This window comes from Mucilaginibacter sp., from assembly GCF_028287845.1.
GTDB lineage: Bacteria > Bacteroidota > Bacteroidia > Sphingobacteriales > Sphingobacteriaceae > Mucilaginibacter.
This window is the reverse complement of sequence record NZ_JAQBOW010000107.1, coordinates 1-51800: the sequence shown is the minus strand read 5'-3', so window position 1 is coordinate 51800 and position 51800 is coordinate 1. Positions and strand designations below refer to the sequence as shown.

At 38.8% G+C, this 51800-nt stretch carries 44 protein-coding genes and 1 tRNA gene; 23 read left to right on the top strand and 22 right to left on the bottom strand.

The features are described 5' to 3' along the window. Positions 1-464: 464 nt before the first annotated feature. The 4 genes from trpD to trpA are packed head-to-tail and all read left to right on the top strand — an operon-like array spanning position 465 to position 4048. Complete coding sequence (trpD, locus tag JWP71_RS10885) at positions 465-1448, top strand: anthranilate phosphoribosyltransferase (RefSeq protein ID WP_299499668.1); 984 nt, start codon at positions 465-467, stop codon at positions 1446-1448. Between the two features lie 7 nt (positions 1449-1455). Further along, positions 1456-2097 (top strand): phosphoribosylanthranilate isomerase, encoded by a 642-nt coding sequence (locus JWP71_RS10880; protein WP_299499666.1) that lies wholly within the window; start codon positions 1456-1458, stop codon positions 2095-2097. Then, a complete protein-coding gene (gene trpB / locus JWP71_RS10875; protein WP_299499664.1) occupies positions 2081-3262 on the top strand; it encodes a tryptophan synthase subunit beta in 1182 nt (393 codons plus the stop codon). Before JWP71_RS10880 ends, trpB begins: the two co-directional genes overlap by 17 nt. A 9-nt stretch (positions 3263-3271) precedes the next feature. Further along, entirely contained in the window at positions 3272-4048 is a 777-nt protein-coding gene (trpA, locus tag JWP71_RS10870; RefSeq protein WP_299499662.1) for a tryptophan synthase subunit alpha, read from the top strand. A gap of 118 nt (positions 4049-4166) precedes the next feature. Here the strand turns inward: trpA and JWP71_RS10865 are convergent, their stop codons facing one another. The 3 genes from JWP71_RS10865 to sucC all read right to left on the bottom strand — a co-directional run bounded on the left by JWP71_RS10865 (position 4167) and on the right by sucC (position 6935). After that, positions 4167-4787 (bottom strand): L-threonylcarbamoyladenylate synthase, encoded by a 621-nt coding sequence (locus tag JWP71_RS10865; RefSeq protein ID WP_299499660.1) that lies wholly within the window; start codon positions 4785-4787, stop codon positions 4167-4169. A gap of 139 nt (positions 4788-4926) precedes the next feature. Then, complete coding sequence (locus JWP71_RS10860; protein WP_299499658.1) at positions 4927-5463, bottom strand: YceI family protein; 537 nt, start codon at positions 5461-5463, stop codon at positions 4927-4929. Positions 5464-5744: 281 nt separating this feature from the next. Next, positions 5745-6935 carry an ADP-forming succinate--CoA ligase subunit beta gene (sucC, locus tag JWP71_RS10855; protein ID WP_299499656.1) on the bottom strand — a complete coding sequence of 397 codons (1191 nt, stop codon included), beginning with the start codon at positions 6933-6935 and terminating at the stop codon, positions 5745-5747. A 207-nt stretch (positions 6936-7142) separates the two neighbouring features. Here sucC and JWP71_RS10850 point away from each other — a divergent pair, with 207 nt between their 5' ends. The 4 genes from JWP71_RS10850 to JWP71_RS10835 are packed head-to-tail and all read left to right on the top strand — an operon-like array spanning position 7143 to position 10310. Beyond that, a complete protein-coding gene (locus tag JWP71_RS10850; protein ID WP_299499654.1) occupies positions 7143-7796 on the top strand; it encodes an ABC transporter ATP-binding protein in 654 nt (217 codons plus the stop codon). Positions 7797-7798: 2 nt separating this feature from the next. Then, complete coding sequence (locus JWP71_RS10845) at positions 7799-8098, top strand: hypothetical protein (protein WP_299499652.1); 300 nt, start codon at positions 7799-7801, stop codon at positions 8096-8098. Further along, a complete protein-coding gene (locus tag JWP71_RS10840; RefSeq protein ID WP_299499650.1) occupies positions 8098-8706 on the top strand; it encodes an HAD hydrolase-like protein in 609 nt (202 codons plus the stop codon). Before JWP71_RS10845 ends, JWP71_RS10840 begins: the two co-directional genes overlap by 1 nt. Before the next feature lie 56 nt (positions 8707-8762). Further along, a complete protein-coding gene (locus JWP71_RS10835) occupies positions 8763-10310 on the top strand; it encodes a S41 family peptidase (protein WP_299499648.1) in 1548 nt (515 codons plus the stop codon). 41 nt (positions 10311-10351) lie between these two features. On the opposite strand, the gene smc is transcribed toward JWP71_RS10835, so the two are convergent. Then, positions 10352-13894, bottom strand: a complete 3543-nt coding sequence (gene smc, locus JWP71_RS10830) for a chromosome segregation protein SMC (RefSeq protein WP_299499646.1) — start codon at positions 13892-13894, stop codon at positions 10352-10354. 173 nt (positions 13895-14067) lie between these two features. Here smc and JWP71_RS10825 point away from each other — a divergent pair, with 173 nt between their 5' ends. Beyond that, positions 14068-14706 carry an NAD(P)-dependent oxidoreductase gene (locus JWP71_RS10825; protein WP_299499644.1) on the top strand — a complete coding sequence of 213 codons (639 nt, stop codon included), beginning with the start codon at positions 14068-14070 and terminating at the stop codon, positions 14704-14706. Between the two features lie 314 nt (positions 14707-15020). Here JWP71_RS10825 and JWP71_RS10820 read toward each other — a convergent pair whose 3' ends face one another. From JWP71_RS10820 to lpdA, 7 genes are all read right to left on the bottom strand, one after another. Next, entirely contained in the window at positions 15021-15815 is a 795-nt protein-coding gene (locus JWP71_RS10820; protein ID WP_299499641.1) for a PhzF family phenazine biosynthesis protein, read from the bottom strand. Positions 15816-15822: 7 nt separating this feature from the next. Continuing rightward, complete coding sequence (locus JWP71_RS10815) at positions 15823-16482, bottom strand: ATP-binding cassette domain-containing protein (protein ID WP_299499638.1); 660 nt, start codon at positions 16480-16482, stop codon at positions 15823-15825. After that, positions 16470-16787 carry a hypothetical protein gene (locus JWP71_RS10810; RefSeq protein ID WP_299499635.1) on the bottom strand — a complete coding sequence of 106 codons (318 nt, stop codon included), beginning with the start codon at positions 16785-16787 and terminating at the stop codon, positions 16470-16472. The genes JWP71_RS10815 and JWP71_RS10810 overlap by 13 nt, the downstream gene beginning before the upstream one ends. 178 nt (positions 16788-16965) lie before the next feature. After that, the gene (locus JWP71_RS10805) at positions 16966-17826 is read right to left on the bottom strand and encodes an RNA polymerase sigma factor RpoD/SigA (protein WP_144250350.1); all 861 of its coding nucleotides are present in this window, start codon (positions 17824-17826) and stop codon (positions 16966-16968) included. Positions 17827-17965: 139 nt separating this feature from the next. Continuing rightward, complete coding sequence (locus JWP71_RS10800; RefSeq protein ID WP_299499621.1) at positions 17966-18805, bottom strand: MBL fold metallo-hydrolase; 840 nt, start codon at positions 18803-18805, stop codon at positions 17966-17968. A gap of 23 nt (positions 18806-18828) precedes the next feature. Beyond that, entirely contained in the window at positions 18829-19182 is a 354-nt protein-coding gene (locus JWP71_RS10795; protein ID WP_299499618.1) for a four helix bundle protein, read from the bottom strand. A gap of 33 nt (positions 19183-19215) precedes the next feature. Then, complete coding sequence (gene lpdA, locus JWP71_RS10790; protein WP_299499615.1) at positions 19216-20604, bottom strand: dihydrolipoyl dehydrogenase; 1389 nt, start codon at positions 20602-20604, stop codon at positions 19216-19218. Between the two features lie 333 nt (positions 20605-20937). Between lpdA and JWP71_RS10785 the strand changes: the two genes are divergently transcribed. Beyond that, positions 20938-24276, top strand: coding sequence for a carboxypeptidase regulatory-like domain-containing protein (locus JWP71_RS10785; protein ID WP_299499612.1), 3339 nt, complete (start codon positions 20938-20940; stop codon positions 24274-24276). Between the two features lie 44 nt (positions 24277-24320). After that, a complete protein-coding gene (locus JWP71_RS10780; RefSeq protein WP_299499609.1) occupies positions 24321-24845 on the top strand; it encodes a hypothetical protein in 525 nt (174 codons plus the stop codon). A gap of 67 nt (positions 24846-24912) precedes the next feature. Here JWP71_RS10780 and JWP71_RS10775 read toward each other — a convergent pair whose 3' ends face one another. Next, a complete protein-coding gene (locus JWP71_RS10775) occupies positions 24913-26094 on the bottom strand; it encodes an AIR synthase-related protein (protein WP_299499606.1) in 1182 nt (393 codons plus the stop codon). Positions 26095-26165: 71 nt separating this feature from the next. Between JWP71_RS10775 and JWP71_RS10770 the strand changes: the two genes are divergently transcribed. Further along, on the top strand, positions 26166-27947 hold the full coding sequence (locus tag JWP71_RS10770) for a chloride channel protein (protein ID WP_299499603.1): 1782 nt from the start codon (positions 26166-26168) through the stop codon (positions 27945-27947). 36 nt (positions 27948-27983) lie between these two features. Here the strand turns inward: JWP71_RS10770 and JWP71_RS10765 are convergent, their stop codons facing one another. Further along, the gene (locus JWP71_RS10765) at positions 27984-30158 is read right to left on the bottom strand and encodes a glutamine synthetase III (RefSeq protein WP_299499600.1); all 2175 of its coding nucleotides are present in this window, start codon (positions 30156-30158) and stop codon (positions 27984-27986) included. Positions 30159-30701: 543 nt separating this feature from the next. Here JWP71_RS10765 and JWP71_RS10760 point away from each other — a divergent pair. The 7 genes from JWP71_RS10760 (at position 30702) to JWP71_RS10730 (ending at position 38685) form a co-directional block, all read left to right on the top strand. Beyond that, positions 30702-32312: an ammonium transporter gene (locus JWP71_RS10760; RefSeq protein WP_299499597.1), complete on the top strand. Its 1611-nt coding sequence runs from the start codon at positions 30702-30704 to the stop codon at positions 32310-32312. 301 nt (positions 32313-32613) lie between these two features. After that, positions 32614-33618: a porin gene (locus JWP71_RS10755; RefSeq protein WP_299499594.1), complete on the top strand. Its 1005-nt coding sequence runs from the start codon at positions 32614-32616 to the stop codon at positions 33616-33618. Positions 33619-33877: 259 nt separating this feature from the next. After that, entirely contained in the window at positions 33878-34699 is an 822-nt protein-coding gene (locus JWP71_RS10750) for an energy transducer TonB (RefSeq protein ID WP_299499591.1), read from the top strand. A 139-nt stretch (positions 34700-34838) separates the two neighbouring features. Further along, positions 34839-37061 carry a phosphoribosylformylglycinamidine synthase subunit PurL gene (gene purL / locus JWP71_RS10745; RefSeq protein WP_299499589.1) on the top strand — a complete coding sequence of 741 codons (2223 nt, stop codon included), beginning with the start codon at positions 34839-34841 and terminating at the stop codon, positions 37059-37061. Further along, the gene (locus JWP71_RS10740) at positions 37061-37450 is read left to right on the top strand and encodes a VOC family protein (protein WP_299499587.1); all 390 of its coding nucleotides are present in this window, start codon (positions 37061-37063) and stop codon (positions 37448-37450) included. The genes purL and JWP71_RS10740 overlap by 1 nt, the downstream gene beginning before the upstream one ends. Positions 37451-37487: 37 nt before the next feature. Further along, positions 37488-38192, top strand: a complete 705-nt coding sequence (locus JWP71_RS10735; RefSeq protein WP_299499585.1) for a methyltransferase — start codon at positions 37488-37490, stop codon at positions 38190-38192. A 1-nt stretch (position 38193) separates the two neighbouring features. After that, a complete protein-coding gene (locus JWP71_RS10730; RefSeq protein WP_299499584.1) occupies positions 38194-38685 on the top strand; it encodes a metallophosphoesterase family protein in 492 nt (163 codons plus the stop codon). A 294-nt stretch (positions 38686-38979) separates the two neighbouring features. On the opposite strand, the gene rnhA is transcribed toward JWP71_RS10730, so the two are convergent. Next, positions 38980-39450: a ribonuclease HI gene (rnhA, locus tag JWP71_RS10725; RefSeq protein WP_299499583.1), complete on the bottom strand. Its 471-nt coding sequence runs from the start codon at positions 39448-39450 to the stop codon at positions 38980-38982. A 328-nt stretch (positions 39451-39778) separates the two neighbouring features. Next, the gene (locus JWP71_RS10720; RefSeq protein ID WP_299499581.1) at positions 39779-41872 is read right to left on the bottom strand and encodes a heavy metal translocating P-type ATPase; all 2094 of its coding nucleotides are present in this window, start codon (positions 41870-41872) and stop codon (positions 39779-39781) included. 105 nt (positions 41873-41977) lie between these two features. On the opposite strand from JWP71_RS10720, the gene JWP71_RS10715 reads away from it, so the two are divergent. Then, positions 41978-42051 (top strand) — tRNA-His (locus JWP71_RS10715). 436 nt (positions 42052-42487) lie between these two features. Here JWP71_RS10715 and JWP71_RS10710 read toward each other — a convergent pair. Continuing rightward, positions 42488-42988 carry a VOC family protein gene (locus JWP71_RS10710; RefSeq protein ID WP_299499580.1) on the bottom strand — a complete coding sequence of 167 codons (501 nt, stop codon included), beginning with the start codon at positions 42986-42988 and terminating at the stop codon, positions 42488-42490. 569 nt (positions 42989-43557) lie between these two features. After that, the gene (locus JWP71_RS10705; protein ID WP_299499579.1) at positions 43558-45111 is read right to left on the bottom strand and encodes a lipase maturation factor family protein; all 1554 of its coding nucleotides are present in this window, start codon (positions 45109-45111) and stop codon (positions 43558-43560) included. 285 nt (positions 45112-45396) lie between these two features. On the opposite strand from JWP71_RS10705, the gene JWP71_RS10700 reads away from it, so the two are divergent. Continuing rightward, a complete protein-coding gene (locus tag JWP71_RS10700) occupies positions 45397-45879 on the top strand; it encodes a hypothetical protein (RefSeq protein WP_299499577.1) in 483 nt (160 codons plus the stop codon). A 74-nt stretch (positions 45880-45953) separates the two neighbouring features. On the opposite strand, the gene JWP71_RS10695 is transcribed toward JWP71_RS10700, so the two are convergent. Further along, the gene (locus JWP71_RS10695) at positions 45954-47258 is read right to left on the bottom strand and encodes a DEAD/DEAH box helicase (RefSeq protein ID WP_299499576.1); all 1305 of its coding nucleotides are present in this window, start codon (positions 47256-47258) and stop codon (positions 45954-45956) included. 585 nt (positions 47259-47843) lie between these two features. Here JWP71_RS10695 and JWP71_RS10690 point away from each other — a divergent pair. Further along, positions 47844-48023 carry a hypothetical protein gene (locus tag JWP71_RS10690; protein ID WP_299499574.1) on the top strand — a complete coding sequence of 60 codons (180 nt, stop codon included), beginning with the start codon at positions 47844-47846 and terminating at the stop codon, positions 48021-48023. Positions 48024-48063: 40 nt separating this feature from the next. Here the strand turns inward: JWP71_RS10690 and JWP71_RS10685 are convergent, their stop codons facing one another. After that, on the bottom strand, positions 48064-48540 hold the full coding sequence (locus tag JWP71_RS10685) for a nuclear transport factor 2 family protein (RefSeq protein ID WP_299499572.1): 477 nt from the start codon (positions 48538-48540) through the stop codon (positions 48064-48066). Between the two features lie 84 nt (positions 48541-48624). Between JWP71_RS10685 and JWP71_RS10680 the strand changes: the two genes are divergently transcribed. Continuing rightward, positions 48625-49311 carry a hypothetical protein gene (locus tag JWP71_RS10680; RefSeq protein WP_299499570.1) on the top strand — a complete coding sequence of 229 codons (687 nt, stop codon included), beginning with the start codon at positions 48625-48627 and terminating at the stop codon, positions 49309-49311. Here the strand turns inward: JWP71_RS10680 and JWP71_RS10675 are convergent, their stop codons facing one another. The 3 genes from JWP71_RS10675 to JWP71_RS10665 are packed head-to-tail and all read right to left on the bottom strand — an operon-like array spanning position 49312 to position 51793. Further along, positions 49312-50568: an aspartate kinase gene (locus JWP71_RS10675; RefSeq protein ID WP_299499567.1), complete on the bottom strand. Its 1257-nt coding sequence runs from the start codon at positions 50566-50568 to the stop codon at positions 49312-49314. Between the two features lies 1 nt (position 50569). Further along, a complete protein-coding gene (locus JWP71_RS10670; RefSeq protein ID WP_299499564.1) occupies positions 50570-51367 on the bottom strand; it encodes a DUF3298 and DUF4163 domain-containing protein in 798 nt (265 codons plus the stop codon). A gap of 3 nt (positions 51368-51370) precedes the next feature. Continuing rightward, complete coding sequence (locus tag JWP71_RS10665; RefSeq protein ID WP_299499670.1) at positions 51371-51793, bottom strand: GNAT family N-acetyltransferase; 423 nt, start codon at positions 51791-51793, stop codon at positions 51371-51373. Positions 51794-51800 lie beyond the last annotated feature (7 nt).

Here is a 51800-nt window from a genome sequence, read left to right as displayed (position 1 = left end):
TGTCAAATAAAGATAGCCCTTTACGTTTTACATTTATAGATCCATCCTGGTTTATTAGGCGCTGGCTTTTGGTAACGGCCTGGGTGCCAAATCCAAGATCATCTTCCGGATTGAATTTTCGTTTATGGATAGCCATGTTTGGTTGAGTGGTTGGATTAAAGTTGATTGGGTTAAATAAGTTTTTTTTGACCGATAATTAACAACTCAATTAACCAACACAATCAACCAAATAAACTTAACACCGTAAATTTATTCATTCTGCTTGCTTTTAGAAAAAACTATTTCCATATTTGCCATATAATGATAATTAAAAGTTTAAATAATAATTGGTGGTGGCTTAACGATTGATCGTAAGGCAAACTCTTGTTATTGTAAATTATATTTAAAGGGTTGCCGTAAGGTAACCCTTTTTTGTTAAAACGTTTGATGGTCTTTAACTAAAATTTCCCTTTAAGGGATAATATATGAAACAAATTTTAAATCACCTTTTCGAGAATAAAACACTTACCAGAGGACAGGCAAAGAGCATTTTAACCCTGGTATCGCAGGGCATGTATAATAATTCGCAGATGGCCGCTTTTATGACCGCCTATTGTATGCGATCCATAACTGTTACCGAGCTGGAAGGTTTTAGGGACGCCATGCTGGAGCTATGTTTACCAGTTAATTTGGGAACAGATGATTTAATTGACTTATGCGGCACTGGTGGCGATGGTAAAGACACTTTTAATATTTCAACCCTGGCATCGTTTGTAGTAGCGGGTGCGGGCTATAAAGTTGCAAAGCATGGCAATTATGGTGTTTCATCCGGTTGTGGCTCATCCAATGTGATGGAGTATTTAGGTTATAAATTCACTAATAATATTGACGATCTTAAGTATAGTATAGATAGGGCCAACATTTGTTTTTTACATGCACCTTTATTCCACCCTGCAATGAAAACGGTGGCGCCAATACGCAGGGAGCTTGGTGTTAAAACATTTTTTAATATGCTGGGCCCAATGGTTAATCCTGCTAAGCCTAAAAATCAGTTGGTTGGCGTTTATAATTTAGAGCTTGCGCGCATGTATGCCTATCTTTATCAACGATCTGACAAAAAATATACTATTTTAAATGCATTAGAGGGTTATGATGAGATTTCGCTTACGTGCGATTTTAAAACATTTACCCCTGAAGGTGAAAAAATAAACACATTAAAAAGTGTTGGCTTCGATAGGATAGATGCATCAGCAATAGTTGGAGGAAGCACGGTTAATGAATCGGCAGCTATATTTATGCAGGTGTTAAACGGCAATAGTACTACAGCGCAAAGTAATGTGGTTTTAGCAAATGCGGCATTGGCCATTAAAACAATAAATCCTCAAAATAGCTTTGCGGATTGTTTTTATGAAGCAGAAGAAGCATTAGTTAGTAAGAGAGCATTAACAAGTTTTAAAACCCTTGTCTAAAACTAAAATGAAAATAAAGGTTTGCGGGTTAAAATATCCGGACAATATTAAGGCAGTTGCTGATTTAGATCCTGATTATATAGGCTTTATCTGTTATGACCGCTCGCCAAGATTTGTTAGTGAAGTGCCTGCTGATGCTTTGAACGGTCTGGCTGCATCAATTTTAAAAACTGCTGTTTTTGTGGATGAAAATGAGCAAGAAATTAACCGGCTTATTGAAGAATTTGGATTTGATGCTATACAGTTACATGGACAAGAAACTCCCGAATTTGCCAACTCATTTAGAAACAAGGTGACAGTTATTAAGGCCTTTGGTTTAAATGAAGATTTTGATTTTAACCAACTAAATGATTATATCGGCAAAATTGATTATTTTTTGTTCGATACCAAGACAGATATGTACGGCGGCTCGGGCAAAACCTTTAACTGGAAAGTATTAGATAAATATAAATTGAACATGCCGTTTTTTTTAAGCGGAGGTTTAAATTTGGATAATTTGGAGCAGGTTACAAAAATTGTACACCCCCAATTTTATGGGGTAGATTTGAACAGTAAGTTTGAAACAGCACCCGGAATGAAAGATATAAAAAAATTAAAACAGGCGTTTAACCTGTTAAAGCAATCTACTACGCATGAAATACGGAGTTAACGAACACGGTTATTATGGCGATTTTGGCGGTGCTTACGTGCCCGAAATGCTGTACCCTAATATTGAAGAATTAAGGCAGCAATATTTAAAGATAATAAATGAGCCCGATTTTAAGGCTGAGTTCGATCTGCTTTTAAAAGATTATGTAGGCAGGCCGTCTCCATTATATTTTGCCAAAAGATATTCTGAAAAATATGGTGCCAATATATTTTTAAAGCGAGAGGACCTGAACCACACGGGTTCGCATAAAATTAATAATGCAATCGGCCAGATATTGCTCGCACAACGCCTGGGCAAAAAGCGCATAATCGCCGAAACAGGTGCGGGCCAGCATGGCGTAGCAACCGCAACGGTTTGTGCACTCAAAGGTATTGAATGCGTAGTTTATATGGGCGAAGTTGACATGGAACGCCAGGCCCCAAATGTGTCGCGTATGAAGATGTTAGGCGCGAAGGTGGTTCCGGCCCGCTCCGGTAGTAAAACACTTAAAGATGCCACCAATGAGGCCCTGCGCGACTGGATAGCCAACCCCGTTGATACACATTATATTATCGGGTCGGTTGTTGGTCCATATCCTTATCCGGATATGGTAGCGCGTTTTCAATCTATCATATCATTTGAAGCTAAAAAACAATTATTTGAGCATACCGGTAAAGAGTTACCAGAATATGTAATGGCCTGTGTAGGCGGTGGCAGCAATGCCATGGGTATGTTTTATCATTTTTTAGATGATGAAAGTGTTAAGCTTATTGCTGTTGAAGCAGCAGGAAAAGGCGTGAATAGCGGCCACTCTGCAGCTACAACTATTTTGGGCAGGGAGGGTGTTTTGCATGGAAGCCGTACCATTTTAATGCAAACAGACGATGGGCAGGTGGTTGAGCCTTATTCTATATCTGCCGGATTAGATTACCCGGGTATAGGTCCGCAGCATGCGCATTTGTATAAAATAAACCGTGCGCAATATACAAGCGTAACAGACGATGAAGCGTTACAAGCGGGTCTGTTATGCTGCCAATTAGAAGGTATTATACCGGCAATAGAATCGGCACACGCATTGGCACAATTAGAGAAAATGAACTTTAAGAAAGATGATAACGTGATCATCTGCTTATCGGGCCGTGGGGATAAGGATTTAGACACGTATATAAAATATTTTAACTACTAACTAATAATAATGAACCGTCTAAACCATCTTTTTGCTGCCAGAAAAGGTAATTTGTTATCCATCTATTATACAGCAGGTTATCCCGAACTGAATACTACCCTTGATATCGCCGAAGCATTAGAAAAAGCCGGAGCTGATTTCCTGGAAATAGGCTTTCCCTATTCAGATCCTGTGGCAGATGGGCCAACCATTCAGCATAGCTCACAACAAGCGCTGGATAATGGCATGACGCTTAATTTATTATTCGAGCAATTAAAAAATCTGCGTAAACGGGTAACCATACCGGTGCTTTTAATGGGGTATTTTAATCCGATAGTTCAATATGGTGTAGAACAGTTTTGCAAAAAAGCTGCCGAGGCAGGTGTAGACGGTGTTATTGTACCGGATTTGCCAATATATGAGTATGAAACCATGTATGCCGGTTTTTTTAAGAGTAATAACCTGAGCAATATATTCTTAGTTACACCGCAAACCTCTGCAGACCGTATCCGTAAAATTGATGAGTTGAGTAATAGCTTTATTTATCTGCTTTCATCATCATCAATAACTGGCGGCAGCTTAGATGTATCTGATAGTATTGAAAATTATTATAAACGTATTAAAGCCATGCAATTGAAAAACCCGGCGATCATCGGTTTTGGTATAGGCGACAATGCTACATTTAAAAAAGCCTGCGAATACGCCGACGGTGCAATAGTTGGAAGTAAATTTGTAAAGCTTTTGGAATCTGAAAATTACCTCGAAAAAATTAATGGATTTATACATTCCATACGGACATCCTTGTAGGGCCGGGCTGTAGCTTCAAAAAGCACTTTCTGATTTTGATATTACTCGGCAAGGGTTTATAGAGTGGCGTAACCATGCGCATAATGACCCAAGCTTATGAAATGGTTCTACTCAACTGTTATAAATATAACTCTAACTCACCCTTGCCTTCACGTATTACCTCAAAGTCGCCGGATGTGCAATCAACAACGGTTGATGCAATATTATCGCCATAGCCTCCGTCAATCACCAGGTCAACCAGGTCTTCATATTTTTCGTTGATCAATTCGGGGTCGGTAGAGTATTCAATGATCTCGTCATCATCCTTAATAGAGGTAGAGAGGATAGGGTTACCTAATACCTTTACAATTTCGCGCGCTATATTGTTATCCGGCACACGTATACCAACTGTTTTTTTGTTAGAGCTTAACAGTTTGGGTACGTTATGACTGGCATTAAATATAAAAGTAAAGGGCCCCGGCAGCGCTTTTTTTAATAAGCGGAAAGTGGTATTATCAATTGGTTTTATATAGTCTGATATATGGCTTAAATCATAACATATAAAAGAGAAATTAGCCTTTTCGGGCTTTATGTTTCTTATTTTGCAAATAGCCTCAATAGCTTTATGATTGGTAATATCGCAGCCCAAACCATAAACCGTATCAGTAGGGTAGATAATTAATCCTCCCTTACGTAATACATCGGCCACCTGTTCAATAGCTTTTGGATTAGGGTTTTCAGGATATATTTTAATAAGCATTGTTTATTTCGATTTCGATTTTTTTTGCAATATACGTCAAATGCAATCTCGCATTGAGATTGCATTTAAGTTTATAGCATTTAATATGCCAAATAAGTATCTATAATTCCGAGATCGAAAATCTCCGACCATGTATTAATTACGCTTGTTTAACAAATTGGGCGTTAATGCTGATCTTAATATCTTCACCTGCTACAATTGCACCCGCTTCGGTTACACCATTCCAGGTTAAGCCAAACTCTTTACGGTTAATTTTACCAATAACTTCAAAGCCAGCTTTAGTATTTCCGTAAGAATCATTTGCAGATCCCCCGTATTCAACATCAAGTGTAATTGGTTTGGTTACATCTTTAACAGTTAAATCGCCGGTTAATTTATATTCGTCATCACCGGTTTTTGTAAATGAAGTTGATTTGAATTTAAGATTGGGATATTTTTCCGAGTCGAAAAAATCAGCAGATTTTAAGTGCCCATCACGTTGGGTTTGGTTGGTATCAATGCTATTGATATCTATAGTGAATTCTACCGAAGCGCCTTCAAAGTCATCATTTTCAGTCGTTAATGAACCTTCAAAACTTCTGAAAAAACCACTTACGGTTGATATAACCAGGTGTTTTACTTTAAATTGTACTTCTGAGTGCGTAGGGTCTATAACCCATTTTGTTGCTGTTGCCATGATTAATTGATTGTTTTATTTTAGTGATACAAATATAAATAAATAGATGTTTAAACATATAATTTAATTATTAAATTTACACTTTGTCGACATTGTAGAACAATTTTCCCTGTTAACTACAATTTTCTGTAATACAATGTTTTAGATTTACGGTATAACATCTTTCTTGTCTCGAAATACGTTATCCAATGTTTTTATCTGTTTTACTTAATTGATCCCCATTTAGTAGCCACAAAAAAAGGGGCCGGGGCCCCTTTAACATGCTGTTTGATTAGAAATTTCTATGCCAATACTTGCTTAACTATTTCAGCAGCTTCTTTTAATAGAATAGCCGAGTAAACCTTTAAGCCAGAATTATCTATTAGTTCTTTGGCTTCTTTTGCATTGGTGCCTTGTAAACGAACAATGATAGGAACAGGGATATTGCCTATTTCTTTATAAGCATCAATAACACCTTGCGCAACACGGTCGCAACGCACAATACCACCAAAAATATTGATCAAAATCGCTTTAACATTCGGGTCGCTTAGTATGATATTGAAACCGGCTTTAACCGTTTGCGCATTAGCGGTACCCCCAACATCCAGAAAGTTAGCAGGTTCGCCACCTGCCAATTTTATAATATCCATCGTGGCCATAGCTAAGCCGGCGCCATTAACCATACAGCCTACGTTACCGTCAAGCTTCACATAGTTAAGGTTTGATTTACCTGCTTCAACTTCAGTAGGATCTTCTTCGTGGGTATCGCGCATTGCTGCATAATCCGGGTGACGGTATAGGGCGTTATCATCTAAATTCACTTTAGCGTCAACAGCTAATATTTTATTATCAGATGTTTTTAATACCGGGTTGATCTCGAACATTGAAGAATCGGTAGCATCATATGCTTTATATAACGAAGCGATAAACTTGGTCATATCCTTAAACGCATCACCCGATAAACCTAAATTGAAAGCGATTTTACGGGTTTGAAATCCCTGCAAACCAACTTTAGGATCAATTTCTTCTTTAAATATTAAATGCGGGGTATGCTCGGCAACTTCCTCTATGTCCATACCACCCTCGGTAGAATACATGATAATATTACGGCCCTTACCACGATCTAACAAAACACTTATATAAAACTCTTTAGTTTCGCTTTCGCCCGGGTAATAAACATCCTGGGCAACTAATACCTTACGTACTAATTTACCTTCAGTTCCGGTTTGTGGTGTAACTAATTGCATTCCTAAAATATCGGTAGCTCTTTGTTTAACTTCGTCTAAATTCTTAGCCAATTTTACACCACCACCTTTACCACGACCACCGGCATGGATCTGTGCTTTAATAACAACCCAGCTTGAGTCGTAGTCTTCCTTTAATTTCTTAGCAGCTTCAACAGCTTGTTCAACCGTATTTGCAACTATGCCTTCTTGTACTCTTACGCCAAAACTTTTTAATATGGCTTTACCCTGGTATTCGTGAATATTCATATTTTTTCGAAGTATTTGCGGTAAATCTAATGATTTTGTTTCGAAATCAGAGATTAGAGACTAGAGATTAAAGATTAGTTTTACTTTGATATGATTGCGCTAGTAAGAATAGGTTAAAACCAATAAAAATGTTACAAACCGACACTTCCGCTTTATAAAATTAACAACTTATCATCAATCTCTAATCTCTAATCGCTATTTTTGGGCATGCTTAAAGCAACAGCCATTCATAAATCATACGCGCAACTTCAAATATTAAAGGGTGTTGATTTTGAAGTAGAAAAAGGTGAGATTGTAACTATAGTTGGCGCATCAGGCGCGGGGAAAAGTACCCTGCTTAATATTTTAGGTACGCTGGATAAGTCCGATTCCGGTCAGCTATTCATTAATAACGTTGAGCTAAATAAACTGAACAACAAAAATTTAAGCAACTTTCGTAATCGTGAAATTGGTTTCATATTTCAATTTCACCACTTATTGGCCGAATTTGACGCGCTGGAGAATGTTTGTATTCCGGCTTTTATAGCCGGAGTTTCAAAAGCAGAAGCTGAAAAGAGAGCTACTGAACTATTAGATTTACTTGGATTAGGCAATCGGCTTCACCACAAACCCAATGCCCTTTCTGGCGGTGAACAACAAAGAGTAGCCGTAGCACGTGCTTTAATTAATAAACCTGCACTAATATTTGCCGACGAACCATCGGGTAACCTTGATTCGGCCAATGCGCGCGAGCTGCATGAGCTTTTTGTAAAGCTGCGTAATGAGTTTAACCAAACTTTTGTAATTGTTACCCATAACGAAGAACTGGCAAATATATCAGACCGTAAGGTTTTAATGGTTGATGGTTTAATTGTTCAATAATAGTGAGCATTCTTATAACGGCAGCCAATTCGGCACAGGCGCATCGCCTTAAAAAACAACTAAACAGGGATGATGTTATTTTAGGTGATTACCATACATTACCTGCATTTATGCTTATGCAAGGTAAAATGGTACAATTGCCCAATCCGCAATCCATATCCTATACGCATGAAATGTTGGCCCTGTGTTTGGATAATTCAGTTGATCTAATCTATGTACTGGATACTGCAGAAACGGGCCTTTTATTAGAATCTCAGCAACTATTTAAAGAATACAATATTGATATACAGGTAACAAAGTAATGAAATATAGCGATATAGATCCGCGTAAAAAGGCTTTTGTGTTTGAATTGGATAATGTTATTTATCCTGAAAAAGATTATTTATTCCAGGTTTATTATTTGTTTGCCGGTTTGATAGAATATACAGAGCTATCAGACGCAAAAACAATAACCGATTTAATGGTGGCAACCTATACGGCAGAGGGTAGGGATGTAGTATTTGACAGGGTAAAAGAAGAATTAGGAATAGACGAGAAATACCGGATCAGTTTTCAGCATTTATTACTTACTGCTAAACTTCCGTTAAAATTATTAGTTTATCAAGCCGTGCTTGATTTGATGCAGGAAGTTGTAATTGACCGTAAAAAACTATACCTTGTAACTAATGGTAATCCGGCTCAGCAATTAAATAAAATTAAACAAACAGAGTGGCACGGGCTGGAGCCTTATTTAACCTGTTATTTTGCCGAAGAAACATTACCTAAACCTGAACCTGATGTGCTGCATTTATTAATGAAAGAGCAAGGTTTAACCAGGAAGGATATACTAATGATAGGAAACTCTGCTGATGACGTGCTTTGTGCAGAAGCAACAGGGGTTGACTATATTAATGTTAAAGAGTTTTTATAGTATTGAATATAACACAGTTAAGCTTATTATCGTTATAATATTACCTTAATATAAACATGAAAAAAGCATTTTATTTAATTATTATAATTGTTACCTGCCTGGCGACTTCTTGTAAAAAGGGTACACAAAACAATAATGAAATTGCTCCGTCAAAAAATGGTTCAACGCTTGACCTGGTGAGAGACTCTGTATTTTTATATGCCAAAGAAGCATATTATTGGTACGATGGTTTGCCAAGCTATGCCGCCTTTAATCCGCGGGCAATTTCCGGGTCAGACGATCTAAGCGCGTTAACAAAGGAAGTTGATGCTATCTCTCAATATAAAATAAATCCATCAACAGGAAAACCTTATGAGTATTATTCGCCGGCACCCGGAGAAGCCAAATACTCATTTATTGATCAGGGGCAGGTGTCGACTGAATTAGGCGGAACAAATGCCGACTTTGGTTTCGCACCATTATTTAATGATGTTAATGATCTGCGTATAAAATATGTTTACCCCGGTTCGCCTGCTGATCTGGGAGGGGTGAAGAGAGGCTATAAGATCATTTCAATTAATGGTAATAGTAATTTGAGTTATGATGGATCTTCGGGAACGCATACCCAGTTTGTTATTAATGCCTATGCATACAGCACCACAATAACAATGATTTTGCAAAAGGCAGACCTATCTACATTTAGCGTTACGCTTAATGCAGCAAATTATACCATCAATCCGGTTTTAACTTATAAAACTTTTAATGTGGCTACAGGTAAAACGGTTGGCTATATAGTGTTTAACAGCTTTACTTCTGGTGATAATGCTGATGCTAAATTGGATGCAGCTTTTAATTATTTTGCAATGCAGGGTATTACAGATCTGGTTGTTGATCTGCGCTATAACGGCGGTGGTCTTGTCTCAACTGCCGAGTATTTAGACAACTTAATTGTTCCGGCTGCAAAAAGCGGAACGATAATGTACAGCTCTTATTTTAACGATATACTAAGTAGCGGAAAAGCAAGCCTGCTTAAGAACCAGGTGCGCAGAGATCCAACTATTAATCAGCTCTATAATTATGGTCAATTTGATTATACCGTTGCCGGTAATGCCATAAATTTCGCAAAAAAGGGAATGCTAAACATTAGCCGTGTGTTTTTTATTGTAACAGGGGCAACAGCATCTGCAAGCGAACTAACCATTAATAATTTGCGCCCGCATTTAAATGTGCAGTTAATTGGTACAACTACTTACGGTAAACCTGTTGCTTTTTTTGATATAGACATTAATAAATATCAACTATACATCCCGGAATTAGAAACTAAAAACTCATTAGCTCAGGGAGGGTATTATTCAGGTATGACACCGGGCTCAACTACCTATCCGGGTGTAAATGATTATGATGATGTTACCAAGGATTTTGGCGATCCTGCAGAGGGTTTGCTGGCTCATGCCTTAAACTATGTTAAAACAGGTGTTTATAGTATAACAGGGCCGCAAATACAGGGTTTATCTGCTAAATTAAAAACATTTTCTATCGAAGAATCAAATGCGGCCGCTATAAAGCTGGTTGAACATAAATTCAATGGGATGGTGTTTGATAAAAAATTAAAACTGAAAAAATAACGTGCAGTATGCGGATGTGCACACATTTGCACGCACATCCATCAGTCTGCCAATTCTCTAATATCCACCGGGACAACGCGTGATATTCCCTGCTCAACCATTGTTACACCATAAATTACATCGGTGCTGGCAATGGTTCTTTTATTGTGGGATACAATGATGAACTGTGATTCTGTAGAGAACTTACGAATGATGTTATTGAACTTATCAATATTAGTATCATCAAGAGGGGCATCAACTTCATCAAAAATACAGAATGGTGCCGGCTTTAATAAATAAAGCGAAAATAGAATAGCAGTTGCCGTCAATGTTTTTTCGCCACCCGAAAGTTGGTTGATTGATAGCGGACGCTTGCCCTTTGGTTTGGCAATAATATCAATATCAGATTCGAGAGGATGCTGCGGATCGGTAAGAATCAAATCGCAGGAATCCTCTTCATTAAACAATGAACGGAAAACATTGATGAAGTTTTCGCGCACCATGGTAAAAGCATACATGAATTTTTCTTTAGCGGTATCGTCAATTTCCTGTATGGTTGCCAGTAATGATGCCTTTGCTTCGCCCAGATCCTTTTTTTGATTTTGGATAAACTCATAGCGCTCATTCATTTCGGCATAAGCTTCAACAGCCATTGGGTTTATGGCGCCAAAATCATCCAGTTGATTTTTTAATTTATCTGTTCTGTCACGCAGTTCCTGCTCATTTTCATTTGTAGCTGTTTCGCTTTCGGGCAGGTCATTAATGTCAACATTAAACTCAACAGACAGGCGTTCTTTTAAAGCATTGAGTTCTATGCGCAGGTTGTTGCGTTCGTCTTTTAGCTCATTTTCAATTACTTCTGCCTGGTCTTTTTTACGGCGTAAGGTGGTTATAGCATCTTCTGATTCTGAAATTGCTCCCCGTAAAGAATAATGTTCCTGCTCGGCTTCGTGGGTTGCTTTTTCCAGTTCTTCCTTTTGGCTATACATTTCCAACAAACTATCATCTGATGAGTCCGACTGTTGTAAATTTTCCTGTATAGCTATTTTTACCTTATCAAGCTCCGCGTTGTTTTGTTTGATGCGGCTTTCCAGATTTTCCTGTTGGGTAAACCGGTAATCAAGGTCCTTAGTTAATCCCGATACTTTATTTTGCTGCTGATGAAACCGGATGTTTTCCTGGTTATAGGTATTTGATTGAACCGATACCATTTCATTCAACTCATTAAACGCGCCTTGCCTATCAACAAGCAGATCGTTTTGAATTTGTTTATTAGTTTTTAGTTCAACCAATAATGGCTGTAGCATAGCCATTTCATCCTTTATTCCGCTTATTTTTTTGGCGATATCGTCCTTGCGGTTAAGACTGTTCTCAATAAATGTTTCATATTGCTCTCGCCGAGTTTTAACCGTTATCAGCTCGGTATTTAAGCGATTAAGTTCTGCCTGCTTTTGGCTTAATTCGGCAGATTTACCAGCCGCTTTTAATGCTACAGATTTTGCCTGTAACTCGTTCGATCGGGTTTTGAGTTCAAACAGATCTACATCAAGCGTTTTGATTTCTTTGGCCAAATTCTCCAGGTTCTTTGCACGGCCAATTCTTTTACCCTCAAATAAACCAACAGAGCCACCGGCCATGGTGTATTTGGATTTATTGAACTTGCCGCTTTGGGCTATTAGAACCAACCCATCTGTCAGGTTCGAGTTATTCAACTCAGACTCATCATTAACCAGGTAAACATTTTTGAGTAAGTGGTTAACCAATGGCTGATATTTTTTTTCTACCTCAATCACATTTAAAGCGGGGATGCGTGAGCCTCCCGCATCATCCTTGAACGGTATAGAACTGTCCGTATCTGCATAACTGTTTAGTATAAAAAACTGTGCCCTGCCGCGTGCCGAGTTGCTTAGCAGGTTAATAGCTTTTACCGCGTCATCATAGCTTTCAACCACATAATGATTCATTAGGGGTTCTAAATAGTTTTCAATTGCAACACGGTATTGTTCGCGGCAAAATAGTACATCACTAAACAGCGGAACGTTCTTGGCCCACTCACTGTTGTTTTTCAAGAACCGGATAGACTCGGGGAAACCTTCCAAATTATCAACCAAACTTTTTGTTAGGTTATATTCGTTTTGTTTGGCGTCAAGCTTGCGGCTTTCTGTAATGATGGTTTCTTTTATGTTATTTGTTTCGCTCTCAATGGCCGTTATTTGTTCCTGAAGTTCAGTTTCCAGGTTAAGCTCAAACTGGTATTCTTTTTCTAAGTTTTCTGTACGATATTGTAATTCGGCAACAACCTGATTAAAGTGGGAGAGTTCTACCTTTTTATTAGTAGCATCTTCCATATTGCGTTGGCTTTCCTGCTCCAGTGCCTGTTCCTGTATTTGCAGGATGTCTATATCCTTTTCGGCTTTATAAGCTTGGTTTTGTAAGTTATTATTAGCGGTAGTAAGTTCGTTTAACTCATTCCGCGCGCTTGATTGTTGTAAACGTAACTCATCAACTGCCAGTTTCAAGTCGGCAACCTTTTCTGTTATGGTTTGCAGGTTTTCATCTTCCTGTGCTTTTTCTTCAGATAACCGCTTAATATTATAAAGCACATGGTTAAGCTGATTTCGGTCTCGTTCCAGTTCTTCGCTTAGTCTTGTTTCTTTATCCTGTTGGAACTTAAGCTGTTCGTTTTTTATCTTTTTTTCGCTTTCGTAAGCACGTATCTTACCTACAAAATCATTGGTTGCCTTTTGCTGGATGGATAGATTCTTTTCCTTCGTCAGGCTATCCAGCTTTTGCTGCTGTAAAGCGGCTTCAAGAGTATCCAACTGGGTAACAATGCCTGATTTTTCTTCGCGATGTTTAAGGTCCTGTTGTTCTATTCTGTTAAGAGAATTTCCAAAAGCCGCGATTTTGAACGAAGCAAGCTTAACGCTAAGCAATTTATATTCTTCTTTAATGCGATAGTAACGCTCGGTTTTTTTTGCCTGGTTCTCCAGCATTTTGAGGTTTTTCTGTATCTCGAATAACAGGTCCTCAACACGTTCCAGGTCAGCCTCGGTATCTTTTAGCTTATTAAATGTTTGTTTTTTGCGCAGCTTATATTTTGATATGCCCGATGCTTCTTCAAATAAATTACGGCGTGATCCTTCTTTGTTCGATATGATCTCTTCGATCATTCTTAACTCAATAATAGCATACGAATCTGAACCAATACCCGTATCCAAAAAAAGATCAGTAATATCCTTTAACCGGCATTGTACATCATTTAATCGATACTCGCTATCGCCGCTGCGATATAGCTTGCGGGTTAAGGTAACCTGCGAATAATCTGTAGGGAGAATGTTTTTAGTATTGTCAAATGTTAGTGATACCTCGGCCAGGTTAGCGGCTTTACGGGTTTTTGTGCCGTTGAATATTACGTTATCCATCTTCTCTGACCGAAGCATGCGTGTGCTTTGCTCGCCCAGTACCCAGCGTATGGCATCTACCACATTTGATTTTCCGCAGCCATTAGGACCCACAATAGCGGTAACACCCTCATTAAAATTAATGGTGATCTTATCGCCAAAGCTTTTAAACCCTTTGATTTCTAACTGTGTAAGCTGCATTTAATCTTTATCTTCTATTAAAATTCAGGTTTTCAAATTAATCATAAAAAAATGATTTTACCATAAAAATTAACTTTTAAGGTGAAGGGTAAAAGGCGAAAGGTAAAAGGAGCTTATTTTCCAAAAAGATATAATAAAATCAAACAAAATATAACCTTTCACCTTTACCTATTATGAAGATCGCAATATTTGGAGCAGGTGGCCGCATTGGCAGCAGGATAGTAACAGAAGCATTAAACCGCGGGCATAATGTTACAGCAGTTGTACGTCATCCCGAAACCTACACTGTTATACATGAACATTTAAAAGTAGCTAAAGGCGATCTGTTTAAGGCACAGGATGTTGAAACAGGCGCTTTTGATCAGGACGCTGTTGTCTGCGCTTACGGCAATACCCATGGCGCGCCGGAATCAACCGTAGCTGAGTTGGCAATACCGCTTATGATGGGCTTAAAACAGGCTCATACCAAGAGATTATTAATATTAGGCGGGGCGGGCAGTTTAGAAGTTGCACCTGGTATGCAATTAGTAGATACACCAAATTTTCCTCTTGAATATGAACCTATTTCATTAGCGCACCGAGATGCTTTGAAACTTTACCAAAACGAAAAGGAACTGGAATGGACCTATGTTAGTCCCGCTGCTGAAATTGAACCCGGTGAACGTACAGGAAAGTTTAGGATAGGTGGTAACCAGCTGTTAACCGATGAGCAGGGCAGAAGCTTTATATCTATGGAGGATTTTGCGATTGCTGTTTTAGATGAAATTGAAAACCCAATGCATATAAGGCAACAAATGACTGTGGCGTATTAGTCCCGGCCCCCCTAAAGGGAAGTTTTTAAAAGTATTTAATTTAAGGTTGTAGTGTTTCACAAAATAATGAAACACATGAAACACTATTTTAGCTTAACATTCTGATATGTAGCGTTTTGTAAAAACGAGTGAAACACTTTGAAACAGTACAAAAACTTTAGGTGATCTAAGATAAATATCTTACAATAAGCAATTTATGATATTTTATTCTTTACTTTTGTTCATGGGTTACACTAATAACTAAACCTATTTTGGGACAAGTCACAAAAAATTAGCTGACTCGCCGACACGCTAAATGATTTACATGATGTCTTTTATAGGGCCGGGAGGTAAATTTCTCCCTTTAAATAAGTAACCGCTTTACCACTCATTAAAACGCGGTCCTCTTTAAACTCACACCATAATTCACCTTTTCGGGCGGATATCTGGTAGGCATGCAGCTTATTCTTGCCTAATCGTTTTGCCCAATAAGGTATTAAATTGCAATGGGCTGAGCCCGTTACCGGATCTTCAGGAATGCCTGCACCGGGTGCAAAAAACCTGGATACAAAATCAACATCTCTGCCGGGCGCGGTAACAATTACACCTACTGTGTCCATTTTTGACAGGGCAAAGAAATCAGGCGTTATATCGCTAATTTCAATTTCTGAATCATAAACAACAAAAAAATCTCTCGACCTTAAAATAGCAGCCGGTTGTACCCCGCCCAATGCCTCAATTAAGCCATTTGGTTTTTCAATAGGTATTGGCGGTCTTGACGGGAAATCCATAATATATTTATCACCGTCTCTTTTTACAGTTAATGCGCCTGCTTTTATGGTTTCAAAGTGAATAGTGTCGCCTGCATATCCCAGTTCTGTAAATAAAATATGTGCCGATGCCAGTGTAGCATGCCCGCAAAGATCTATCTCATATTCGGGTGTAAACCAGCGTAGTAAATAACCATTGCCGGTCTTTACAAAAAAAGCGGTTTCGGCCAGATTGTTTTCAACTGCTATTTTTTGCATTACTTTGTCTGGCAACCACTTGGTTAACGGACAAATCGCGGCCGGGTTACCGCCAAAAAGCTGGTCGGTAAACGCGTCTGCCTGATAAATAGGAATAGTCATATCGTATTTATTTTATACCACTAAGATAATGGTAAGTAACTAATTCATCAACGTGATTTATGTGTTTTGTGCATCCTTCATTCAAAAGTACAATCTTGTCGCTTATATCTAATACATTGTAATACTGATGATCGGTAACAATTATTCCTTTTGTTTTTGAAACGATTTTTATAATTTCTTTAAAATAGTCTGCTTGTATAGGTGTCACGTGTGTAAATGGTTCATCCAATAAAATAAAATCTGCTTTGCTGTATAATATCATTAACATTTCAAGCTGTCTTAGCTCCCCGCCTGATAACTGTTCTGGTTTTTTATGTTGGTGATTTTTATATATAGGTAAATCTGAAAATTCGTTAAAGCATTGATGATCTATCAGCATTGGTGCTAATTTGTTTATTCTTATGCCTCTGGGCAGGTAATTATGTTGCGGTAAATAAGCAATCCTGTTTTTATAATATCCCTTATGAATAAATTCATCATTGATACTTACATATTTATAAGATGGTTTTAGCGTACCAAAAATAATTTTCAGTAACGATGATTTGCCGCTACCGTTACGGCCAAGCAAGCCAATTACTTCGCCCTGGGTGCAATGAAGGGATACGTCTTGCAATATCTCCCGGTTATCAAAAGCCAGTTGCACACTATCGATCTTTAATGTAAGCATGTACGCACAATAAATGATAATGATATTAACAGTAGATATACCAAAACGTCAACTACAAAAGCGCTAATAATTATTCGCCATATACTATAACCGGCATTGCGAAAATAAAAGTAACTATCTTCATACGAGTAATAATGCAGGGCCACTGCCGACAGATAACCTATTGATTTAGGAACAAAGAAGCTTACGGCATTTACAGGGATTGAATCGAAAATGAAAATGGCGGTCCAAAGTATAGTAGCTGCTATATTAAAAAGCAACAGCAATTGATAATACTGTAGTGTTAAGTTACTTAAGCGTTTCAAAGTAATAGTAATTGTAACAATTAATCAAACAGATAAAACCAGGGATTATTGTCGATTGCGTTTAAAAGGCTTATTATTGTTACTAAAGAATGTCAAGAGAGGGACGTATATAACAAAAAAGCCTCCCGGTTATCGGAAGGCTTTAATCTTTAAGATTTGTCAAATCTATTCAGGCAATTTAACCTAAATACGATTTTAAAATTTTACTTCTTGAAGTATGACGCAGCCTTTGTAAAGCTTTATCTTTTATTTGCCTTACACGTTCACGTGTTAGGTTGAATTTTTCGCCAATTTCCTCTAACGATAGGGGATGATTAGTGCCTAAACCAAAGAATAATACAATGATTTCGCGCTCGCGCTCGGTTAATGTTGACAGTGAACGTTTGATCTCTTCTGATAAAGATTCATTAATTAATATTGAATCTGTATTTGGCTCAGAGTTTTCCAATACATCTAATAATGTATTTTCTTCACCTTGTACAAACGGCGCATCCATAGATACATGGCGGCCCGAGTTACTTAATGTGTCAGATATCTTGTCAACTGTAGTTTCCAACATGTCAGCCAGCTCTTCGGGTGAAGGCTCACGCTCATATTCCTGTTCCAGCTTAGAAAATGCCTTACTTATTTTACTTAATGAACCTACCTGATTTAAAGGTAAACGTACTATACGAGATTGTTCTGCAATAGCTTGTAATATAGATTGGCGTATCCACCATACAGCGTATGATATGAACTTAAATCCTTTAGTTTCGTCAAAACGTTTGGCGGCTTTTATTAAGCCTAAATTACCTTCGTTAATAAGGTCACCAAGTGTTAAACCTTGATTTTGGTATTGTTTAGCCACCGACACAACAAAGCGAAGGTTAGTTTTAGTTAAACGCTCTAAAGCTGCCTGGTCGCCTTCTCTAATCTTTTGTGCTAATATTACTTCTTCTTCGGCTGTTATTAGGTCTACTTTACCAATTTCGTGAAGATATTTATCAAGTGACTGCGACTCACGGTTGGTAATTGATTGGGTTATTTTGAGTTGTCTCATTTATTTATAAACCTCGATTCTTGTTTTTTTAGAAATTTAACGTGCAAATTTAAGAAAAGTTTTACCTATATTTTACGATTAAAAAAAGATTATAAATTATTCAAAATCATAATAGTTGCATGGTTTTTGTGGTGTATTACTATAACTCATTGAGTTTAAATGTTTCTTTTAAACGGATGCCTTTTTCCGTTTGTTGTAAGGTACAGCATTCGTTAATTGGGTCATGTTCTAAAAACAAAATATAGTCTTTATCCAACGCCTCGGTCAAAAACACCTTCTTCTCAGTTAAAGTTTGTAATGGAAACATATCATAAGCCATAACGTAGGGTAGGGGTAAATGTCCTACAGACGGTAACAGATCAGCCATGTACAATATTTGCTTATTCTTATAATTTATTAACGGAAGCATCATTGATTCCGTATGTCCGTATACCAAGCGAATGCTTATTTCACCTGTAAATTTTACATTGTCGTGAGCATCGATAAATTTTAACTGCCCGCTTTCTTGTATAGGTAATATATTTTCTTTTAAAAACGAGGCCTTCTCTCTTTCATTTGGATTTACTGCCCAGTCCCAGTGTTTATTATTACTCCAGTAAGTTGCGTTTTTAAACGCCGGTATCAATTTTTCACCATCGCGAATAATAGCACCGCCTACGTGGTCAAAATGCAGGTGTGTTAAAAATACATCAGTAATATCATCTCTATGAAAGCCAAGCCCGGCTAACGAACTATCGATAGTAGCATTGCCGTGTAAATAGTAGTGATTAAAGAATTTTTCGTCCTGCTTATTACCTATGCCTGTATCAATCAATATTAATCTGTCTCCATCCTCTACCAATAAACACCGCATGGCCCAGGTGCACAAGTTGTTATCATCAGCCGGGTTGCTTTTGTTCCAGATGGTTTTTGGAACCACGCCAAACATCGCGCCGCCATCAAGCTTGAAAAATCCGGTGTCTATTGTGTGAAGGTTCATGGTTGATGGTTCATAGTTGATAGTTAGTCAAGAGAGTTGCGAAGAGTTGTGATCATTTTAACTAAAACCTCATGTTCATCATATAGAGGCTTAAAGACTATTTCAGAAATATAATCTCTTCTTCTTGCAATTATTAGACAATTAACCACTTCTATAGCAGAACGAAGAGAATAACCTAAAAAAGTTTTAAATACAGGTTTAGTTTGACCTGTCGAACCTTCGGCAATGTTTAATACAACAGAATCGGATGCTCTTTTGATTTGGGATGTCAAAATATATAATTCATCCTTTGGGAAGGTCTTCACCAAACCATTTATCTTATCATTAAGCTCCATCCCCCTCTGCCAAACTAATAAATCTTCAAACCTAAAAGCCATACAAACTATGAGCTATGAACCATTAACCATCAACTATAAGTGTATACACTCTCCATACGCATCAGCGGCAGCTTCCATTAAAGCTTCGCTCATGGTAGGGTGAGGATGTACAGATTTAATAATCTCATGCCCGGTAGCCTCCAGTTTACGCGCAGTAACAACTTCGGCAATCATTTCTGTAACGTTATGGCCAAGCATGTGTGCTCCTAAAAACTCGCCGTATTTGGCATCAAATATTACTTTCACAAAGCCATCCTTAGCGCCGGCAGCGCTTGCTTTGCCCGATGCAGAGAATGGAAATTTACCCACCTTAATTTCGTAACCGGCTTCTTTAGCTGCTTTTTCTGTATAACCAACAGAAGCAATCTCAGGCATACAATAAGTACATCCCGGGATGTTGTTATAATCTAAAGGTTCTGGTTTTAAACCTGCAATTTTTTCAACGCATATAATGCCTTCGGCAGACGCAACGTGCGCCAATGCCTGGCCTTTAACAATATCGCCAATAGCATAAACACCTTCTATATTGGTGCGATAAAAATCATCAACCAATACTTTGCCTTTATCAGTTTTAACACCGTTTTCTTCCAGGCCAATTCCTTCAATATTGGTAGATATACCAACAGCTGATAATACAATTTCGGCTTCCAGTATTTCTGTTCCTGCCGCGGTTTTTACGGTTACTTTACAATTTTCGCCAGTGGTATCAACCGCTTCGACATTTGAGCCGGTCATGATATCTATACCCTGTTTTTTTAGTATGCGCGCCAGTTGTTTTGAAATTTCTTCATCCTCCAACGGAACGATGTTATCCAGGTACTCAACAACGGTTACTTTGGTGCCAATTGAATTATAGAAATAAGCAAACTCAATACCTATAGCGCCTGATCCAACAACTATCATTGTTGCCGGTTTTTTAGGTAATACCATTGCCTGGCGATAGCCAATTACTTTTTTATAATCCTGTTTAAGGTTAGGCAACTCGCGCGAGCGGCCGCCTGTGGCTAAAATAATATGTTTTGCAGTAATTTCTTTAGCACCATCATTGTTTTTAACTTCAACAACACCTTTGCTTTTTAATTTACCTGTACCCATTAGTACATCAATTTTGTTCTTCTTCATTAAAAACTGAACGCCTTTGCTCATGCCATCAGCAACACCACGGCTTCTTTTTATCACGCTTTCAAAATCAACTTCGCCCTCTCCGTTCACCTTTATGCCATACTCGGCAGCATGATTAATATATTCGAATACCTGGGCGCTTTTTAATAATGCTTTTGTTGGGATACAGCCCCAGTTAAGACAAATACCACCTAATGATTCTTTTTCGACTATTGCAGTTTTTAAACCTAACTGGGAGGCACGTATTGCAGCTACATAACCACCCGGACCTGACCCTATAACAATTACATCGTAGTTCATATATAATTTAAAATATGTTTTTAATAATTTTTAAAAGCCAAAGCTAAGTAAAAGGCTCGAAACTCGAAAGTCACATTTATAATATAGCATCATATTAGTTTACAAATGTCTGCTAAATTATCGGGTTAATTACAAGTTAAAAAATATAATTAATTGTGAATTTTACAACTATTGGCCCTTATTTTTTGTAGTTTATATTATTGTATGACAATATGTTGATAAAAATATAATAATTATTATAATATGTTAATACTATATTAACAATAGTTAGGGTGTTAACAAATATATTTGTTGCAATTAACTGATTCGTTATTCATCCTTAAAAAAACACTTATGAGGAAGTATTTACTCTTATTATTTTTTTCATTGTTAACCACGTGTATCGCTTTTGCACAAGTAACTACAAGTAGTTTTTCTGGTATTATAAAGGACTCCAAGGGAGGAACTTTACCAGGCGCTACCGTTAAAGCAACACATTTGCCCAGCGGCTCTGTTTACAGCATAGCCGCTAACGTTGATGGAAGGTTTACATTATCTGCCGTTCGTATCGGCGGCCCTTACACCGTTGTTGTATCTTATATCGGTTTTGAAACTCAAACCTTTACAGATATCAACCTTAGATTAGGTGAGCCTTTTATCTTAAATGCTACCTTATCTGAAACCGGAACTGCTTTAAAGGAAATTGTAGTAACAGGTAAAAAACAAATTAATGTTGCCAGGGCTGGTGCAAGTACCAACGTTAACAGCAGAATGTTAACTACCCTGCCTACAATTACCCGTAGTATTACCGACTTTACTCGTTTAAGCCCATTGGCTAATGGTAACAGCTTCGCCGGTCGTGATAGCAGACTTAACAACACTCAAATTGATGGTGCCAGCCTCAATAACAGCTTTGGTTTATCAACTGACCCGCTTCCGGGTGGTGGTGGTATAGCACAGCCAATCTCAATTGAGGCTTTCGACCAGATATCAATTAACGCTGCCCCGGTTGATGTTAGACAATCTGGCTTTACCGGCGCGGGTATTTATGCTGTAACAAAAAGCGGTACCAATACTTTTAGCGGCTCTGCTTATGAATATTATAAAAACCAATTGTACAATGGTGTGCATATTGGCGACAATGACATATCAAGCAGCTTAGCTAAATCTTCAACAAAAACTTATGGTTTCACTTTAGGCGGACCGATCATCAAGAATAAATTATTCTTCTTTGCTAACTACGAAAACACTAAAAGTACTTCTCCTGGTATTCCATTCTCTCCAAAAGGCGGATCAGGAACCGGTGGTATAGCTATAACTCCTGTTGCCGATCTAAAAGCAGTGTCTGATTATTTAGCTTCTACCTACAATTATCAAACTGGCGGTTATGACAATTTCCCGGCATTTGCACCAACCAGTAAAAACTTTTTAGCAAAAATTGATTGGAATATTAACGACAAAAATAAATTGACGTTAAAATATAGCAACTTAACTGCAACATCTGATAACCAGTTGAATGCTAGTTCAATACCAAACAGTGCAAGTTTTTCAGTAACTGGCCGTGCCGGTACTATCAGTTCTTTGCCAAATAATCGTTATAGCTTAAACTCAATTGCTTTCCAAAACTCTAACTACGGTTTCAAAAACATAGTTACAACATACACCGCAGAGTTAAATAGCTCTATCACCAGCAAGATGTCTAACCAGATATTATTTGCTATTACTAAAACAGACGCTAAACGTACATTGCCTGGTGGCGACAGCTTCCCAACTATCGATATCTTCAATGGTTCGGGCGGTAACTATATTAGTGCAGGTAATGACCCTTATACGTTAAATAACGATGTTATCAACAACACAACAAGCATTACTGATAACTTTACTTATTATGCAGGTAAACACACTATTACCGCTGGGGGTAACTATGAGTATCAATATGTTGGTAACCAGTTTATGCAAGGCGCCGCAGGTTATTATGCTTATAACAGCTTAACTGATTTCTTAAGTAATGCAGCACCTGCTTATTTTGCATATACTTACTCATTAACTCCGGGTGTAGCAGCACCTTACTCAGCATCATTAAAAATAGGTACCGTTAGTGCTTATATACAAGATGAAGTGAGTGTTACCGATAACTTCAAATTAACTTACGGTATCCGTGCTGATAAGCCAATTTATTTGGAAGATCCTGAGGAAAACCCCCAGGTTGCAGCACTACAATTACCAGATAAAAATGGTAATACTACCAGCTACAGCACAGGTAGATTCCCTAAAAGCACCATTCTTTTATCGCCACGTGCGGGTTTCAGGTGGAATGCTCAACAAGACGGATCATTAATAGTACGTGGTGGCGCGGGCTTATTTACAGGCCGTGTACCTTATGTATACTTAACCAATATGCCTACTAATAGCGGTATGTACCAGTTTAGCGGTAATATTACCAACCCTGCACAATTGGCTACCGTTAAATTAGTTCGTGACCCTTCTACTATTGCTGCACAGTTTCCAGCTAACTTCTCAAATACTGCTGGTACGGGCGTTTCTTCAGGGACGGTTGTTGTTGATCCTAATTATAAATTCCCTCAAATATTCAGAGCTAACTTAGCTGTTGAGAAGTCTTTTGGCGATGGTTATAACTTGACTTTAGAGGCATTAATGACCAAAGATATTAACGCAACCCGTTATACTAATGTTAACTTAAGATCTACAACAGGTTTAACTTTAGAGGGTGATCTTTCGAGAGAGCGCTTTTTAGGCGTTGGCGTTGCTGCACCTGCCGCTACAGACAGGTTGATCTATCCGAGTTTAGGTAACATCTATTTGTTAACTAATACAAGCCAGGGTTACTCTGCTGCATATACAGCACAAATCAGCAAAAGTTATTCAAATGGCTTCTACGGTTCATTAGCTTATACTTATACTATAGCTAAAGACGTAAACGCTAATTTAGGTTCAACGGCTGCTTCAACTTATTCTGGTAACCCAAATGTTGGTACTTCAAATGAAGTTGAATTGGGTAACTCAAGCTTCTTCACTCCACACAGGATTGTTGCAAATGCAGCTTATACCATCAACTATCTTGACCATGGTGCTACTACTTTTGGTTTATTCTATCAGGGTTCATTTGGTAGCCCTATCAGCTACACAGTTAATGGTGACTTAAATGGTGACAGTAATAACAATACCGACCTGATGTATATCCCTAAAAATGTTAACGACATGTCGTTCCAACAGTATACAACAGCCGTTAATGGTGTTACTTATACTTATACAGCGGCACAACAAGCAGCTGCGTTTGACCAATTTATCAACAACAATCCTTACCTTAAAAAACATAGAGGTGAGTTTGCCGCAAGAAACGCCGCTTTCTTACCATGGTATAACAGGGTTGATGCAAACTTCTTGCAAGATTTTTACATTATGCAGGGCAAAACCAAGCATACACTTCAGTTTAGTGCAACCCTACAAAATTTCTTGAACTTGCTTGATAGATATTGGGGTGTTCAACAACAAGTTACCTATTCAAGCCCTGTTACCTGGGTTGGTTATAATCTTGCAAATACACCGGCTACAGCAAACGTTCCGTATTACAACATGAGGCAATTGAATGGTAAATTGGTAACCTCACCATTTATGGATGCTACAAGCAACACTACCTGGAGCTTATTAATTGGGTTGAAATATAAATTTTAATTAATTGATAGAATAAATTAATCGAAAATTTTAAAATGATGAAAATGAAAAAATATATAAGTGCTTGTATAATAGCACTAACGACAATAACCATGGTATCATCTTGTAAAAAGGCGGTTGATGTTGTGGCAGTAGGAGCCTTGTTACCCGGATTGCAATTATCAAGTGTAGGTATGCAAACATCAGGCCCATACGTGATACCTACCGGTACAACTGTTAACACTATACAGGTATTATTTGGTGCAACTACAACAGGCAAAAATCCTGGCGCGTTTGATGTTACAATTACTGACGCGACAACCAACGCCGTAGTGGAAACTTTACACTTTGCATCATGGACCAGTAATGATTCGTTCGGCGCTACTTCAATGGGTTCAATTAGCTATACAACTGTGCCTTCAAGTTACCCTAATACAACTATTTATCAGGGTTCAATTATCTTGAAGTATACAGCTACTACACCTTTTGTAACAGGTAAAACATACACTGTTAAAGCAGTTGCAAGTTCATCGGGTAGTCCGGCTGTGACATCTACAATTACTGTAGCCAAGCTTATTTCAATACAATAATAAGTCAGCACACCAATAAAAAGGCCGCCTCGGAAAATTCGAAGCGGCCTTTTTTTGTATTGGGTGGTTAATTATAAACAAACTCCCCAAATTCTGATTTTACAGTTACCTGTTTTTGTTCGGCAGCTTCAACACGACCAATAATTTGTGCTTCAACGCCAAAACTTTGAGATATACTTATTAGCTCTGCAGCTATTTCTTTTGGTACATATAGCTCCATGCGGTGCCCCATATTAAAAACTTTGTACATTTCCTGCCAGCTGGTTTTTGATTCTTCCTGTATCAGCTTAAATAAAGGCGGGATAGGGAAGAGGTTATCTTTTATTATATGCAAATCCTCAATAAAATGAAGCACCTTGGTTTGCGCTCCTCCGCTGCAATGTACCATACCATGTATCTGGCTTCTGTGGTTATCTAATATTTGTTTAATAATTGGCGCATAGGTGCGGGTGGCAGATAATACCAGCTTGCCTGCTGTAACAGATTGGTTATTACCAATACTAATTAAATCAGTAAGGCTTTTACTGCCCGAAAATATAAGCTCATAGGGTATTGCTGCATCATAGCTTTCCGGATATTTATCAGCAATGGTTTTATTAAATACATCATGCCTGGCTGATGTTAAGCCGTTAGATCCCATTCCGCCGTTATACTCCTTTTCGTAATTAGCCTGTCCATATGATGCCAGTCCTACAATAACATCACCTGGTTTTATGCGGTCGTTTGATATAACATCGGTGCGTTTCATCCTGCAGGTTACGGTCGAGTCAACAATTATGGTACGTACCAGATCGCCCACATCGGCGGTTTCACCGCCGGTTGAATAGATGCCAATACCAGCATCTCTAAGCCCGGCTAATATTTCTTCTGTGCCATTTATTATAGCAGCTATTACTTCGCCCGGTATCAGGTTTTTATTTCTGCCGATGGTAGATGATAAAAGAATATTATCTGTAGCCCCTATGCAGAGCAGATCGTCAAGGTTCATAATTATAGCATCCTGGGCAATGCCGCGCCATACAGAGATATCGCTGGTTTCTTTCCAGTAAGTGTAAGCTAATGATGATTTTGTGCCGGCCCCGTCTGCGTGCATAATATTGCAGTATAGCGGATCGTTGGTTAATATATCAGGCACAATTTTGCAAAATGCCTTCGGGAAAATACCCTTATCAATATTTTTTATTGCATTGTGCACATCATCTTTCGAGGCCGATACCCCTCTTTTATCATATCTTTGCGAAGAAATCATGGCCAAATATACTGCTTAATAGTTTTTTTTAATCAGTAAAATCATTACTGTGGTTTATTTTACGGCAATCTATGTTAAAATCCATCTCTTATAAAATAGCCCACTGGCGCATGCGGCAAAATAGCCAGCGAAACTTTTTAATTTATTGCAGCGTTTTTGTTGGTTTTTTTGCCGGCCTGGCAGCCATAGCGCTTAAGTTTTTGGTTAGCGTGATGGAGGATATAAGCAGAAACATATCGTCGCATTTGCCCTATCATATCATCTATGTTTTTTTACCGGCGTTAGGTATTTTCCTTACCGTAGCTTATCAGCATTTAATAAACCGCGACAGGATACAAAAAGGGATAGGAAATATTTTGATCAACATTAAAAAGAACCGGTCGAACATAAAATATAACAATATATATTCGCAACTTATCACCAGCTCATTAACGGTAGGCTTTGGCGGTTCATCTGGTCTTGAGGCGCCAATTGTTAGTACAGGGGCGGCAATTGGCTCTAATACCGGCAAGTTTTTCAATTTGAGTTCGTACGAGAAAACCGTTTTGATAGCAGCAGGAGCTTCTGCTGGTATTGCAGCGGTATTTAACAGCCCTATTGCAGGAGTTCTTTTTTCTCTTGAGATTTTAATTGGTGAAATAACCATACCAACTTTAATACCATTATTAATAGCATCGGCTACCGGTGTGGTAGTTTCTAAGTTATTATACTCAGGTCAGTTGTTTCATTTAGCAACAGATGGTTGGGTAATGGCCGCGCTTCCGTTCTATATTTTATTGGGACTGTTTAGCGGGTGGATATCGGTTTATATATCCAAAGTAGCTGTTAAGCTTGAAAAAGGCATACTGAAAAAACAAAATCGCTATGTGCGTGCATTGGCAGGTGGGTTATTACTGGGTTTGATGATCATCTTGTTTCCACCGTTATTTGGCGAGGGCTATCATTATTTACAAGCTGTTTTAAACGGCAATATTGACGCTTTAAAAGAAGAAACATTTTTTAGTTCATGGCTATCAAATCCGTTGGTAATGATAGTGTTTATTGCAGCCCTTGTTTTTACAAAAATTATAGCTGCGGGTATTACCATAGGCGCAGGCGGTAATGGCGGCACATTTGCACCAACCATGTTTACCGGGGCGTTTTTAGGCTTGTTTGTTGCATTTACGGTAAATCAGTTAGGCTGGGTGCATTTAAACACCAGTAATTTTATAGCGGTAGGTATGGCTGGTGCATTAAGCGGCGTTTTGCATGCGCCGTTAACGGCTATATTTTTAATAGCAGAGATTACGGGCGGTTATGTATTGTTTATTCCGTTGATGATCGTATCGTCTATATCATATATTATATCACGCTTATCAAGCTCACATAATATATACTGGCATGAGTTAGTACACGAAAAAAACATTCATCCCGGACGGGATTATGATATGCTTAATGCGATTACACTGGATAGTATTATTACCAAAGACTACGTCGCAGTAAAAAAAGAAATGCTATTAACTGATTTTTATAAGTTACTGTCAACAAGTAATGCTAACCGGTTTGCTGTGCTCGGCAATGATGATGCTTTAGAAGGAATAGTATGGGTAGACCTGGTTCGCCAGCAATTATTTGATCATATTATAGATAATGCTATTGTAGCGGATATAATGGCGGTGCCACCGTCAATTATTGATTATGACCAATCTGTTAGCAGTGTGATGGAAATTTTTGACAGCGTTGATGTTTGGCACTTACCCGTTATTCAAAATGACCGGTTTGTTGGTTTTATTTCGAAATCAACCTTGCTTTCCAGGTATCGTGAGGTATTGATAAAGCAAAACCGCGAATCGGATCTGTTTGCACATTTATAAATAAAAAAGCCTCCGGGATTTTGGAGGCTTTCTTTTTTATTTGATAAATAGTAATTCTCTAAATTTAGGCAACGGCCATAAAGAATCATCAACCAATTGCTCAAGTTTATCAACATGATAACGTATGGGCTGAAAGAATGATTTCACTTTTTCATCATATACAATAGCTTTTTCGCGCAGGTCTTCAATGCCATTGGCTTGTTTGCGTTCGGCAACCATTTGGTCAACGTTTAATTTAATAAAATTAATGTGTTCGGCTATTTGATTAATAATAGCTAATTGAACTTTATAAGTAGATTCGTTTAAACCGAGATCTTTTAATCCTTTGGCGTTTTCAACCAATTTACTTTGATAATCAATTGCAGCCGGTATAATAACATTAGTTACTAACTCGCCTATTACGCGGGCCTCTATCTGTAATTTTTTGAAAAAACTTTCTAATAATATTTCATGGCGCGCATGTGCTTCGCGTTTGGTAAACACAGAAGTTTCTGCATATAAAATCTCGGATTTTTCTGATATAAATGCGTCAAGCGCTTTTGGTGTGGTTTTAAAATTGGATAAACCTCTTGCTTCTGCTTCTTTTTCCCACTCTTCGCTATATCCATTACCCTCAAAACGAATATTTTTCGACTCTTTAATATATTTCTTAATAACTATTAATAAAGCCACATCTTTCTTTTCGCCCTTTTTTAGTAGTTTATCAACATCGTATTTGAATTTTTTAAGTTGATCTGCCACTATTAGATTTAGGATCGTCATTGGGCTTGCAGAATTTGCCGATGACCCAACTGCCCGCAGCTCAAATTTATTACCGGTAAAGGCAAATGGCGAGGTGCGGTTACGATCTGTATTATCTTTTAGTATCTGCGGTATTTTAGGAATGCCCTGCCATAATAAAGCCTCATCTTTAATTTTCTTACTTATTCTTGAAGTTTCAATCTCATCCAGCAATTCACTTAACTGGCTTCCTAAAAATATAGATATTATTGCCGGCGGCGCTTCGTTTGCACCTAAGCGGTGATCATTGTTTACTGATGCGATAGACGCGCGTAACAAATCGGCATGTTCATAAACAGCTTTTATAGTATTTACAAAAAATGCCAAAAACATTAAATTATTCTTGGGCGTTTTACCGGGAGATAATAAATTTTTACCGGTATTTGTAATCATCGACCAATTATTGTGCTTACCAGAGCCATTAATACCTGCGTATGGTTTTTCGTGCAGCAATACTTTAAAGTTATGGCGTTTTGCTACCCTATCCATCAAATCCATTAATAGTTGGTTATGATCAATGGCCAGGTTTATTTCTTCATATATAGGTGCGCATTCAAATTGTGATGGCGCAACTTCATTATGGCGTGTTTTTAAAGGAATACCTAATAATAATGCTTCGGTTTCCATATCCTGCATAAAAGCGTATACTCTTTCGGGGATCGAACCAAAGTAATGATCTTCCAATTGCTGGTTTTTTGCAGACATGTGCCCAAAAAGGGTACGACCTGTTAAATACAAATCGGGCCGTGCATTAAATAATGCTATGTCAACCAAAAAATATTCCTGCTCTATACCTAATGATGCATTTACTTTCTCAATTCCTTTATCAAAATAATGGCAAACATCAACTGCTGCTTTATCTAAAGCGCTTACAGCTTTTAATAAAGGCACTTTGTAATCAAGTGCTTCGCCTGTATATGATACAAAAACAGTTGGTATACATAAGGTACGGCCCATTATAAAAGCAGGGGATGAAGGATCCCAGGCAGTATATCCACGGGCTTCAAATGTATTGCGTATGCCGCCACTAGGGAAACTGGAAGCATCAGGTTCCTGTTGTGCCAGGGCATCGCCAGAAAATACTTCTATAGCACCACCATCGGCCGTTGGCTCAAAAAACGCATCATGCTTTTCGGCTGTTGTGCCCGTAAGCGGCTGAAACCAGTGGGTATAATGTGTGGCTCCTTTACCTAAAGCCCATGATTTCATGGCGGTGGCTACTTGTTCGGCCATATCTCTTGGAATAGGCTCGCCTTTTTCTATAGAATTAACTATACTTTGATAAGCTTCTTTAGAGAGGTATTCCTTCATTTTCTTTATGTCGAAAACGTTGGCACCATAAAAATCAGAGATTTTTAAAAACGGTGATTTTACTTCAGGGATTGTTCTGGTTAGTACAGCCTGCAAGGCCTGAAAACGAATATTAGGCATGATTAATTTTTCTAATGGTTTAGCTCAAAAATAGAATTATACTTTAAAATAAAGTGTAAATTTTAAAATGAAATATAAAAGTTTAATAATTTTTGTGAATTATTAAATCTAAGCCCGATTATGGGATAATATTTATGCTTTTTAAATTTTTTCCTTAAAAAATCACCGTTGTTTTTAGTTTTTGTACTTTTTGTTGTAAAAAATTATCTCTAAATCATCTTTTTTGCAATAAAACTCAATAAATCGACTTTAAATAATTGTATAAATTATATTACTTACGGTTTTTAAATTAAAAATTATTCAAAAAACATATTAAATAATTGTTAAATTTTATATTTTTTGTAATAATTTACAATTTAATACATTTTTTTGAATCAAATGCTTGTTTTTAATAAAATTCATCCATATTTTTATGAAAGTATTAACAAACCGATATCCTAACCCATAACAATGCTAAAATATGAATGAAAATTTTACAAAAAATCTTATTTCCTAACTTTTTTCAAACAATCACATTTAACTAACTAATTAATCAACAAACAAATGAAAGTAAAACAACCAAAATTCAACCTGCTGGACGCGTTTCGCGGATTATCGCGGGAGAAATGGGCGCTGGGTGCAACCATTTTAACTGGAAAAATGATAGGCTTAGGCTTGGTAGTAGCAGCAATGTTCACTATTCCAGGATTATTGCCTTCTGCTGCTCATGCTGCGGCTGCTCCTGCAAAACCAACCGATCTGGAAACATCTATGATTAATTCTATTAATACAGTTTGGACATTGGTAGCAGCGTTTTTAGTATTTGGTATGCAGGCTGGTTTCGTAATGCTTGAAGCTGGGTTTGCTCGTAAAAGAGAAACTGTTAACGTATTAATGGAGTGTATTTATGATACTTGCCTTTGTGGTATCTTATTCTACGCCATTGGTTATGCATTTATGTTTGGACATGGTAACGGTTTTATAGGATGGGGTGGAGCTGATGGTAAAAATTGGTTCTTCTTACAAAATACTCCTGCAACTTATGAGGCATACGGAATTCCGATACTTGCACACTGGATATTCCAATATGCTTTTGCTGATACTTGCTCAACTATTGTATCCGGTGCAATGATCGGTCGTACAAGCTTCCGTGGTGATATTCTTTATAGTATAGGTATTACAGGTTTTATATACCCAATAATTGGTCACTGGGCCTGGGGACCTGACGGTTTCTTAGTAACAATGGGATCTGCAACCGGTATACTTACTTCATTAGGACAACCTTTCCGTGATTTTGCAGGCTCAACAGTAGTACATACTATTGGTGGTGTTGCCTCATTAGCCGGTGCTATTGTATTAGGCCCGCGTTTAGGTCGCATTTTTGCACGTGATGATAAAGAAAAAGGCGGAATGCCGCCGGGACACAATATGCCATTAGCAGCAGTTGGTACATTTATACTTTGGTTTGGCTGGTATGGCTTTAACCCTGGTAGCACACTTTCTGCAATGGATATGCAAGGTATTGGCCGTGTTGCAGCCAATACAACTCTTGCTGCCTGCGCTGGCGGTATGATGGCTATGTTAGCAGGTTTATGGTGGGGCCCAACAAAGGGTAAATTTGATTTAGGTTATACTTTAAACGGTTTATTAGGTGGTTTGGTAGCTATTACCTGCCCTTGTTACTGGGTTAGCCCGCTTGGTGCTATATTGCTTGGTGCTATTGCCGGTTTTGTAGTATATGCAGCTATGAACTTTATAGAGTGGTTACGTATTGACGATCCGGTTGGTGCAGTATCTGTACACGGTTTCTGCGGTATTTGGGGAACATTATCACTTGGATTATTCGCTTCAGGACAATATGGTGCAACCGGCCCTACCGGTGCTGATAATAGCGCACCTGTTACAGGTTTATTTTATGGCGGCGGTGCAAGCGTACTTGAGGCCCAGGCTATAGGTACATTCACTATTGCGATTGCAGTTTTTGTGGTAACTATCATAATGATGTATATCATTAATAAATTACCTAATCCTTGGAGATTACGTGTTGAAGAACATGGTGAATTAGGTGTAGGTGGCCTTGATTTATTTGATCACGGTATTGACGCTTACCCAATTCAAGATGAAGACATCAGCTTAAGCGGTCTGTTTGATAAAGGCGTAAAAGTTCCGGCTTAAGTTTATCTGATACTATTATCCCTTGTGCGGGGTGTAAATGCAAACCGCACAAGGGTTTTATAAATCAAAGTATTTTATTATTTATCACATAACCTATCAATTTGATAGGATACAGATTCTTTGTTTTAATGTATTTTGCTAATATTAAAATATAATTTTTTGAAAATCAGGCACTTAAAACGAATTTATTATTAATGGCTGCTACTTTGTTTAAGGTATCTCAAAACTTTAAAATAGGTACGTTTTAAAAACATCAATCAAATTAACAACAATTATCAATCCAACAATTATCAATCAAATCATGAAAAAACTATTACTTTTATTACTTACTGTATCAGCATTCAGTTTAACCACCAAAGCGCAGGATACAATTAAAACCACTGGCGATGCTCCCCTGGTTATCTCAGGTTCGGTAGATGCTTATTATAAGTATGACTTTTCAGGGCACAACAATATACCTACTTCTTTTGCAAGTGACCAGAACTCATTTTCTATAGGTATGTTTGACCTCGGCGTAAAGAAAAAGGTTGGTGCCGCATCTTTTGTTGGTGAAGTATCATTTGGCCCGCGTAGCGACCAATCTTTACCTGTCGCTACTAATCACATTCAAAACTTATATGTTTCGTATGATGTAACCAGTAGTTTTAACCTGACTATGGGTTATATGGCTACCTTTATTGGGTACGAAGTAATTTCCCCTGCCGGAAATTTTAACTATTCAACATCTTATTTATTCACCAACGGCCCATTCCAAAATGCAGGCGCTAAGGCTACTTTCACATTCTCGCCGGCAGCAAGCTTAATGGTTGGCGTTTTCAATGATCTGTGGAATGTTTATACATCAGCAGGCAGGATAAATACTTTAGGTGCGCAATTAATGTTAGTACCCGTAAAGAACTGGACAGCTTATCTTAACGTGGCCAGTGGCCCGGCTTCAGGTACTGTATTGGATCTGACCACAAACTACCAGATCACAAATGCTTTTAAATTAGGTTTAAACGGCGCTACCAAGTCTGGTAATGGATCAGCAAACTACGATGGTGTTGCATTATATCCGCAGCTAGCTGTTTCTAAAGTAGCTACTATTGGTTTACGTGGCGAGTATTTTAATTTCAAAGCTGTTGGAACTACTCCAAGCTCAAGTATAACCGCGCTTACTGTAACGGCTAATGTTAAATCAGGCCCTTTCACTTTTATACCTGAATTTAGGATTGATAACGGAAAAAATCAAATCTTTACTGATAAAAATGGTGTAGCTACAAAATCTGCTTCACAATTCCTTTTAGCAGCTGTTTACGCTTTCTAAACAAAAGTATTTAAGAGAACTTTCAAAAATAGGAGCTGTCCCGACGTAATCGGGGCAGCTTTTTTGTTTTTGAGTGTTTTTTAAAAAAGGCAAATTGCAACAAAATTGTATATATAATGAATTATTTATTTAAAACTAATTATTTAGTTATGTAAATATAATTAATAATGAAATAATATTGCAAAAATACCAAAAGTGAAAATTTAACAACATTAAATATTTTATAAGCGTTATATAATAAAATTAAATTTCAACCATTATGCTTATTTCAAACTTTAATTTGTACAAGTCCGAGTGGCTCGAACTTGTTTTTGCTAAACGTAACAAAGAATATGGCGCTTATTACATCAGGCAGCATTATGCTGATAATGTTGTAAAGGCCATGGGTATTACTTTTGTCAGCGTTATTAGTGCCGCGGTAATTTTTGGTATCCTGGTAAGGGCAAAGCCCGTAACATTATTTAAAAACACAGCAATAGTTTTAGCAAAATATGCGGAACCACCTGTACCGCCTAAAGCCGAACTTAAAAAAATGAAACCCGCGGCAGCAAAGCCATTACCACCCGTTAATACTACTAAGTATGTACAAATGATTGTAACTGATAAACCGGTAACGATTGATCCTCCAAAACAAATTGATCTTCTGCATAATGCTGTTGGGCCTGAAGATATTAAAGTATCGGGTGGAGGAGAAGGTATAGCCAACTCCGATGTAGGTAAAGAAAGCGGTGGTACAGGAGTTACTACCAGCCCTGATGAGACCATACATATAACAGGAATTGATGTAATGCCCGAGCCCTTTGGCGGTGCGGCAGGATGGGGCAAGTTTTTACAAAAAAACTTACATTATCCTCCTGAGGCCCTGGATAAGAGTGTAAGTGGCCGGGTACTGGTTAGTTTTGTTGTTGAAAAAGACGGACATCTATCAAACGTAATGGTTGATCGTGGTGCCGGATTTGGCATGGATGAGGAGGCCCTGCGTGTATTAAAACTATCACACGCCTGGAAACCCGGCATACAAAGTGACCACCCGGTAAGGGTTAAGTACACCATACCTATTAGCTTTTCTATAAACCAATAATTAGGTGAAAGGCCAAGGTAATATTTAGGTAAAAGGTGAAAGGATAAAGGTAAAAGGTTTGCACATCCCTTACCTTTTACCTTTTACCTTTGGCCTTTTTTCTATACTTTTGGGCATCCTTTTAAAAAAACACATAACATTGGAGACCCAGGAACTTACTACCGTTACAACAGCAAAAGATTTAGGCTTACTATCAGAAGAATATGATCGGATAATAGAAATATTGGGCCGGGTGCCCAACTTTACCGAGCTATCCATTTTTTCGGTAATGTGGAGTGAGCATTGTTCATATAAAAACTCAATTACCTGGCTTAAAACGTTGCCAAAAGATAGTCCGCGTATGTTGGCTAAGGCAGGCGAGGAAAACGCGGGATTGGTTGATTTGGGTGATGGTATTGGATGCGCGTTTAAAATAGAATCTCATAATCACCCTTCGGCTTTAGAACCTTATCAAGGTGCAGCTACAGGGGTGGGCGGTATAAATCGCGATATATTTACCATGGGTGCAAGGCCCATAGCACAATTAAACTCTTTACGTTTTGGCGATATTACCCAGGATCGCACTAAATGGTTAATTAAAGGTGTTGTTAAAGGCATTAGTCATTATGGCAATGCTTTTGGTATAGCTACTGTTGGCGGCGAGTTGTTTTTTGATGATTGCTATAACGTTAACCCGTTGGTTAACGCCATGTCTGCAGGTATTGTTAAGGCGGGCGAAACCGTATCGGCAACATCATATGGCGTTGGTAATCCGGTATATATTGTAGGGTCTGCAACGGGTAAAGATGGTATACACGGCGCTGCTTTTGCATCAAAAGATATTACAGAGGATTCTGTTAATGATTTACCGGCCGTACAGGTTGGCGACCCTTTCCAGGAAAAACTATTGTTAGAGGCAACGTTAGAAGTAATTAAGACAGGTGCCGTTGTTGGTATGCAGGATATGGGCGCGGCAGGTATTATCTGCTCAAACTCAGAAATGTCTGCCAAAGGCGAACATGGTATGCGAATAAATTTGGACGCTGTACCAACGCGCCAGAAAAATATGAAGCCTTTCGAGATATTGCTGTCAGAGTCGCAGGAGCGTATGTTGATAGTAGTACACAAGGGCCGTGAAAAAGAAGTAGAAGCTGTTTTTGATAAATGGGACCTGAACTGTGCTATTATTGGCGAGGTAACTGATACCAAACGCCTGGAATATTATGCAGACGGCAAGTTAGTTGCTGATGTACCTGCTGATGACCTGGTATTAGGTGGCGGCGCACCGGTTTACGAACGCGAATATCGTGAGCCTGCATATTTTGCCGCGAATCAAAAATTTAAAATAGAAGATGTTAAAGAGCCGGCTAATCTTTTAGAAGTTGCCGAGCATTTAATATCACATCCTAATATTGCATCAAAACGTTGGGTGACCGATCAGTATGATTCTATGGTAGGTGTAGCCACAATGACTACCAACCGCCCAAGTGATGCAGCTGTGGTAAATGTTATAGGCACTGATAAAGCTATTGTTTTAACAGTTGATTGTAATTCGCGCTACGTATATGCCGATCCGCAAAAGGGTACGGCTATTGCAGTAGCAGAAGCCGCGCGTAATATTACCTGCGCTGGTGGTGAACCTGTTGCTATAACTAATTGCCTTAATTTTGGCAATCCATACAAACCTGAAGTTTACTGGCAGTTTGTTGGTGCTATAAAAGGAATGGGAGAGGCCTGTCGTAAATTTGAAACTCCTGTTACCGGTGGTAATGTAAGTTTTTACAATCAATCTACTGATGATGGGCCGGTTTTCCCTACACCAACTATTGGTATGTTGGGAGTAATGGATGATGTGACTAACATCATGACATCAGACTTTAAACAACCTGATGATTTGGTTTATTTGATTGGCGAATCTGTTAATGACATTGCATCCTCTCAATATTTAGCCTCATGGCATAAAATACTGGCCGCACCCGCACCTTATTTTGATATAGATAAGGAATACGATATGCAGCAAGTGGTTAAGCAATTGATCAAACATAAAATGATACAATCTGCCCATGACGTGGCCGACGGTGGTTTATTTATTACCCTAATCGAATCGGCAATGCCAAATGGTTTAGGTTTTGAAATTACATCAGAAACCGGCATACGTAAAGATGCTTTCTTGTTTGGTGAAGCACAAGGAAGGGTAGTAGTAAGCGTTGCACCTGCCGATCAGGAACGTTTTATTGAACTAATGGCTACCAGCGAAGTTGAGTTTAGCTTATTGGGTACCGTAAGCAATGGCTATTTAAGTGTTGACGACGAATCATTCGGCCATATCACTGATATTAAATTGGTTTACGACAACGTATTGCACGCTATATTAGGAGACTAATGTTAAAGATAAACCGGGTACATCATATCGCCATAATTTGTTCTGATTATACAGTATCAAAGCATTTTTATACAGTGGTACTCGGGTTTAAAATATTGGCAGAAGTTTATCGTGCCGAACGCAAATCGTACAAGCTTGATCTGGAAGTGGGTAACCAATACCAGATCGAGCTTTTTTCATTTCCTGACCCAACTAAAAGGCCATCACGCCCTGAAGCAGCCGGCCTTCGCCATATAGCTTTTGAGGTCGATAATATTGATGAAGCGATAGCCGCAATAACCGCGTATAATGTGGTTGTCGAGCCCATCCGTATAGATGAGTTTACCGGCAAGCGGTTCACTTTTTTCGCAGACCCTGATGGGTTGCCAATTGAATTTTACGAGCGTTAACTTCCATTCGTGACATTTTAATTTACCTTCGCTTCCTATGTTTCGCTTCAAACAATTCAACGTCGACCAAAGCGGTTGTGCCATGAAGATCAATACGGATGGTGTGCTGCTGGGTGCCTTAACCCAAGCAAGTAATGCTGTAACTGTACTGGATATTGGCACAGGCACAGGTGTAATTGCCTTAATGCTTGCACAAAGGTTTGTTAATGCTAAAATTGATGCCGTTGAAATAGACCTAATCGCTGCGGAAACGGCTAAGCAGAATTTTACAGGATCACCATTTGCTGATCGTCTGCATATTTATCCGGCCGGGTTTGGGGCTTTCTTTAAAGATAATCCTGAAAGGAAGTATGACCTTATAGTTTCTAATCCGCCGTTCCATATAAATTCGCTCGAATCACCTGGAGCTAAGAAAAGCCTGGCTAAGCATACGGATGAATATTTTTTTGAAGAGCTGATTAAATCTGTTGCCCGCCACCTAACAGAAAATGGTGAATGCTGGTTAATATTGCCTTTGCAAACCGCTCAATTAGTGAGGGCTATAAATACACAGCATCAGCTAAATATAAAGCAGGTAATAAGTATCCTATCTTATCCTGATTCAATTCCTCACCGGGAAATTTTAGTGCTAACTTTGGATGAAACAAAGAATCCGGATGAGCAATTTGTTATTTATGCAGAGCCAAAAGTATATTCGGAAGCGTATCAAAACAAGTTAAAGGACTTCTTTACAATATTTTAAAATGACCCGAATAGGCCTGATATCAGACACCCATAGTTTCCTTGACGATGCCGTCTTTAAACATTTTGAACAATGTGATGAGATATGGCACGCCGGCGATTTCGGTAATATGGAATTGGTTGATAAACTGGCCGCGTTTAAACCTTTGCGTGGCGTATATGGCAATATCGATGGTAAAGAAATACGACAAACCTATCCCGAAAATTTACGGTTTAAATGTGAGGATGTGGATGTATGGATGACGCATATTGGTGGTTACCCGGATAGGTATGATTTGCGGATACGGAATGAAATATACGCCAATCCGCCCGCTTTATTTATCTCCGGCCATTCGCATATTTTAAAGGTGATTTATGATAAAAAGATAAACTGCCTGCACTTAAATCCGGGCGCTGCGGGTAAACAGGGCTGGCAAAAAGTACGCACTTTAATGCGGTTTAATATTGATGGTAATAAGATACAGGATCTGCAGGTGATTGAGCTGGCTAAATAATAAAAAGCATTTGGCAAAAGCGAATCTTGTTACACGCGATTGTGTAACAAAATGTAACAAAGTGTAACAAGATTTCGACTTAACTTGTTGAAAATAAATCAACTACGAAAAAGTGGTGTAACAAAATGTAACAACTTATTCGTCAGTATTTTTAAGTATGACTTTAAGTTTTATCATTGATAATCAAATAATTACATATTGGCAGTTTTAGAAGTGGTGAAACAAGTTATTTGACAAGATGAAACAAAATTACCGGCCATATAACGCCGCCATCATATCAGTTGCCGTTTGTAATTAAAATAGATTAGCCTTAGCTGCTTCCATCTCAAAAACAGTATCTATTAGTAAATCTTTTTGCTTTCCGGCAGCTACAGCCAACTCATCACAACGCTCGTTTTCGGGGTGTCCATTATGACCGCGTACCCAGTTGAATTTTACGTTATGCAGTTTACTGATATCTAAATAACGCAGCCAAAGATCCTTGTTCTTTTTGTCTTTAAAACCTTTTTGCAGCCAGCCATATACCCATTTTTTTTCGATGGCATCAATTACATATTTCGAATCTGAAAAAATGGTTACGCTTTGATTGGGTTTGTTCAGCGCTTCCAACCCCTTTATTACCGCCAGCAGTTCCATGCGGTTATTGGTTGTTTTGCGGAAACCTTCAGACAGTTCTTTGTAATGACTCCCCGCGCGTAATATCACACCATATCCCCCCGGACCCGGATTACCGCTTGATGAACCATCTGTATAAATTTCAATCATATCCCCCCAGCCCCCTAAAGGGGGAGCTGAATGGCGTAAAAATAATAATAAATTTATTATTCCCCCTTCAGGGGTTAAGGGGGCGGGCAAACGCATTGAAATAACTCAAATGAGTATCGCATATATAAGGAGGCTCCGATAGGAGCCAAATAAGATTTGTCTTGTTCTTCTATAAACAGGGAGCTCCTCCGGAGCCAATATTTGCTGAAACAAGGCGGACATTTGACTCCGGGGGAGTCGCCTGTTTATAGAAATAAGCTATAAAATTAGAAAGGCTCCATAGGAGCCTCCTAATGATGTGTATTATTTTTTAATGCGCTGCCCTGGGTTAGGGGGTTATACGCTTGCGCTTCAATCTTAGTGAATTTCCAATAACTACCACATCAGAGAAAGCCATCGTGAATGCGCCTACCATTGGGTTTAAAAAGCCTAATGCCGCTACAGGTATAGCAATAATGTTATAGGCAAATGCCCAAAATAAGTTTTGTTTAATGGTTAACAGTGTATGCCTGCTGATCTGCAGGAATTTAATAACCGAATGCAGATCTGTATTTAATAAAATTACCCGTGCAGATTGTATGGCTATCTGGCTGGCATCATTCATAGATACGCCAACATCGGCCTTGGTTAGGGCAGGGGCATCGTTTATGCCATCGCCAATCATTATGGTTTTGCCTTTTTGTTTGTAGATGTCAATAACAGTTAGCTTTTCATCAGGTAGCTTTTCTCCGTGTACCTCGTTAATACCAACTGTCTTTGCAACTTTTTGGCACCTGTTTTCTCTGTCGCCACTTAATAAAACGGGAATTATTCCCATTTTTTTAAGCTGAGTTATTAATGTTATGGCTTCGGGCTTAATGGTATCATCTATAGCTATTTGTGCTAATAAAACCTGGTTCTTATAAAGCGACAAATTAAAATCATTTGCGTCTATTGATTTGCCTGTACCCAGGAAATAGTGGTTGCCTTCCACGTCTTCGGCACGCATGCCTAATCCTTTTTCTTCGGTGGCTGTACGTAGTATCAGTTTAGTTTGAGGTAATGATTTTAACCCCTCTACCAGCGATTTTGCAATAGGGTGATTTGATCTTTCTTCAATAGCTACTATTATTCCACGTATATGCTCCAGGTCAACACCATCTTCCACCTTTATATCATGAATGCTGAATTTGCCGGTAGTTAGCGTGCCTGTTTTATCAAATACAACATATTTGGTATTAGCGACAGCTTCGATGGTATCGCCTCCTTTTATTAATATGCCGCTTTTAGCAGCGCGGCCCAGCCCAACCATAACGGCTGTTGGCGTTGCTAAGCCCATAGCGCATGGGCAGGAAATAACTAGTACAGCAATTGCATTCATTAATGATTTTTGTAAACCGGTATCACTCAGAAAAAATGTAAGTACAAAGGTTAGCACGGAAATTAATATCACCGCAGGCACAAATATGGCAGCCACCTTATCGCCCAGTTTTTGAACGGGAGGTTTAGCCGCCTGCGCCTTTTTCATTAGTTCAATAATTTGCGATAGTATGGTATTAGCGCCAACTTTGGTAGCAATCATCCTAAGGTTGCCATTTTGCACTATTGTACCGCCTATTACTTTATCATATTTTTCTTTTTCAACCGGAACGCTTTCGCCGGTAAGCATGGCTTCGTCAACAGATGCGCTGCCTTCCAAAATATCACCGTCAACCGGTATTTTATCTCCGTGGTTAACCAATAGTATATCACCGGGGCGTACATCGCGGGCATTAATTACCTCGATAGTGCCATTGACAATTCGGTTAGCATTTACCTGTTGAAACTTAATTAAGTCTTTTACAGCCGATGTAGTTTGATTTACCGAACGTTTCTCGAAAACGTTACCCAACAGCACCAGCGTAATAATAGTGGCGCAGGTTTCATAAAACTGGTACTGTTCGCCCAGGTTTTGGATAGTGCCCACTAAACTATAAATAAAAGCAGATGTTGAGCCAATAAATATCAGCACATCCATATTAGGGACACCGCCTTTAACAGAATGCCAGGCGCTTTTACCAAAATGCAGGCATCCCACAATAAAAACAGGTAAACATAATAGCAACTGCACCATTGGCATGTGTAAAAAATGCCATGACAAAATCATGTGCAACAAAAGGGGTGCAGTAAATAGGGCACAGAAAATAAATTTGTTCTCTACCTTTTCATAAAACTTTGGTGCATGCAGGTCAAGGTTATCAACAACTTTAAAGCCCAGTTGCTCAATGCCCTTTATTATCTCGGGCAGTTGCGTGCCGTTAGCGTTAGAGAATTTAACTTCCTCGCCGGCAAAATCAACCAGTATATTGTTCAATCCTTTTTTCTCCAACAGCTTGTGTATGGACAATGCACAATTGTTACAGTGCATCCCTGTTACATTCAACTCTACTAATTGCTCTGTCATAACACAAATCTACTTATACAGAGGTAGTAACGGGTAAGCCCAATGTAATATTAAAAAAGGCTTTGCATTTAGGCCGAAGATTTTTACATTTGCACTCTCCAAACGGTAGATGTAGCTCAGTTGGTTAGAGCATCGGTTTGTGGTACCGAGGGTCGTGGGTTCGAGCCCCATCATTTACCCAGCAACGCCTTTCATGAAAATGGGAGGCGTTTTTTTGTTTGTGGTAGTCTAAAGACTACATGTATAGTGGTTCGAAGTCTGGAGACTTCCTTTAGATTATGCTTGTAGTTTCTAACTACGCTGGCATGCTTTTAACAATAGGCACAGCCTATCTGCATAGTAGTCCGAAGTCAGAGAAATCGGACAGCGGGGAAGATTCTAAAAAAAGTTTTTTTGTCATTCTGAACGTAGTGAAGAACTGTTCTCTTGAGCATAGCGAAAAATCTTGTAAATTGACAGGTATACAGCAGATCGGTGGCAACTTTGCAGGTGTATAAGATTCTTCGCTCTCGCTCAGAATGACAAATTTAATCTTCCGAACACCAATGGTCTTGTGACCAAAATTACGTAGGGAATCAGCATTTGCATCATTTTTTCAATACCCATAACTGCTGTTTATTTGGTAGTGACACTACCCGGTTTGGCATATTCCACATCATTGGGTTCCCATAATTCTATCTTATTGCCCTCGGGGTCCATCAGGTGTACAAAATTACCATAGCTGGTCTTTGCCACGCTGTCAATAGGCAGTATACCCGCCGCTTTCATTTGGGCTAAAAGCTGATCCAGCCCTTCCACGCGGTAATTGATCATGAATTGCTTTTCAGAGGGTTGAAAGTATTTGGTGGTTTCTTTAAATGGCGCCCATGCCGTAAAACCTTTTTTTGTGCTGTCCATGCCCTGGTGACATTCAAAATTCGCACCGTAATCGCTCATGCGGATGCCCAGGTTCTTGCTGTACCAGGCTTTCAGCGCGGCGGGGTCTTTGGCCTTAAAAAAAATACCGCCGATGCCCGTCACACGCGGACCGCTATTAACCGGGTTAGTTAACCGGCTGAAACCATAGCCTAACAGGAAGGCCGCGCAAAGCAGGCCCATTAGCGTAAATTTTTTCATGATATGCGTTTTACCTAAAAGATTGGAAATAGACAAGTTGACCTTGCAAACACTAAAGTACCGTTTATCAGGGCAAATGCATTAAAATAATAATACACATCATTAGGAGGCTCCCATGGAGCCTTTTCTAAACTTTATAGCTTATTTCTATAAACAGGTGACTCCCCCGGAGTCAAATGCCCACTTTGTTTCAGCAAATATTGGCTCCGTAGGAGCTCCCTGTTTATAGCAGAACAAGACAAACCCTATTTTGGCTCCATCGGAGCCTCCTTAGATATGCGATATATATGCGATACTCTTTAGTTATTTTAATGCGTTCGCCCTGACCGTTTTATATTTAAGGAAACAATTTGACTATATCTGAGCTCAGGGCAGACGCATTGAAATTTTTTTGCCCTCTTTCCGCGTAGCGTAGTCGGGGTGAGTAATCGCCGCCGTGCATTGGCGGTAATGTCGCTTTATTAGTACTCACCCGATCATCGCTAAGTCGCTCGATCACCCTCTCTTCCGCAAGCGGTAAAGAGGGTTGGGGTGGTATCTTTTTTAATGCGCCTGCCCCGTACCTGAACTTAACGTATCCATTTTTCATATTCAAGGAATTTAATCAGACGCGGATTATCAGCTGAAATAGCCGGGATCCATTCGCCAACTTGCTCACGGGTCCACCAAAGGCCTTGCGGGTTGCCTGGCGATGCAAATTTATATCGATATAAAACAGCCCGGATATAGCGCGGCGGCTTGCCGGGAAAAGGATTGCCCGCGAACAAACTCATAGCACCGGGATCATTATGAAGGAGTTTCCATACCAGGTTGTAGGTCCAGGGATATTGATCGGCAGATGACATGGCTGCAAACCACATTTGCCAGTCTAAACGCAACTGGTAAGGAGCTATTTGCGGTGGCCGCTGGTTAAGCAATACCGGCAGCCCTTTATAAATATAGGGCTTCCAGTTGGTTTTCTCGTCGGGCAGCTCATCCATGGTTCCTTCAAATACAACATTTAAACGTTCCTGCCCCACACTTCCAAATGCTCCGTAAGTATTTACAATATCCAGCGGGTCGAATGAGGTGTTCATGATCTGCCCCGGAGATAGAATGTTTAATGCAGGCTGAATGCTAAGCAGTGCAATAATAACGGTAACGGCCCAGCCGGTGGTAAGCATAGATATGGATTCTTCGGCATTGCCGGCAGCAGCTTTCGCCTTTTGAACGAGTCGTTTTGGAAGAACCCCGGCCCAGAAGCCATCATCAAAACAAGCCAGCGCCGGCACAACAGTAAGCCAATTTAAAAACGAGAGGTTGCCGCTGAACATAAGGGCGACCTGAAACAGCGCGATTACAGATCCTGCTATATGGCGGGCAAGCCGCGGCCAGAATACAAACCATGGCGCTACGAGTTCGGCCAGCCAATTGAACCAGATGCCGGTTCTTAACATTGCACGCGGCAGGAAATGGAACAACCGGCTTAACGGACCGGGAATAGGTTGTGTTTCGAAGTGATAATAGAGGGCTGTGCCATTATGCCATATTTTATCCCCGCGAAACTTTATCAACCCAGAACCAAGCATAATACGGAAAGTTAGCCACCGAAATAAAATAATGATGGGCATAGGGGGGGCTTGCCGTGGAAATGGACGCAGGTTGAGCAGCGGACAGAGAAAGATTGCCAGAAAGCCGGTTTCGCTTAATTGGATCTCCCAGCCGTATCCATACCATTCTTGTCCTACATGAACAAAAGACATGTAAAGGAACCAAAGAACAGCAAGCAGCAGCGCATTGGCATAACCTGCCGCTACTACACATGATAGTATAAACCCGATCCAGGCAGCCGTTAAAAGTGCCGTATCCGTGTGCCAAAGCCAAAATATTGACGGCAGACGGACAAAACCGGCCCCGGCCGACCCCAACGCAATACTAACCTGTTTTAAGTAAATTCCTACCGGAAGCAAACCATCAGACCCTATTAAAGGGACGATCTGGTTAATGGCCACCAGAAAAGCTACAGCATAGATCACCCCCAACAGGCGAAGAATTACAAAACGGGTAAGCCAGTAGGTTGGAGGGGTTTCCTGCACCTGGGAAACTATTTCGGCCCCACTATCTGATTTGTTTTCTGCCTTCATTTGCAGTTTATCGCCTTAGGCGTAATTTATTAATAGTACATTAATAATAGTGGTATGGTTTGTGAAAATTGATGTAAAAAAAATCGCTGGTACATTTTTGTGGATATTGAGATCGCTTCAGGATGTAGTTGCGCGAAATCCTAGTCCTTAACTATGTAAAAAACACTAATATGAAATTACTTTAAGTTCAAAGTAAATAATTGTCGTAATTTTTTGATAATTAAGGATTTAAATTATTACATTTAATGTAACTAACAGATTACAAACAATTTAAATCTCAAAACTATGAAAAAGCTTTTTGTAATGTTTTTACTGGCCATGCCATTTGTGGCAATGAGTCAGATGAACAGCGGTTATACCGCCAGTTATTCATCAAAGTTTACCATTGCCAGTCCAACGTATTCGGATAAAATTTTGATGCTTTGGAAAGACTATGAAAATAATACTTTGGATAAACACGGAGATTTTATATCGGACACGGTGACGATGATGCATGCAGGCGGAGCTATGGTAAAAGGTAAGGCAGAGAATCTTAAAAATGTAAAGGAATTTAGAGGCTCTATACAGAATTATAAGGTAAGTTTAGATGCCTGGATAAGTTTAAAAAGTACAGACAAGAATGAAAATGTAGTTTGTGTTTGGGGAACCGAAGAATTTACTGATAAAGATGGGAAACATGTTAAACAACGTACACATGAAGTATGGAAATTTAATAAAGATGGAAAAGTGGATTTAATGTTGCAATATGCCGGTGTAGAGGGTATGTAATGTCATAAAGATAGTGCTCATAAATATCAATAAGGCTGCTTCAGGGCAGTCTTTTTTTTGTGCCCAGTTAATTGTTATCCGTGCTTTTTCTTCTTATTCATTTTAGCCTTTTGCCCCGAGCTAAAATTATAATTTTTACTGTTAGCCGCCTTTTTCTCATGAAATGCTGCACCAATTTCAGGCCCTGTTTTTATCGACTGTTTAGTCGGTTCGGCTTTGGGTTTTGTTTCGCTTACAATTACCAATTCATCGGGTAGGGCAGCCAATTGCATTTTTTTACCGGTGGCTTGTTCTATCTTTTTTACCTGACTAAGTTCAAGATCGGTAGCAAAGGTTAGGGCCAGCGTTTCATCATCACTGTCAGGATCTTGATTGATAATACGTTCAATATAAATTTCCTTTCCCGGCGGAAGATCAAAATGTATCAGGAAAGGTACGCCGTTTAAATCAATAGTTTCTTCTTCATTTTCATTAACCACAATTAACACCCTTGCGCCCTTCTCAGCCTTAAATTCATTTACACTTTTAAACCCAATCGCATCAAAAAACGGCGCATTTAAATAAGCTACCGCATTATGCATACGGCGGTTAAGACTTTGATATATCTTTTCGGCAGTTGCGCTATTGTTTACAAATACAATGCTTTTAGTAAACACCTCCTCATCATAAAAAAATAAATTTAACAGGTTAAGTTTGGTAAGGAAATTAGGAACATTATATAATAATTGCTGATGCGTTATCATGGGGGTTTCTTCCTTTGGCTCTACCTCAATCACAGCATGCAGCTTCATAAATGGGGCTATCATTTTTTCGATGCGGCTGTGCATAACATCAGTAAATACAAGATGCTGGCATTTTGGGATGCTGTTTGCCAGTTCGGCTATAGGTAACTGCATGCCTTTTTTAATCATTTGGTCGGCATCATCAACAATAAACAGATCTATTTTATTTAGATTAAGTGCCAGTTTTAAATAAATGGCCCTTGCCCTGTCGGGAGTTGCTACAACAATATCGGCACCATCAGCCAATGCATCCATTTGTGCCTCTGTGCCCGCGGTAACGTATAAGCCGACAATTGAAATAGATTTATTTTTATTTAATAACTCAAATTGCTCAATAACAGCTAATACTTGCTCTTTATCAGGTACAAGTATCAACACTTTGGGCACACCTTCGGGCGCGTAGTTGAATCGGTTTAAGGCGCCTAAAATATAAGCGGTAGTTTTGCCAAAACCTTCGGGAGCTATGGTAATAATATCCTGCCCGCCCATAATTCTTGTCAGTGTTTTTTGTTGTACCTCTTTGGGAGCCGTATACCCCACCTCATTTACCGATCTAACCAGTTGTTTATTCAGCTTCAATTTATCAAACCCTGCCATTGTGTTGTATCAAATATTAAAGTGCGAAATTACCTTTATAATTTCGCAATCAGGAATTTTAGAAAAACGGAATCTGGCAGGTTGTAAAATCGGATGCAAAATTGGTGATAGCTTTATTTCTTTCTCACCAAATAATTCTAATTATCTGTCAGTCAATCCTTCCATTTTGTGTCCTATTTAAAATCACTTTTTTATAAAGAAAAATTAATTTTAAAGAAACAATTTGATTCCGCCAAACGTATAAATAGGGTACTTGTTAAGTAAATATATTAATAGAGTATTTCTTTTAGGTTAACTATAATGAAACAAACGGACGTTTATATTATAAAGAAAAGAAGAAAATGCCAGAAGTGCGGCAAAGGAGAATTAGATACCCGCATCCGGAGAGGTACTTTAATTAGGTTGTTTTTACCCTGGCTGCCAATAAAGCACTATAGATGTAGCACCTGTTGGAAAAAGAGCTACATTTTAGGTTCGGTATGGAGAATTGCTGAATCGCATGAGGATTCATTAATTACAACATAAAAATCATATTTGGATATCGGTACAATTGTTGCATGTGTTTGTGTATTTAAACGCAACATTATGAAAACGCAGAATTTAAAAAATAATGCCGATGGACAAGGTTCCACAACTGCCGACCGTGCTTTTACCGATCAAAACGAAAAGCTTAAAGAAAGGGGCATTAGTAACTCAGGCGGGCAACGCTCAGATCAAACTTCAAGCAAAGACAGCGCTCACAAGCCCGAAAAGAAAAAGAGCTAATTATACAAAAATGCCGCTGTGTTTGCAGCGGCTTTGTATTTTAGTGATTATAGCTTATAACGCGGGTCATTTTCCATTCACCATCTTTGTGCTGCCAAACTTCGGTGAATTTTAGTAGGGCAACTTCCTCTTTACCATTTTCTATATGAGTGAATTTATGCACGCCAACTTCTATGGCGCCAAAATCTTTTAATGGATAAACTTCAAGGCTGCTTTTTACCAGTTCGCGCTTTAAGCCGCTTATTTTGGCTTGCTTAAACATTGCACCAAAAGCCTTCATGGTATCATCGTAATTGGTTATGGTGCCGTTATCATTATAAAACTCAATATCTTTTGAAAAGAATTTTTTTAATGTTTCCAGATTCTGTGTATTAAATGCGGCAAAGCATATACTATCCTGATGTAGGATGGTGTTATATAGCTCCTGATTAAAATGCCGTTGTTCAATCTGTGCATTAGCAGTAATGCAGGTAAGTAATAATAGGGCTATGGTAATGATGTATATGGCGCGTTTCATTATAGTTTCTTTTATGAGTTTTGACGCGCTATTTAAAATATAGGTTACAACTAATTCTTTATATTCTATACTTTTGCTGCTGATATGAAAAAGTTCCTCATCTTTTGTTTGGTTGTGCTTACGGCCTGCCACTCTAAACCAAAAACACCATTCACCATATTAAAATCCGTAAAAACCAAAGATGGCGCAAAACTGGATGTGCAGGTAAACGCCCGTATCAGCAAAGAGCAAATGGTTGAAATTGCGGCTTATATAAAGAGCGACAGTTCACAATACAATAATTTACAGATAGATTATATACTGCCCGGCAACAGCTATAAAAATGAAGGTGGTATTATTGTATATGCTACAGCGGCTTATCATGATAAAGGCGTAATTGCACCGACAGATACCGTAAAGGATAATGACAACAACTTATTGAGTTTTGAATTTGTTGGCTTTACGCCCGAAAAGGCAAAGCAACTACTTGCTTTCAACCCTGCGGATATGGTTGACAAACAGGTATTAGGCAAATTTATTGATGATAATACCAAAACCATCAGTATTATTTATGAGGATAAGAAAGAAGCGAATCAATCATATATTTTAGAGCTGGATACTTTAGGCAAAGTGGTATCAGCCATTGCGCCAATGGAAGTAACAGCTAAAGGAATTAAAAAAATGGTTGTTACCCAGCAGGGCGATTATATGGTTTTAAAGGATAGTATACTCACCATGTACAGCAGTGCTGATAATGATAAACCTTTCAGAAGCATAAAACAGGGCCTGTAGTTATTTAACTACTACCTGTATCGTGTTCCTGCTAATTTGCTCTAATAAAATGGTTTTGCCTGTGGTTAAGGTTTTTAGGGTATTATCTGCATAATGCCTTATAGTAATTAGCGTTAAGTCGCTGTTATACTTTGCCTTATAATCGGTACTGATATCGGCTAACAGTTTATCAAAGCTCTCTGTTTTATGATCAAAACAAATGCTAAAGCTTAATGCTGATGTCTGCATCATATTAATTTTAACATGCCCTTTAGCAAACCTGCCAAATATATCGCTTAAATGATCTTCGGATATAAAGGAATAATCTTTTGGGGATAATGAAAGCAATACCTGGCTCTGTTTAATAATGATAACCGGTTTTTCAAACACATGTGCCGCGCTTTCTATTATTATCGTTCCGGCTTCTTCAGGGTGATTAAATGGCTTTACAAATAACGGAATTTTAGCGTTTTGCAGCGGTTTTATGGTTTTTGGGTGAATAACTGTAGCGCCGTAATAGGTCATCTCAATAGCTTCAGTATAGCTTAGCTCATCAAACTTTACGGTATCTTCAAATAGCTTAGGATCGGCATTTAAAATGCCGGGCACATCCTTCCAGGTAGTAACTGATGCTGCACCCAGGCAGGCCGCGAATATGGACGCGGTGTAATCAGATCCCTCACGACCTAATGTGGTAGTGAAATTTTCAGACGTGCCGCCCAAAAAGCCCTGCGTAACTACAATACCTTTTTCTAATAGCGCTGGGATGCCTTGTTGAATGCTTTCGCAGGTTTTATCCCATTGTACTACGCCCTCGCGATAAGTATTGTCCGTATGAATATAACCGCGCACATCCAGCCATTGGCTCTTTAAACCGGCTTTATTTAAGTAAGCAGTAACTATACGGGTTGATACCAGTTCACCAACCGATACGATCTGGTCATAAATAAAATCAAAGTCGTCATGAGGTTCGTCCTCTATCATCCAGTCTATCTCTACAAATGTATTGGCAACATCATTAAAAACCTGGTCGTTGGCATCAAATAATTCGGCCAATATATCATAGTGATATTTTTTTATGTCTTCGTAAACATCATGCAGGTCATCAGTTTGGTCGGCATAGGCTTTGGCCAGGTTCTCCAGCGCGTTGGTGGTTTTACCCATTGCTGATACAACGATAAGCAATTGTTCACTTTTATATTTGCCGACTACATTAGCCAGGTTAATGATACCTTCTGCATCCTTAACCGACGCACCTCCGAATTTAAAAACAAGCATTTTATTTGATATATTGACTTACAACCGTATTGGGCCGTAATAGTGATTTAATTTTTGCGTAGGGGATAAGCAGTTCTGTTTGCCCGGCTGCATAGGGTTTTATTTCGTATTGATTGTAGATAAACCTTAAACCCAGCGGTGTAACAGAGAAGTTTTGATTTAGGGCAAATTTATCATCTTTAAAAAAGTAGTCGTTAGCTAATGAAGCAGTGGGGCTTAATTTTTCCTGTTTCCTAAAAATTTCTTCAGCAATTGCATTCAGCTTTGCAGTAAACCCGTTTATGAAAATATCATTAAGCGAAATGTTTTTACTTGCCTTGGTATTCCAGTTAATAAATACAGTTTCTGAGCCACCGTGTGCACCGCCTTCAAAAGAATAGCCGCTAATCACCAATGTAGTAAGGCTCGAATCCTGGCGAACTATGCTTGCGTTCATATCAAGCGTATAAAATAATTTACGGTCATCCTGGCTTTTGTTTTGATCGTAAGTCTTAATAAAATTTGATGTTAGCTGGTTCAGGCTGGTATCTTTATCATTTAATGCAAATAAGTTTAATAGTTTATGCTTTAAGGTGTCATTTAACAATCCGTCCTTAAAAAAAAATGGATATTTAATTTTAACCACTGTGCAACCGTTGTCCGGCTTAGTACCGCAATCTGCTGCTTTTTGTTTAATTATATGATAGGAGTAAGTTAAAGTATCCGTTGTTATAGCAGGTTTAGGCTTCTTAGTATCTCCCCACATACATGAGCTTAATCCCAGTATCATTCCTAAAAAAAATAAATACACTATTTTCATAACCTAATAATTTAATAACTGTTCTTTAGATAACGACGCGTTTAACCACCCCGCTTCAATAGATGCATGGTATTTAGCGTAAAAATTAAGCGCCGGTTGGTTCCAGTCCAATACCTGCCATACCATACCGCTAAATCCTTTTTCTTTAGCTTCAATAATTAACCGGTCAAAAAGTAGTTTGCCAATTCCCCGGCCGCGCATGGGCTCGGTAACTATAAAATCTTCCAGATACATGCGGCATCCTTTCCAGGTAGAAAATCGGGTATAGTATAGCGCAAAACCAACCACTAACCCGCCAACTTCAGCTACATAGGCTTTCCAAACCGGCTTTTCGCCAAAGCCTGCGGCTTCAAATTCTTCTATGGTTACGGTTACTTCTTGCGGGGCCTTTTCATATAGCGCCAGTTCGTTCACCAGTTCCAACAGGCGTACG

Bases quoted from the DNA above. Each gene is read 5' to 3' on its own strand.
- trpD (WP_299499668.1), top strand. From the start codon at position 465: ATGAAACAAATTTTAAATCACCTTTTCGAGAATAAAACACTTACCAGA.
- JWP71_RS10880 (WP_299499666.1), top strand. From the start codon at position 1,456: ATGAAAATAAAGGTTTGCGGGTTAAAATATCCGGACAATATTAAGGCA.
- trpB (WP_299499664.1), top strand. From the start codon at position 2,081: ATGAAATACGGAGTTAACGAACACGGTTATTATGGCGATTTTGGCGGT.
- trpA (WP_299499662.1), top strand. From the start codon at position 3,272: ATGAACCGTCTAAACCATCTTTTTGCTGCCAGAAAAGGTAATTTGTTA.
- JWP71_RS10865 (WP_299499660.1), bottom strand. From the start codon at position 4,787: ATGCTTATTAAAATATATCCTGAAAACCCTAATCCAAAAGCTATTGAA.
- JWP71_RS10860 (WP_299499658.1), bottom strand. From the start codon at position 5,463: ATGGCAACAGCAACAAAATGGGTTATAGACCCTACGCACTCAGAAGTA.
- sucC (WP_299499656.1), bottom strand. From the start codon at position 6,935: ATGAATATTCACGAATACCAGGGTAAAGCCATATTAAAAAGTTTTGGC.
- JWP71_RS10850 (WP_299499654.1), top strand. From the start codon at position 7,143: ATGCTTAAAGCAACAGCCATTCATAAATCATACGCGCAACTTCAAATA.
- JWP71_RS10840 (WP_299499650.1), top strand. From the start codon at position 8,098: ATGAAATATAGCGATATAGATCCGCGTAAAAAGGCTTTTGTGTTTGAA.
- JWP71_RS10835 (WP_299499648.1), top strand. From the start codon at position 8,763: ATGAAAAAAGCATTTTATTTAATTATTATAATTGTTACCTGCCTGGCG.
- smc (WP_299499646.1), bottom strand. From the start codon at position 13,894: ATGCAGCTTACACAGTTAGAAATCAAAGGGTTTAAAAGCTTTGGCGAT.
- JWP71_RS10825 (WP_299499644.1), top strand. From the start codon at position 14,068: ATGAAGATCGCAATATTTGGAGCAGGTGGCCGCATTGGCAGCAGGATA.
- JWP71_RS10820 (WP_299499641.1), bottom strand. From the start codon at position 15,815: ATGACTATTCCTATTTATCAGGCAGACGCGTTTACCGACCAGCTTTTT.
- JWP71_RS10815 (WP_299499638.1), bottom strand. From the start codon at position 16,482: ATGCTTACATTAAAGATCGATAGTGTGCAACTGGCTTTTGATAACCGG.
- JWP71_RS10805 (WP_144250350.1), bottom strand. From the start codon at position 17,826: ATGAGACAACTCAAAATAACCCAATCAATTACCAACCGTGAGTCGCAG.
- JWP71_RS10800 (WP_299499621.1), bottom strand. From the start codon at position 18,805: ATGAACCTTCACACAATAGACACCGGATTTTTCAAGCTTGATGGCGGC.
- JWP71_RS10795 (WP_299499618.1), bottom strand. From the start codon at position 19,182: ATGGCTTTTAGGTTTGAAGATTTATTAGTTTGGCAGAGGGGGATGGAG.
- lpdA (WP_299499615.1), bottom strand. From the start codon at position 20,604: ATGAACTACGATGTAATTGTTATAGGGTCAGGTCCGGGTGGTTATGTA.
- JWP71_RS10785 (WP_299499612.1), top strand. From the start codon at position 20,938: ATGAGGAAGTATTTACTCTTATTATTTTTTTCATTGTTAACCACGTGT.
- JWP71_RS10780 (WP_299499609.1), top strand. From the start codon at position 24,321: ATGAAAAAATATATAAGTGCTTGTATAATAGCACTAACGACAATAACC.
- JWP71_RS10775 (WP_299499606.1), bottom strand. From the start codon at position 26,094: ATGATTTCTTCGCAAAGATATGATAAAAGAGGGGTATCGGCCTCGAAA.
- JWP71_RS10770 (WP_299499603.1), top strand. From the start codon at position 26,166: ATGTTAAAATCCATCTCTTATAAAATAGCCCACTGGCGCATGCGGCAA.
- JWP71_RS10765 (WP_299499600.1), bottom strand. From the start codon at position 30,158: ATGCCTAATATTCGTTTTCAGGCCTTGCAGGCTGTACTAACCAGAACA.
- JWP71_RS10760 (WP_299499597.1), top strand. From the start codon at position 30,702: ATGAAAGTAAAACAACCAAAATTCAACCTGCTGGACGCGTTTCGCGGA.
- JWP71_RS10755 (WP_299499594.1), top strand. From the start codon at position 32,614: ATGAAAAAACTATTACTTTTATTACTTACTGTATCAGCATTCAGTTTA.
- JWP71_RS10750 (WP_299499591.1), top strand. From the start codon at position 33,878: ATGCTTATTTCAAACTTTAATTTGTACAAGTCCGAGTGGCTCGAACTT.
- JWP71_RS10740 (WP_299499587.1), top strand. From the start codon at position 37,061: ATGTTAAAGATAAACCGGGTACATCATATCGCCATAATTTGTTCTGAT.
- JWP71_RS10735 (WP_299499585.1), top strand. From the start codon at position 37,488: ATGTTTCGCTTCAAACAATTCAACGTCGACCAAAGCGGTTGTGCCATG.
- JWP71_RS10730 (WP_299499584.1), top strand. From the start codon at position 38,194: ATGACCCGAATAGGCCTGATATCAGACACCCATAGTTTCCTTGACGAT.
- rnhA (WP_299499583.1), bottom strand. From the start codon at position 39,450: ATGATTGAAATTTATACAGATGGTTCATCAAGCGGTAATCCGGGTCCG.
- JWP71_RS10720 (WP_299499581.1), bottom strand. From the start codon at position 41,872: ATGACAGAGCAATTAGTAGAGTTGAATGTAACAGGGATGCACTGTAAC.
- JWP71_RS10710 (WP_299499580.1), bottom strand. From the start codon at position 42,988: ATGAAAAAATTTACGCTAATGGGCCTGCTTTGCGCGGCCTTCCTGTTA.
- JWP71_RS10705 (WP_299499579.1), bottom strand. From the start codon at position 45,111: ATGAAGGCAGAAAACAAATCAGATAGTGGGGCCGAAATAGTTTCCCAG.
- JWP71_RS10700 (WP_299499577.1), top strand. From the start codon at position 45,397: ATGAAAAAGCTTTTTGTAATGTTTTTACTGGCCATGCCATTTGTGGCA.
- JWP71_RS10695 (WP_299499576.1), bottom strand. From the start codon at position 47,258: ATGGCAGGGTTTGATAAATTGAAGCTGAATAAACAACTGGTTAGATCG.
- JWP71_RS10690 (WP_299499574.1), top strand. From the start codon at position 47,844: ATGAAAACGCAGAATTTAAAAAATAATGCCGATGGACAAGGTTCCACA.
- JWP71_RS10685 (WP_299499572.1), bottom strand. From the start codon at position 48,540: ATGAAACGCGCCATATACATCATTACCATAGCCCTATTATTACTTACC.
- JWP71_RS10680 (WP_299499570.1), top strand. From the start codon at position 48,625: ATGAAAAAGTTCCTCATCTTTTGTTTGGTTGTGCTTACGGCCTGCCAC.
- JWP71_RS10675 (WP_299499567.1), bottom strand. From the start codon at position 50,568: ATGCTTGTTTTTAAATTCGGAGGTGCGTCGGTTAAGGATGCAGAAGGT.
- JWP71_RS10670 (WP_299499564.1), bottom strand. From the start codon at position 51,367: ATGAAAATAGTGTATTTATTTTTTTTAGGAATGATACTGGGATTAAGC.